General features: G+C 47.0%; 56 protein-coding genes and 4 tRNA genes (1 of these 60 running past the window's edge). 26 read left to right on the top strand and 34 right to left on the bottom strand.

Annotation, left to right across the window (positions count from 1 at the left end; translation table 11 throughout):
- Both FJ023_08515 and FJ023_08510 read right to left on the bottom strand, forming a co-directional pair.
- Positions 1-2,894, bottom strand: partial view of a hypothetical protein gene (locus FJ023_08515; protein ID MBM4447369.1) — the 5' portion only. The gene continues 520 nt to the left of window position 1, outside the view; the window shows 2,894 of its 3,414 coding nt (coding positions 1-2,894); its start codon is at positions 2,892-2,894; its stop codon lies off the left edge, out of view.
- Positions 2,895-3,486: 592 nt separating this feature from the next.
- A complete protein-coding gene (locus tag FJ023_08510) occupies positions 3,487-3,726 on the bottom strand; it encodes a hypothetical protein (protein ID MBM4447368.1) in 240 nt (79 codons plus the stop codon).
- A gap of 236 nt (positions 3,727-3,962) precedes the next feature.
- Between FJ023_08510 and FJ023_08505 the strand changes: the two genes are divergently transcribed.
- The 4 genes from FJ023_08505 to FJ023_08490 all read left to right on the top strand — a co-directional run bounded on the left by FJ023_08505 (position 3,963) and on the right by FJ023_08490 (position 8,928).
- A complete protein-coding gene (locus FJ023_08505) occupies positions 3,963-4,820 on the top strand; it encodes a hypothetical protein (GenBank protein MBM4447367.1) in 858 nt (285 codons plus the stop codon).
- A 135-nt stretch (positions 4,821-4,955) separates the two neighbouring features.
- Positions 4,956-6,767, top strand: coding sequence for a restriction endonuclease subunit M (locus FJ023_08500; GenBank protein ID MBM4447366.1), 1,812 nt, complete (start codon positions 4,956-4,958; stop codon positions 6,765-6,767).
- A gap of 32 nt (positions 6,768-6,799) precedes the next feature.
- Positions 6,800-8,254: a hypothetical protein gene (locus tag FJ023_08495; protein MBM4447365.1), complete on the top strand. Its 1,455-nt coding sequence runs from the start codon at positions 6,800-6,802 to the stop codon at positions 8,252-8,254.
- Entirely contained in the window at positions 8,254-8,928 is a 675-nt protein-coding gene (locus tag FJ023_08490) for a hypothetical protein (GenBank protein MBM4447364.1), read from the top strand. The genes FJ023_08495 and FJ023_08490 overlap by 1 nt, the downstream gene beginning before the upstream one ends.
- Before the next feature lie 98 nt (positions 8,929-9,026).
- On the opposite strand, the gene FJ023_08485 is transcribed toward FJ023_08490, so the two are convergent.
- The 4 genes from FJ023_08485 to FJ023_08470 form a co-directional block, all read right to left on the bottom strand.
- Positions 9,027-9,473, bottom strand: a complete 447-nt coding sequence (locus tag FJ023_08485) for a hypothetical protein (protein ID MBM4447363.1) — start codon at positions 9,471-9,473, stop codon at positions 9,027-9,029.
- A 51-nt stretch (positions 9,474-9,524) separates the two neighbouring features.
- Positions 9,525-9,785, bottom strand: a complete 261-nt coding sequence (locus FJ023_08480; GenBank protein MBM4447362.1) for a hypothetical protein — start codon at positions 9,783-9,785, stop codon at positions 9,525-9,527.
- Positions 9,769-9,984, bottom strand: coding sequence for a hypothetical protein (locus tag FJ023_08475; protein MBM4447361.1), 216 nt, complete (start codon positions 9,982-9,984; stop codon positions 9,769-9,771). The genes FJ023_08480 and FJ023_08475 overlap by 17 nt, the downstream gene beginning before the upstream one ends.
- A 213-nt stretch (positions 9,985-10,197) precedes the next feature.
- Complete coding sequence (locus FJ023_08470) at positions 10,198-10,509, bottom strand: hypothetical protein (protein ID MBM4447360.1); 312 nt, start codon at positions 10,507-10,509, stop codon at positions 10,198-10,200.
- Between the two features lie 799 nt (positions 10,510-11,308).
- On the opposite strand from FJ023_08470, the gene FJ023_08465 reads away from it, so the two are divergent.
- The 6 genes from FJ023_08465 to FJ023_08440 all read left to right on the top strand — a co-directional run bounded on the left by FJ023_08465 (position 11,309) and on the right by FJ023_08440 (position 18,528).
- Entirely contained in the window at positions 11,309-12,097 is a 789-nt protein-coding gene (locus FJ023_08465; GenBank protein MBM4447359.1) for a BACON domain-containing protein, read from the top strand.
- Between the two features lie 524 nt (positions 12,098-12,621).
- Complete coding sequence (locus FJ023_08460) at positions 12,622-14,058, top strand: hypothetical protein (protein MBM4447358.1); 1,437 nt, start codon at positions 12,622-12,624, stop codon at positions 14,056-14,058.
- Between the two features lie 34 nt (positions 14,059-14,092).
- Positions 14,093-14,617: a hypothetical protein gene (locus tag FJ023_08455; protein ID MBM4447357.1), complete on the top strand. Its 525-nt coding sequence runs from the start codon at positions 14,093-14,095 to the stop codon at positions 14,615-14,617.
- A gap of 159 nt (positions 14,618-14,776) precedes the next feature.
- Positions 14,777-15,022, top strand: coding sequence for a hypothetical protein (locus FJ023_08450; GenBank protein MBM4447356.1), 246 nt, complete (start codon positions 14,777-14,779; stop codon positions 15,020-15,022).
- Between the two features lie 514 nt (positions 15,023-15,536).
- Positions 15,537-18,116: a penicillin acylase family protein gene (locus FJ023_08445; protein MBM4447355.1), complete on the top strand. Its 2,580-nt coding sequence runs from the start codon at positions 15,537-15,539 to the stop codon at positions 18,114-18,116.
- Positions 18,117-18,204: 88 nt separating this feature from the next.
- Positions 18,205-18,528 (top strand): DUF4870 domain-containing protein, encoded by a 324-nt coding sequence (locus FJ023_08440; GenBank protein MBM4447354.1) that lies wholly within the window; start codon positions 18,205-18,207, stop codon positions 18,526-18,528.
- A 70-nt stretch (positions 18,529-18,598) separates the two neighbouring features.
- Here the strand turns inward: FJ023_08440 and FJ023_08435 are convergent, their stop codons facing one another.
- From FJ023_08435 to FJ023_08415, 5 genes are all read right to left on the bottom strand, one after another.
- Positions 18,599-20,173, bottom strand: coding sequence for an acyl-CoA carboxylase subunit beta (locus FJ023_08435; GenBank protein ID MBM4447353.1), 1,575 nt, complete (start codon positions 20,171-20,173; stop codon positions 18,599-18,601).
- The gene (locus FJ023_08430; GenBank protein MBM4447352.1) at positions 20,166-21,059 is read right to left on the bottom strand and encodes a 3-hydroxyacyl-CoA dehydrogenase family protein; all 894 of its coding nucleotides are present in this window, start codon (positions 21,057-21,059) and stop codon (positions 20,166-20,168) included. Before FJ023_08430 ends, FJ023_08435 begins: the two co-directional genes overlap by 8 nt.
- A 70-nt stretch (positions 21,060-21,129) precedes the next feature.
- Positions 21,130-21,203: transfer RNA gene (locus FJ023_08425), tRNA-Gln, on the bottom strand.
- A gap of 10 nt (positions 21,204-21,213) precedes the next feature.
- A tRNA-Leu gene (locus FJ023_08420) sits at positions 21,214-21,301 on the bottom strand.
- A 205-nt stretch (positions 21,302-21,506) separates the two neighbouring features.
- Positions 21,507-21,752 carry a YtxH domain-containing protein gene (locus tag FJ023_08415; protein MBM4447351.1) on the bottom strand — a complete coding sequence of 82 codons (246 nt, stop codon included), beginning with the start codon at positions 21,750-21,752 and terminating at the stop codon, positions 21,507-21,509.
- Between the two features lie 42 nt (positions 21,753-21,794).
- On the opposite strand from FJ023_08415, the gene FJ023_08410 reads away from it, so the two are divergent.
- The 3 genes from FJ023_08410 (at position 21,795) to FJ023_08400 (ending at position 23,758) form a co-directional block, all read left to right on the top strand.
- Positions 21,795-22,499, top strand: coding sequence for a GAF domain-containing protein (locus tag FJ023_08410; protein ID MBM4447350.1), 705 nt, complete (start codon positions 21,795-21,797; stop codon positions 22,497-22,499).
- A 91-nt stretch (positions 22,500-22,590) separates the two neighbouring features.
- Positions 22,591-22,950, top strand: a complete 360-nt coding sequence (locus FJ023_08405) for an antibiotic biosynthesis monooxygenase (GenBank protein ID MBM4447349.1) — start codon at positions 22,591-22,593, stop codon at positions 22,948-22,950.
- Positions 22,951-23,140: 190 nt separating this feature from the next.
- Positions 23,141-23,758 carry a glycerol-3-phosphate acyltransferase gene (locus FJ023_08400; GenBank protein ID MBM4447348.1) on the top strand — a complete coding sequence of 206 codons (618 nt, stop codon included), beginning with the start codon at positions 23,141-23,143 and terminating at the stop codon, positions 23,756-23,758.
- A 31-nt stretch (positions 23,759-23,789) separates the two neighbouring features.
- On the opposite strand, the gene FJ023_08395 is transcribed toward FJ023_08400, so the two are convergent.
- The 3 genes from FJ023_08395 to lepB form a co-directional block, all read right to left on the bottom strand.
- Positions 23,790-23,862: transfer RNA gene (locus FJ023_08395), tRNA-Phe, on the bottom strand.
- A 52-nt stretch (positions 23,863-23,914) separates the two neighbouring features.
- Positions 23,915-24,481, bottom strand: a complete 567-nt coding sequence (locus FJ023_08390) for an orotate phosphoribosyltransferase (protein MBM4447347.1) — start codon at positions 24,479-24,481, stop codon at positions 23,915-23,917.
- A complete protein-coding gene (lepB, locus tag FJ023_08385; GenBank protein ID MBM4447346.1) occupies positions 24,466-25,047 on the bottom strand; it encodes a signal peptidase I in 582 nt (193 codons plus the stop codon). The genes FJ023_08390 and lepB overlap by 16 nt, the downstream gene beginning before the upstream one ends.
- Positions 25,048-25,242: 195 nt before the next feature.
- Between lepB and FJ023_08380 the strand changes: the two genes are divergently transcribed.
- From FJ023_08380 to FJ023_08370, 3 genes are all read left to right on the top strand, one after another.
- The gene (locus tag FJ023_08380) at positions 25,243-26,040 is read left to right on the top strand and encodes a DUF541 domain-containing protein (GenBank protein ID MBM4447345.1); all 798 of its coding nucleotides are present in this window, start codon (positions 25,243-25,245) and stop codon (positions 26,038-26,040) included.
- A 155-nt stretch (positions 26,041-26,195) separates the two neighbouring features.
- On the top strand, positions 26,196-26,519 hold the full coding sequence (locus tag FJ023_08375) for a hypothetical protein (GenBank protein MBM4447344.1): 324 nt from the start codon (positions 26,196-26,198) through the stop codon (positions 26,517-26,519).
- A gap of 84 nt (positions 26,520-26,603) precedes the next feature.
- On the top strand, positions 26,604-26,840 hold the full coding sequence (locus tag FJ023_08370; GenBank protein MBM4447343.1) for a hypothetical protein: 237 nt from the start codon (positions 26,604-26,606) through the stop codon (positions 26,838-26,840).
- Between the two features lie 102 nt (positions 26,841-26,942).
- On the opposite strand, the gene FJ023_08365 is transcribed toward FJ023_08370, so the two are convergent.
- Entirely contained in the window at positions 26,943-28,280 is a 1,338-nt protein-coding gene (locus FJ023_08365) for a glutamine synthetase (protein MBM4447342.1), read from the bottom strand.
- A gap of 139 nt (positions 28,281-28,419) precedes the next feature.
- Here FJ023_08365 and FJ023_08360 point away from each other — a divergent pair.
- Positions 28,420-28,495 (top strand) — tRNA-Val (locus tag FJ023_08360).
- 267 nt (positions 28,496-28,762) lie between these two features.
- Here the strand turns inward: FJ023_08360 and FJ023_08355 are convergent.
- From FJ023_08355 to FJ023_08335, 5 genes are all read right to left on the bottom strand, one after another.
- The gene (locus tag FJ023_08355) at positions 28,763-29,200 is read right to left on the bottom strand and encodes a hypothetical protein (protein MBM4447341.1); all 438 of its coding nucleotides are present in this window, start codon (positions 29,198-29,200) and stop codon (positions 28,763-28,765) included.
- A 1-nt stretch (position 29,201) separates the two neighbouring features.
- Entirely contained in the window at positions 29,202-30,287 is a 1,086-nt protein-coding gene (locus FJ023_08350) for a hypothetical protein (GenBank protein MBM4447340.1), read from the bottom strand.
- Positions 30,284-31,057, bottom strand: coding sequence for an AAA family ATPase (locus FJ023_08345; protein MBM4447339.1), 774 nt, complete (start codon positions 31,055-31,057; stop codon positions 30,284-30,286). The genes FJ023_08350 and FJ023_08345 overlap by 4 nt, the downstream gene beginning before the upstream one ends.
- 539 nt (positions 31,058-31,596) lie before the next feature.
- Positions 31,597-32,892: a hypothetical protein gene (locus tag FJ023_08340; GenBank protein MBM4447338.1), complete on the bottom strand. Its 1,296-nt coding sequence runs from the start codon at positions 32,890-32,892 to the stop codon at positions 31,597-31,599.
- A 256-nt stretch (positions 32,893-33,148) separates the two neighbouring features.
- On the bottom strand, positions 33,149-34,600 hold the full coding sequence (locus FJ023_08335; protein ID MBM4447337.1) for a hypothetical protein: 1,452 nt from the start codon (positions 34,598-34,600) through the stop codon (positions 33,149-33,151).
- A 310-nt stretch (positions 34,601-34,910) separates the two neighbouring features.
- On the opposite strand from FJ023_08335, the gene FJ023_08330 reads away from it, so the two are divergent.
- The 9 genes from FJ023_08330 to FJ023_08290 all read left to right on the top strand — a co-directional run bounded on the left by FJ023_08330 (position 34,911) and on the right by FJ023_08290 (position 44,318).
- Positions 34,911-36,653 carry a threonine--tRNA ligase gene (locus FJ023_08330; GenBank protein MBM4447336.1) on the top strand — a complete coding sequence of 581 codons (1,743 nt, stop codon included), beginning with the start codon at positions 34,911-34,913 and terminating at the stop codon, positions 36,651-36,653.
- A gap of 67 nt (positions 36,654-36,720) precedes the next feature.
- On the top strand, positions 36,721-37,269 hold the full coding sequence (locus tag FJ023_08325; protein ID MBM4447335.1) for a translation initiation factor IF-3: 549 nt from the start codon (positions 36,721-36,723) through the stop codon (positions 37,267-37,269).
- Complete coding sequence (rpmI, locus tag FJ023_08320; GenBank protein MBM4447334.1) at positions 37,270-37,473, top strand: 50S ribosomal protein L35; 204 nt, start codon at positions 37,270-37,272, stop codon at positions 37,471-37,473.
- Between the two features lie 15 nt (positions 37,474-37,488).
- Complete coding sequence (gene rplT / locus FJ023_08315; GenBank protein ID MBM4447333.1) at positions 37,489-37,848, top strand: 50S ribosomal protein L20; 360 nt, start codon at positions 37,489-37,491, stop codon at positions 37,846-37,848.
- 24 nt (positions 37,849-37,872) lie between these two features.
- Positions 37,873-38,952, top strand: coding sequence for a phenylalanine--tRNA ligase subunit alpha (pheS, locus tag FJ023_08310; GenBank protein MBM4447332.1), 1,080 nt, complete (start codon positions 37,873-37,875; stop codon positions 38,950-38,952).
- A gap of 31 nt (positions 38,953-38,983) precedes the next feature.
- Positions 38,984-41,389: a phenylalanine--tRNA ligase subunit beta gene (locus tag FJ023_08305; GenBank protein ID MBM4447331.1), complete on the top strand. Its 2,406-nt coding sequence runs from the start codon at positions 38,984-38,986 to the stop codon at positions 41,387-41,389.
- A 102-nt stretch (positions 41,390-41,491) separates the two neighbouring features.
- A complete protein-coding gene (locus tag FJ023_08300; GenBank protein MBM4447330.1) occupies positions 41,492-43,240 on the top strand; it encodes a hypothetical protein in 1,749 nt (582 codons plus the stop codon).
- A gap of 76 nt (positions 43,241-43,316) precedes the next feature.
- On the top strand, positions 43,317-43,871 hold the full coding sequence (locus tag FJ023_08295; GenBank protein MBM4447329.1) for a hypothetical protein: 555 nt from the start codon (positions 43,317-43,319) through the stop codon (positions 43,869-43,871).
- A gap of 192 nt (positions 43,872-44,063) precedes the next feature.
- Positions 44,064-44,318 carry a hypothetical protein gene (locus FJ023_08290; GenBank protein ID MBM4447328.1) on the top strand — a complete coding sequence of 85 codons (255 nt, stop codon included), beginning with the start codon at positions 44,064-44,066 and terminating at the stop codon, positions 44,316-44,318.
- Here the strand turns inward: FJ023_08290 and FJ023_08285 are convergent.
- From FJ023_08285 to FJ023_08220, 14 genes are all read right to left on the bottom strand, one after another.
- The gene (locus tag FJ023_08285; GenBank protein MBM4447327.1) at positions 44,315-46,024 is read right to left on the bottom strand and encodes a proline--tRNA ligase; all 1,710 of its coding nucleotides are present in this window, start codon (positions 46,022-46,024) and stop codon (positions 44,315-44,317) included. The two genes, FJ023_08290 and FJ023_08285, sit on opposite strands and share 4 nt — an antisense overlap.
- A gap of 52 nt (positions 46,025-46,076) precedes the next feature.
- The gene (locus tag FJ023_08280) at positions 46,077-46,358 is read right to left on the bottom strand and encodes a DUF4389 domain-containing protein (GenBank protein ID MBM4447326.1); all 282 of its coding nucleotides are present in this window, start codon (positions 46,356-46,358) and stop codon (positions 46,077-46,079) included.
- A gap of 98 nt (positions 46,359-46,456) precedes the next feature.
- Positions 46,457-47,503, bottom strand: a complete 1,047-nt coding sequence (gene ispG, locus FJ023_08275) for a flavodoxin-dependent (E)-4-hydroxy-3-methylbut-2-enyl-diphosphate synthase (GenBank protein MBM4447325.1) — start codon at positions 47,501-47,503, stop codon at positions 46,457-46,459.
- Positions 47,500-48,570, bottom strand: a complete 1,071-nt coding sequence (locus FJ023_08270) for a site-2 protease family protein (GenBank protein ID MBM4447324.1) — start codon at positions 48,568-48,570, stop codon at positions 47,500-47,502. Before FJ023_08270 ends, ispG begins: the two co-directional genes overlap by 4 nt.
- The gene (locus FJ023_08265) at positions 48,555-49,703 is read right to left on the bottom strand and encodes a 1-deoxy-D-xylulose-5-phosphate reductoisomerase (GenBank protein MBM4447323.1); all 1,149 of its coding nucleotides are present in this window, start codon (positions 49,701-49,703) and stop codon (positions 48,555-48,557) included. Before FJ023_08265 ends, FJ023_08270 begins: the two co-directional genes overlap by 16 nt.
- Positions 49,700-50,494, bottom strand: a complete 795-nt coding sequence (locus tag FJ023_08260) for a phosphatidate cytidylyltransferase (GenBank protein ID MBM4447322.1) — start codon at positions 50,492-50,494, stop codon at positions 49,700-49,702. Before FJ023_08260 ends, FJ023_08265 begins: the two co-directional genes overlap by 4 nt.
- Before the next feature lie 143 nt (positions 50,495-50,637).
- On the bottom strand, positions 50,638-51,195 hold the full coding sequence (locus tag FJ023_08255; GenBank protein ID MBM4447321.1) for a ribosome recycling factor: 558 nt from the start codon (positions 51,193-51,195) through the stop codon (positions 50,638-50,640).
- On the bottom strand, positions 51,192-51,929 hold the full coding sequence (locus FJ023_08250; protein ID MBM4447320.1) for a UMP kinase: 738 nt from the start codon (positions 51,927-51,929) through the stop codon (positions 51,192-51,194). Before FJ023_08250 ends, FJ023_08255 begins: the two co-directional genes overlap by 4 nt.
- 2 nt (positions 51,930-51,931) lie before the next feature.
- Complete coding sequence (locus FJ023_08245; GenBank protein MBM4447319.1) at positions 51,932-52,435, bottom strand: elongation factor Ts; 504 nt, start codon at positions 52,433-52,435, stop codon at positions 51,932-51,934.
- Between the two features lie 43 nt (positions 52,436-52,478).
- Positions 52,479-53,264 carry a 30S ribosomal protein S2 gene (gene rpsB, locus FJ023_08240; protein MBM4447318.1) on the bottom strand — a complete coding sequence of 262 codons (786 nt, stop codon included), beginning with the start codon at positions 53,262-53,264 and terminating at the stop codon, positions 52,479-52,481.
- A gap of 262 nt (positions 53,265-53,526) precedes the next feature.
- On the bottom strand, positions 53,527-54,660 hold the full coding sequence (locus FJ023_08235) for an acyl-CoA dehydrogenase (protein ID MBM4447317.1): 1,134 nt from the start codon (positions 54,658-54,660) through the stop codon (positions 53,527-53,529).
- 22 nt (positions 54,661-54,682) lie between these two features.
- Complete coding sequence (locus tag FJ023_08230; protein MBM4447316.1) at positions 54,683-55,867, bottom strand: pimeloyl-CoA dehydrogenase large subunit; 1,185 nt, start codon at positions 55,865-55,867, stop codon at positions 54,683-54,685.
- Positions 55,868-56,146: 279 nt separating this feature from the next.
- Positions 56,147-56,974, bottom strand: a complete 828-nt coding sequence (locus tag FJ023_08225) for a transcription elongation factor GreA (protein ID MBM4447315.1) — start codon at positions 56,972-56,974, stop codon at positions 56,147-56,149.
- 87 nt (positions 56,975-57,061) lie between these two features.
- Positions 57,062-57,671: hypothetical protein (locus FJ023_08220; GenBank protein ID MBM4447314.1), on the bottom strand; the 610-nt coding region annotated here is incomplete at its 5' end.

Genomic DNA, 57,671 nt, shown 5'->3' with positions numbered 1-57,671 from the left:
AGCTCGCCCAAATGGAGATTTGCAGGAGAGCCCCACGTCAAAAAGTTGATCCTGTCACAGAAGTCACTGCCCTTCAGCAGATGTGGCTCGGCCTCATCCAGAAAGCCCTTGAAATAAAATGCGACACCTTGACTGGTGTGCCCTAGTGCCTTTGACAGTGTATCACCGCTCTCTTCGGCCAGCCGCAACGCTTCATTGCTGGTGTCATAAGCCAGGTCACATTTGCCTTGAATACTATAAAGCCACCGAGCCATGATACTTTTTGTCGCTGCCATTCCCGGGAGATTATTTGTCGCCAAATTGAACTCCAAAGTTCTTTCCCAATTCGTAAGGGCTTGGTCAAAATCGCAGTTGTTAGCACGAGCGCCTCCCATCCAAGAACTCGACAAGACTAAGGAAACCATATCATTTGACTCTTCGCCTAGCTTTAGCGACTCCTCCAGATACTCGAAGGCCTTGGGGAAATCCTCATCAATAGCATAGCTATATCCCCCCATTATGGTATATATCTGAGCAAGCCGCCTCTTATGATCACGCTTTAAGGCCAGCTCAACTACCGGTTCAATCGCCTCCTTTGCCTTAACAAAATGGTTCATCTGAGCGTAATACAGCCCGAGCGTTGCCCTAGTATCGATTATCTGTTTCTCCACATCCCTGCTGCGCGGCAGCCTCTCCAGACAGGACACTCTCTTCTCGCCATAGACAATGGCATCATTAAGAGAGGCGGCTTTCTCACCTTTCCTTGCCGCCAGCCGGCAATACTCAGCACCCTTCTCGTATTGCTCACCTGTGATATAGTGAGCGGCCAGCGCCTCGTAATGCTCATCCGGGCTGTCTTTATATATCTCCTCGATGGCATCGCCTATGTCCAGGTGAAGCTTCTTTTTCCTCGCCGCCAGTATCGAGTTGTAAACCACCTCACGGGTCAGGGCATGCCTGAAGATGTAGGTCGACCGGGGATATATCCCCCTCTCGTAGATAAGCTCCGCATCCTTCAACGCCGACAGGTGGGACAGCAATTCCTGCTGAGATAAGCCTGACACCCTGCTTATCAAGTCGAAGCCGAACTCTCGCTCGATAGCCGAGCCTCTCTGAAGCACCGCCTTGGCAGGCTCGGGCAGAGAGTCCACTCTGGCCATGATGACATCCTGAATGGTGCCCGGTATGGTTACATCGTGAATATCTTTGCGTAGACGGTAGATACTATCCTTTTTCTCGATTATCTTGAGGTCTTTGAGCGACTTTATGAACTCCTCGATGAAGAAAGGGACGCCCTCCGTCTTCTCCAAGACCAACTCCTGAAGCTGTGTCTCTATCTCTTCTGTGCCTAGGAGATTGGCGAGCATGGCCAGGCTCTCCCGGTTGGACAGCCGGTTTAAGGTCACCTGGCTGTGGTAAGACCGGCTGCCCCAGGTGTGCACGAACTCTGGCCGGTATGTGAATATGAGGAGGATCCTGGCTCCAGGTATGCTCTCCAGCATGTCCTTCATAGCCTCCTCGGAGCTTCTGTCCGCCCAGTGTAGATCCTCGATGGCCAGAACCAGCGGCCGTACCTCCGAACCTTTCAGGGGGATTCGCTTTACCGCATCCATCGTTCGCTCCCTCCTGCCCTCCGGGCTCATGGGTATCTTATCGATGCCGCTGTCCTTGACACCCAGCAGCTCCAGTAAATATGGAAGAGTGGAGGCTTCGTCTACTCCCAATTGCTTCAGTCCTTGCTGTACCCTGTCCCTGATTTTGTAGTCCTCGCCGCCTTCCCTGACATCGAAGTTCGACTTCAACAGGTCTATGACCGGGTGGTAGGCCACGTTCTGGCTGTACGACAGGCACCTGCCCTCCAGCAGTGTCACGTCCTCACTTCCTATTGCCTTCCTGAACTCGTAGAGCAGCCGGGATTTGCCCACGCCGGCCTCGCCCATTATCGAGAAAGCCTGGCCTCTTCCTGCCTTGGCCCGCTCGAGGCCGTCCAGCAACAGCTCAAGCTCTTTCTGACGACCAACAAAGGGAGTCAGGCCACGCTCGGCGCTGACATCAAACCTCGTCCTGCTGGTGCTGGGTGCGATAACACGGTACGCCTTGACTAATTGCTCCTTCCCCTTGACCTGCCTCTCACCCAGCGCCTCGAAGCGGAAGAAGCCCTCGGCCAGTTTGAAGGTGCCCTCGGTGACATAGACCGTGCCCGGCTGTGCAAGCCCCTCCATCCTGGAGGCCAGGTTCACCGTATCTCCAACTGCGGTGAACTCCACCCTGAGGTCGTTTCCCAGCGTGCCGACGACAACGGGGCCGGTGTTGATGCCTATGCGCATCCTTAACGAAGGCGCCGCAGTCTCCTTCTGTAGCGCGCCGCTGAATTTAGCCATCTCGCGCTGGATGGCCAGGGCGGAACGGATGGCCCGCTGTGGCGCATCCTCTAAGGCGATGGGCGTCCCGAACAGCGCCATGATGCCATCGCCAGTACCCTTGTTGACCGTGCCGCCATACTCGTGGACCTTGTGTATCATCATCTCGAAGAGTTCGTCGATGAGGGAGTATAATTTATCCTCCCCAAGCTTCTCCGAAAGCGGTGTGAACCCCTCAACGTCGCAGAACATGACCGTGACCTGCCGGCGCTCGCCCTCGATCTTGCCCCTCTGCGCCAGTATCTTCTCGGTAATGTCGCCGGGAAGGTAGCGCTGTATCTTGTCCAGCTTTTCGTCAAAGGATAGGGCTTTGAGTGGTGGTGCTGGGGGTACAGCCAGTTCATGGCCGCATTCATTACAGAATCTGCTGCTAGGCGGATTCATATTTCCGCATTGTGGACAGGCGAGTTCAAGTTTATTTCCGCACCCGTTGCAGAACTTAGCCCCTTCCGGATTTTCAAACTGGCACTTCGGGCATTTCATTTTACACACCATCCGTCAACTGCTGTGATGAGCGATCAGCAGCGCTCAACTTAAACAAAAAAGGCACCGGCGACCACCGCTAAGCAGCAAATTCCGGTGCCCCTTGATTCATCCCATCAGACCTCGAACCAATACTACGACTATATTTAGGCTACTAAGGTTATCCCTTACGGCTGATTTTGATTCTAGACTCTATTTATGCGATTGTCAACACTGCTCATAGCGCCGGGGCTATTGAAATTCTTCTGGCTTGTCAGATTACCGTGGATTGCACGAAACGCCCTATTGTTCAGCTTAATCGTCTACTTCTCTAGGTTATAGAGGTGAGGAGCAAAAGCGTCGTAAGGCGGACAACGGTACTTGTGCTGAGGATGTAATTTGAGTAAATCGATTGAGGTTATCTTCTATGTCTCCACCAAGCTTTTTAGCTTTGCCAGCATTTCCTTGACAGTGGCTTCTTAACCACGTCGGGCAAAAAGCTCAATAATCTTACCGATGACTCCGTAAGGCAATTTAACTTGCTCCATAAAGGCAAATCTGCTGCCGGGTGGAGTGGCGTCTATCGCCCACGTCTGTTCATAACCTTTCGCAAAGGTTCCCGACGTCATGTTGAAGGCAAGTTTCTTATTTGCATCCCATTCCGTACCGAAAAATTCAGTTTCATAAGCGGGCCACCGGCCTTTTCCTCAACGTAGAAAGCTGTACCCACTTCACTGCGCTTCTTACCGGTGTACTCGAATTTCCTAAACGTAATACACCACTTCAGGATTTTCTCGGGGTCAACCAAGAATGGCCAGACTTTCTCCGGTGGTGCTGCTATTTCGATAGACTTCTGCACTTTCATTTTGGCTTCCTCCTTTACATGTACACTCACACTTGCCGCGGATCATGACAATAACGAAGGTTTTCAGCCTGAGTCTAATCCTCTCCCAAATGATTGTCAACATCCTGTAAGCAGATAATTTCAGGTGAACTTTCCGCTACTTTGTTGTTTGCGCATCGCGCTTGAGAACGCTTCTTGCCCAACGGCAGCTTCAGTGGTAAGATTGAACTATCCGTCCCACGTTCGGGTTGTGAAAGATGGCGAACGAAATCACCGAGGTGACACGTCGTAACATTATCGATTATCTGACGGCTTCATACGCTAGATGGGCAGGCCGGCTACCGGAAGATGAGTTTCTAGCCCGCCTATATGATCTCACTGCTCTCCCCTCAAAAGACCCCCGCTTTAGAAATGCCGCTGGTGATATCAGGCAGCACCGACTTAATTGGTCAGATTGGCCGGACGACTGGGTTTTTTACGATGACCGTTTCAATCTACTACGAACTTCTGATGAAGCCTTCCTGCGCTTTATTTGCGAAACGATTCACCCCGTCGTTCGCCCGGAATCAGAGGAGGCTCGCGAGATGGCCACGATTTACAACAGCGAATTGCAGACAGACGGGTGGCGTATTGTCGAGGGCAAACAGATTTCAGGGCGACCTATTTTCATTGCTGAGAGGATCCATGGCCGTACCGATATTTTCGAGGAGCCAACGGGTTGGCCGAAAGTAGATCGCCAACTTCAGGAGATCCGGATGCGTTTGGATACTGCAGATTCGGAGGAGGAGTGTCAGGCTGTTGGTCTGCTTTGCAGAGAGGTTCTGATCTCAGTCGGGCAAGCTGTTTTCGATCCTAATAAGCACGAATCACTGGATGGGGTAGTTCCCAGCAGCACAGACGCCAAGCGTATACTTGAGTCTATCTTCGAAACAGAGTTACGTGGTGGTCCAAACAAAGAGGCTCGAAATCATGCGAAGGCCGCGCTAGGACTTGCATTGGCACTTCAACATAAGCGGACAGCTGACTACCAAACGGCTGCTCTCTGCGCCGAAGCCACCGTATCTGTCGTCAATCTATTGGCAGTGATTTCCGGAAGACGGCGCCGGACGAGTTAGCCGAAGGCGGCTCGAATCAAATGCTTGTGAATTGACTTAATAAGTGGTATAACTATTTCGGTCAGGTCCATTAATAAACGATTCCCCTCGTTTTTCTAACAGGTTGATCGTGAAAACGGCGGGTTGGAGGTTAGAATGATGTATCTTGAACAAGCACTTGCAAAGGGCTATGCCACTATTTCCGGTGAAGGCAGTAAACAACGTATTACCTATGTTGCCGTCAATCACTCCGAGAGGTATTCTGATCCAGAGGAACAGGTACGAGCTGAATACTGGGCGGAACTAATCTTTCGCTACGGGTATGAACCAGCTCGAATTGGCATCGAAGTTATCGTCCCCGATCGTACTCCTAAAGACACTGCCGATCTAGTCGTTTTCCTCGACGACGCGCGGATTCACCCTTTCGCCGTGATCGAATGTAAAAGAGATGGCGTAACAGACGCAGAATTTGCTCAAGCTGTTGAGCAAGCTTGCGGTAACGGCACCTGGGCCAAGTTCCGCGCTCAGTATGTCGGTGTCGTCGCCGGTCAAACGCGCCGCTTTCTCGACTTCAGCGAAAAATATGGCGTCCTTGAACGCGAGGCCAATATAATTGCAGACCTACCACGCCAATATGGTAAACCAGAGGAGTGGCGCTTTTTCAAAGGCACCAAAGATGATATTCAGCCTGTAAGCAAGGAGACTCTCATCGCCACTATAAGGAAATGCCATCAGACTCTATGGGGTGGTGGCCGGCTATCTCCACCGATGGCATTTGGCGAACTCTGTAAATTACTCTTCATTAAGATTCAGGATGAAAAAACTCCACGTAAGACGGGAGAGCCCTACGAATTCCAAATAAAGACACATGAGCCAAGCCGTAAGCTTGCCGAACGTATCAAGGCTATATATGAACAGGCGAAGGAGAAGGACCCGCAAGTCTTCACTGACACCATACGGATAGACGATGCTACGCTGCGCACGCTTGTTTCTCACATGGAAGCCATCAGCTTCAGTAAGACCGACCTTGATACCAAAGGCGTTGCCTTCGAGCAGTTTATGGATGGCTTCTTCAAGGGTGACTTCGGCCAATATTTTACCCCGCGCGAGATTATCAACTTTGCAGTTGAAATGACGCGCCCCAAAGCTAATGATATCGTGCTTGATCCAGCCTGCGGCTCTGGCGGCTTTCTACTTTATGCCCTCGATCATGTGCGTCGAGAAGCCGATGACTATCATAAACCTGATAGTGTAGAGCACTATACGCACTGGCATGACTTTGCCCAGAGAAATCTATTTGGCATTGAAATCAACGACGAGATTGCCCGCGTCGCCAAAATGAATATGATTCTCCACGATGATGGCCACAGCAACATCGGTGGAGAGGACGCCCTTGAACGCTTTGAACGTATCCGCCAAACTACCGGCAACAATGGTTTCAAGACTGACTCCTTCAGCTTGATTCTGACCAATCCTCCTTTTGGAGCACAAGTTGCCCTTACCGAACGCCCATACCTTACGGATTTCGAACTTGGCAAGCAAAAAGATGCTAATGGCAAGCTCAAGCCCCGTAAAAATCAGAAGACCGAAATCCTCTTCATTGAGCGAGTCCATCAGTTTCTTAGGCCTGGTACAGGGCGTGCTGCTATCGTTCTGCCCGACGGAATTCTCACCAACTCCTCGCTGCAATATGTCCGTGACTTTCTGCTTGAGCGTTTTCAACTGCTTGCTGTGGTTAGCCTGCCCCAGACTGCCTTCTCTCATTTTGGTGCAGGGGTCAAGGCTAGCCTTGTTTTTCTCCGCCGTCGCGCCGAAAACGAAATACCAAAGGACGACGAGGCCATCTTCATGGCAGCCCCCGAAAAGATAGGCTATGACGCCACCGGCCGGCCGTGCGAGAACCAATTACCTGAAGTGGTAAGGCGATATCGGGAGTTTGAAAAAAAATCACAACCTTTTTTCGTGTAATCCCTGACGCACAAGCAGCTCTGAAAGTCATCTTGTGTGATCGGGGAGAGGAAGGCTCTGGGATCAGACTCACTTACGCAATCTATCTTCGCGATGCATTGCAGGCCAACCGTTTTGACCCTCACTACCATCAGGAGCGATTCCTTGCTCTTGAAAGAGCACTTGCATCCTCTCCATACGGAATTAAATCCCTCAAAGACATTGTTGACCACCTCGATTATGGTCTCATGCCAACCGAGGACTATGCGTTAGACGCGCAAGCGGGTGAGCCGTTCATCCGCGTGACCAACATATTACCATCTGGTGATATTGATCTTACGGATGTGAAGTATATCCCTTTTGCGACCGCCAGCCAGTCGACAAAAAGAGTCAAAACAGACGACATAATCATGGTTCAATGTGGCAACACCACAGGCAAAGTCGCAATTGTTCCCAAAGAATTGAATGGGAGTCTATATGCTTCATTTTGTTTTGCAATACGAGCCAAGTCTGGCACGAACCAGAGATATCTCTTTGAAGTGTTAGGCAGTAGACTCGTTCAGGAGCAGATACAGAGGACTTGGAATGTTGTATCTGTTCGCCCAAGCACCTCGAAACCCGATGTTGAGGCGTTAGTTATTCCTCATCCTCTGGGCCCGGTTCAAAGAGAAATGGTTGCAGAGATGGAGAAGGCGCGTGAGTCGCGGCGGCTCAAACTCAAGCGGGCCGATGCTCTGTTATCTGGTCTCGATGCTTTTTTACTCGAACGACTTGGTTTAATGCCAAGAAGAGAAAAATACCCATACTGCTTCGCCGCACGCTTTCGCGACTTGACTAATCGGTGTGACCCAGATTTCCATTCACCGAAATTCAAGGAATTGCGTATGTCTATTGAGCAAAGTGGTTATCAGGTTTTGTCAATCTCTGATGTTTGTTCCGCTATCACGACGGGTTTTGCAGCCGGTCGTGAGATGCAAGCCTTTGATGAAACCAAAGGCATTCCACATATCCGTCCTATCAATATCTCTGCAAAGGGCGAACTCTCCTTCGAAGGAACAAAATACGTCCCTAGGAATAGTGTAAGCCAAAGTGATGTTATCCAACCTAACGAAGTTCTCTTCAATAATACAAATTCCACAGAATGGGTTGGCAAAAGTGCGGTATTTGAATCTGAACGTCTTTGCTGCTGCTCTAATCATATCACGCGGCTGGTCGTTAATCGCTCGCTTGTAGAACCGTGGTATCTTACATCTTTCTTTAATGCTATCCGATCAACTGGCTATCTGGGACTAATAGCGACTAATTTTGTAAATCAGGCGGGTATTAATACGGAGACTCTTTCGGCATTACGTGTACCTGTTCCTGGACTGAAAATCCAACTTGAGATTGTGGATGAGTTGAATCACCGTCGTAAGGAAGCTAGGCAACTGCGCAATGAAGCGGAGACTGAATGGGAAGCGGCCAAGACGCGATTTGAAGCCAGACTACTTGGTGAAGAGGTGACATAATGAACCAAGCACTGGCCTATCTAATGGATGAAATCTGCGCCGGGGTTGAAATTTACTACACTGGACGAACGGGTGGCCAATATCTAAAGACTGCATTTATTCTCTGCGATGACTATTCTGAACTAGTTTCAAAATTCTTCCTTATGACAGATGACGCTTCATGGACAGATGTGAATCCTGGTGGTCGTTATAAGAACTATCATGCCATATTACTGGAGGTGGAAAGGATTGTAAGCACAAAAACCCCGGCACAGTTATCACGCGTAAAGGAGTTACAAGAGGCAATGGCGAATCGGCGTGAGCGGCGCAATGATTTCTTTCATTCGACCAAGCTGCTTGATCTGAGTGTACAGCAACGCAACTGCGTAGAAGCCTTTTGTGATCTTCTGGAATATGGTGAAATCTTGTTAGGCAATGATTGGCGTGATGCCATTGATGCTAACAGCAATATCGCAACCCTTGAGATAATGCTCAAATTAGAGAGATGCGCATGTTCGGACCCATCCATCACTCCCAAGATGAACAAGATTTTTCAGGCATGGCCACGAAATACTCCAAACAACAAAAAGAAGGGGATACATGTGACAGAGTACCCTGAAGACCAGCATCTTCTCCTATGTGTTATATGGGGCGGCAAAGATCTTCGAGACAAGCTGAAAGCGCTAATAACTTAATAACAATAAATCTGGATGCGGATGGAAATAACAGCTATTGACAGCACATTTCTGGTTGGTGGTGGGCGTGGTGACGGATGCGCTCCCCCCGGTGGGCTTTAGCGTGCCCACTTTTCGCATGACTGGCATTTCCAGGCTTTCTTAAGTTCGCCTGTGGTTTTGTCCTTCCATGCAATCAGCTCCATAGCCTCATCCGTGCCACACCCCTGGCAGACTGGCTTGTTGGTGACGCCGTTGTTGCTTCTGCTTGGCTGAATTGCGGCTGGCTTGGCAGAACGAATTGCACGCGGTGAGCCTGCTTTGTGAGCCTTGGCCAGAGCTTCTTGGTCGTTCTGGTCAATCAGCTGAAGCATTTCCTGGTACAGAAACCATAGCTCTGCTGGCGTGTCAGCAAAGCAGTTTATCACCAAACCATAATCGGGTAAATGCTTTTGCATATGCAGACGGCTCAGTCTCCTGCCATTGCCGTTTGACAGCTCTGGCGGGTTAGGCTGCTGCTTTGCATCGCCAGGTCTGGTTGTTGTTGGCTGAACTGTTGTTGACATGATACTCCTTTCTTAGACGGCGAGCCTCTCACCTCGCCTTGTCCTCGCTGTTTAACCTTCCACGTTACGAAGCCTGCGGTAGCACTCAGACCCGACTAGATACAACTCACCTAAGATGAGGTCTTGAAGAACAGCGAACGTCTTCGGGAGCTTGCTGCCGCAAACCTGACAGGAAAAGGTTGGCTGGACTGTTAAATCAGAGTAGATAACTTTCTCGGAGCCTCTATCAGCCCAACCAACCCACTTGAGCCTTTTCCCTTCGGCAAATTCCTCAAGCCTCCGCTCGTAGGTACTCTTAGCATTCGTGGCCACATTCGTCTCCTTCCCGGCTCTCGCAGATGCCCCGCCAGTTGATGATGGCTTCACGCTCCTGCTCTCGCTTTAGAGCTTCAAGTTCAAGCACTTCTTCTTGAACCGCCATCGTGTAGCCAGCATTGATGCCTGACTGGTAAGCCTGAGCTGCAATCTGTTTGACTTCTTCTTCGGAAAACACAATCTTGTGAGATAGCATTTGACTTAATCCTTTCTCTAAACACCCGACTGACACCTGGGACACTTGGGGTCTTCTCCATAGCCGTAAGTGCCGATTTCTCCCAGGTCAAGCTCGTCATACGTTCCTACCCATCCGCACTGTTTACAGACATGCAGGACTGAATGAGAGCCGATTACAGGCTTGGGCTTTTGCTTGAGCTTATTCATAATTCACCTCCTCGATTCAGTATGTTCAGCTTACCAGGACGCGGTGCGACCGATGACAGCGGCACTTCAGCTCTGCCACATTAAGCACGACTGGTGGCTCGGGGTAGTCTGTGCAGAAGCAGCCGCCCGCGCTCTTGCAAAGCGAAGGGCATCGGCCGGCTGATTTGACGGCACCGCAGACTTCAACTTGAAACCAGTTTCTAGTTCTTATCATGGAGCTCCTTTCTGCGCTGGAGACGCTGCTGGAGGTACCGCGCCAACAACAGGCGACGCCGCTCCATCCCCAGCCGACAATGCTGGGCCCGGACACACAACCGCTCACACCGCAAAGCGCCAACACACATGACACACCTCCTGACAAAACTCACGACGGACCGAAGCCCGCCGTGGCAATGCCCTGGAGTTTAAGTGAGCGATAGCGAACAGGGGCATACGGAAGCGGAAGGCGGTGCTTTAGCACTTAGCCGAGCGCAAGGGCAAGCCCGACGCCATGACAATCTCACATAGCAGCGTGGGGTGGTGGAAGCAGAGCGTGGTGATGTGGAAGATGCTTGTCAGGCTGAGGGCGCAGTTTATTAAAGACCCTTGCGCCCTTTATGGCTTAACCAGGATGTCACACAATGGGAAAACACGGCGGGCGGAAGAAGGTAAAGGTTAAACGTCAAAGGTCAAAAGTGGGGGTGGGTCACTGGCTTCGCCTGGTGGTGTGGGTGCTGGATGGCCTGCATGCCCTGACCCTGAGCGGAAGTCGAAGGGGAAGGCGATGCAGCTGTTAAGAGCAGGGGCTGACCGAGCGAAGCGAGCCACGGTGGGAAGCCGCTGCTTAAGGGTAGCCAGACAGCACAGGTGGGGTGGTAAGGCACTGGGCACGTGCCTTTCCAGCGAAGCGAAAGCGATGTGCCGTGCTGATAGGCGAAGCGAGTGACGGGGTGGGGTTGTGATGGGAGTGGTGTTGACAGTGGGTGGGCAAGGACAGGCTTGAGTTAGAGCCGACGGTTGTGGGTGGGAGAATTAGTAGGTGTAGTATTAAGTGACAAAGAGTTCTCTCTGAAGGTTATTGACAAGAGCGAGCAGTCGCCTTATAATAAAATAGAGACAATAAATAATGAATGTTGTCTGGTTGTAAGGAGGTGGTTATGAACCTGAAATTCTTCAAGTTGTTGTTTTGTCTTAGTCTTGTTTTCCTAATGATACTAGCGGTTGGAGGTCATGTTTATGCCCAGGAAAGCTCTGGGTCTGGTATTTGTGTTGATACTACCCCCCACACTTTGCGAACAGAACTTACGTCCGGTGACAAAGGTCTCAAATATGGCCCACTAAGCGTTTCTGCCTCGTCAATTGATTTTGGTTCAACAAGTACACAACGTACATTTAGGATAACAAGTGGTTGGCCTCCGGTATTTTGGGAAGTTTCCTCTATGCAGAGTTGGATAATGGTGTCTCCGACTGGCGGAAAGGGCAGCGCAACGATCACAGTCTCCGTAAATCGTAGTGGCCTTAGGGCCGGGAATTATACTGGCTATGTTACTGTAACTCCCACTGCAGGCTCTATTGGTACGGATTTTACTCGACATATTATTACAGTCTATATGGGTGTTCCTTCTTCTGGTGCCGGACCATCGTCAACTAGTAGGCCGCTTGAGAAGAGTCGTGTTGTATTTAGTGTTCCTGGTGCTGCATCAGCTTTCATAAGTATTTATGATTCAGGAGGTAAATTTATTGACACGGTTGCTGGTGCAGCGCAATCAAGTAGCCAAATCCTAACGATTTCAACTTATCTACCTAACGGGAATTATAGGTATAGCGCCGGGGGGAAAGTTCAGAACGCCAATGGGGTTGCCAGGGCGAACTTTACAGTGAATGGGACAACTTCTGTAACTGTTAGATTGATATCAGCAGGTTACATCCCAAACTTGCCACGTTAGATTAATATCAGCAGGTTACATTCCGATTTTGCCATATTTTTCCCTTTTAGTATCTTAGGAGGAGCAGTCGACATTCCTAGCTGCTGATAGTCCAATAACAAAACATCGAATCGTTTAATATTTCTGCATTTTGCAAACATTTTTGCTAACGAAATGTTTATAACTGCCTGACACAACAAAGTACCACAAGATACAAATTGACTTCTGCATAGGAAATTGCTTGATACTGATTGCTATTTGGAAACACCAGGAGGTACAATAGGTTTGTATCTTTTAATCAGGGTGTCACAGGTTCGAATCCTGTACGGCCTACCAACTGCTTGCAAAAGTTTACAAATCGTAGCTCATCTTCGCATAAATTTTAATCCCGCTACTTGCTATACTTCTAGATACATGAAATCAGGTGATTTACGAGAAATATTGTTTTTATAATTCTTAAAACCATCTTGAATTCTCGATGTATCTTTAGTATCATATTCTCATCTGTGCATTCTCGCCTTAATTTACCAATAGGAGGAGTATTTATGGGTAGAGGTCTTTTGCTACTTATGATGTTACTAATGTCCATGCTTATTATCTTACCCGCATGTCAGGGGACTCCGCCATCATTCGAGATAATATCCTTAAATGTTACACCGCCAGAAGTTGCCGCAGGAGATACAGCAACCATCACAATTCAAGTGAAAAATACTAGTGGCATGTCAGGTATTTATCCAGCAACCCTGGTGCTAGATGGGGTCAGTATTCAAACGAAGGTAATTGAAATAGGTTCGCGTAAAACTGCGGCGATTTCGTTCACGGTAAGTAAAGACAAGCCTGGGATATATAACATTAAGGTTAATGATCAATCGGGTATATTCAAGGTACTTAAGCCCGCAAATCTCATCATGACCAATCTTTACCCTACTCCGCTTATAGCCACCCCAGGCCAAACGATGACAGTCTCTGTTGATGTGACCAATACTGGGGAAGCTACAGGCAGCCAGTCGGTAGCATTTACGGTTGACGGCAGCCAAGTTGAATCAAAAGAAATAAAAGTGGCACCAGGTGCTACAGAAAAGCTAAGTTTCACCACTGCCAAAAATACTGCTGGTATTTATAGTGTAAAACTCGGGTCATTACCTGGATTTATCGTGGTATCAGACAAAACCAGCCAACAGGAACAGCCAGACTCAATTTATCCAGAGTTGTACAAGGAATTAATTAAATTGCCTGATTTGCAAGAAGTAGACGACAAGGGCAAGGAGGCGATTGAAGACATAATAGGCTTGGCTCTGAACCAAGATAACAAGTCTGCCTTCGAGTCAATGCTCGGCGAAGGAGTAAAAGACAAAAGAAAATACTGCACTCCCCTGGAAGCCTTACTCTGGATTGCGTACGACCAAGAATTTGATGTAAATAATCCATTGAAGGGTTTTTCTCTTGATAAATTTATCCACGATGCTTGGCAAAATACAACCACATCTCAGAAATATACCTCAGGGAAATGGCAAGATTTTGATACTGTTGTCAGTAGATTAAACTCACCTACATTAATTGCCAGATACATCTTGGACAACATCATATATGAGAGCAAAATTCCGGAGATTTTGATGGGGAAACTACAAATAATCTCACCCAGAAAGGTTTTTAACGAAAAGAAGGCCGCATGTTATTCAGCATCCGGGTTTGAACTTTATTGCCTGCTCCAGAATGGTTATGAGTACGACGATTTCGAGAATCACCAAAACTATGCGGCTTGCATGCTACATGCTTACCCTACCCTTATGGGGGGACATTTCGTAGGTTTATATATTCAAAATGGTAGTTACTATGCAATCGATGTTATAGGGGGACGAAATAGCGGAATAGTGGGGCCGTTCAAAACAGTCGAGGCTGCCGCTGATAAAATTGTGCCCATTTGGATGGGATACAGTCTAGTCAACCTCGATTCTGTAGATACGAAGCAGTTTTTTAAGTAGGAAATAAAATGGTGGATGGAACGGAGGTACTGACATGGGAAAAATGTTTATAGCAAGTATGGCGACGTTAACTATGTTGTTGGCATGCTTACCAGCCTGTTCAGTAGGGGTTAATGTGACATCGCTGGACATAACGCCGCCTGTGGTTACAGTTGGTGATGATATAAATGTTACAGCCTGGGTGAAAAATACTGGCAGCAGCCAAGGTGTCTATAAAGCTATATTATCTGTTGATGGAACCGCGGTGGAAAATAAAGAAATTACGGTGGGGCGAGGTGCCACCGAGGCAGCGACTTTTTCCGTAATAAAAGATAAACCCGGTACGTATAACATCGCCGTTGAGAAATTAAACGCGAACATAACAGTAAATCCTAGACTTGTGCCAAAAGAGATGGAGCTAAAATATGATGATGGTAAAGGACAAGTGCTTTATGAGGCTTCTCCCTGGAGCAGTAGAATTGGATACTTCATTGATTTTTCAGCACCATCGGATCCATTTACCATTAAGAAATTGCTTATATATGGGGCTATTAAGCTTAAGCAACCTCCAACTGGCTGAATTGCTCCCGAGTCTGGCCTGGAAGGTCAGAGTTTTAAGGTTGCTATTCTTGATGAAAATAAGAATATAATTTATAGTGCAACTTACCCCCTTATCCAACTCCCTAAACAATGTGATACCTGTAAAGGATTTACAAAAAATGATCCTACTTGGATGGAGGTGGAGCTACCGAATGTCGAGGTTAGTGGCAAGTTCTTTGTGAATGTTTATGGGAGTCGTGTAAGCAATTGGGGAATCGGTATTGGAGCTGATGATAGCATACCTAATGAGCATTCCACGATAGTGGATGTGAAGGCTGATGGAACCTTTGTTGAGTCTGAATCTTGGCCTTTCCAGAACGCAGATAAAGAAAATACGAGTTGGATGATTAGAGTTGTTGGCACAACCATGATTCCTGAAGAATGATGTCTCTATTTGGGCCAGCGCACTATCAAAAATACGAAATATAAATTAACAACACAGAAGCCTGGAAGGTGCAACAGAACTATTCCGGGCGTATAATAGAATCAATCAACATAAGGAGGAAAATGCATGTGAGAATGGTAAAAAACCAACTAACAAAAACCTCAAAAATCCCACCAAAAGAGGGGTTCCTGCCTAGTGACCCAAATTTTGTATCTGAGCAAGGCGGTTATAGCTTCAAGGATTCAGCAATTTCTTGGAAGGCAGGAACTCTACCACTGAGTTACTCCCGCTGAAATCGTGTTCATTTTAGCTGTGGATAAAGCCTTTGTCAAAAGGTTACTGTCTTATGATAAGCCTGTGAATTTGGCTCTTGGTTTTAGGTGCAATGGACCTAAAGAAATTTTTTGACCGTTTTTAACATGGGGGTATTGTAATGGGGAGACTAATGGACTAAAATGAGCGATGAAAGTCAGGTTGTGCTTGTCAAGCACACCTGCTATTAAGAAGGAGGTTAATGATGAAAAAGAGCCGTTCTAAGAAGATTATTCAAATTGTAGTACCGATTATCGTGTTTGTCCTGATACTTCCTATTGGGCTTGGCTATGGCTGGTTCTACAATATGACCAGAGCACCGCTGCCGCAGCATAGCGGGGAACTGCAGGTGGCTGGGTTGCAGGATACGGTGGAGATTATGTGTGATGAGTGGGGTATCCCGCACATTTATGCCAAGACAATGCATGACTTATTTTTCGCTCAAGGGTATACGCAAGCTCAAGACCGCTGGTGGCAGATGGAGTTCTACCGGCATACTGGTAGCGGTAGCATCGAGGAGCTGGTGGGTAAGAAAGATGCTCTGCTGGGCACAGACATCTTTCTCCGTACCCTTGGCTGGCGGCGTGTAGCTGAGCAGGAGTTGGAGCGCAGTGATGGTGAGGCTCTAGCTCAATTGCAAGCTTTTACGGATGGTGTCAATGCTTACATTATGAACCGCGACCCCAGCAAGCTGGCTCTGGCGTATAGTGTGTTTGGATTGACAGGTATTGACGTCGAAGTCAAGCCATGGACGCCTGTTGACACGCTGGTATTTCCCAAGCTGATGGCGTGGGATTTGGGACCCAGCAGGAATGAGGAGAGGACCCGTGCCACGCTCTACGAACTTTACGGCCAGGAGATGACTGACCAGTGGTTGACGCCCCCATGGCCCTTCGGTAAGAGACCAACCATTATTCTACCAGAGGACTTGCCTATCAGAGGGTCAACCGGAAGCACTCAGGATGATAATACGGCTCAACTTGCTGATGCCGATAGCCTGCTTACTGATGAAGTATTGCCTTCGATGAGTCTGGTGTTTGGTAATAGTCGAGGTGTTGGCAGCAATAACTGGGTGGACAGTGGCAGCATGACCAAAAGCGGTATGCCGATATTAGCCAATGACCCGCATCTATCCATCATGATGCCATCTATCTGGTATGAAATCGGCCTGCATTATTGCCCCACCAGCGGTGAAACTCCTTTAGATATAGTAGGCTTTACATTCGCGGCTACGCCGGGAATCGTAATCGGGCACAACAACTTTATCGCCTGGGGGATGACCAATGTCAATCCTGATGTATTCGATTTGTATCGCATCCGCGTCAATCCGGACAATCCACTCCAATATGAGTGGAACGGTAAATGGCGTGACATGAAAGTACGCGAGGAAACCATCTATTTTGGGGATGGCGCAGAACCAATCACTATTAAAGTTCGTGAAACGCACCTCGGGCCTATCATTAACGATAACAAAGTAGATAAGGAAACGGGCAACATACTGGGCTTTAATAATGAAGACCCGGTGGCATTGCGCTGGACGGCTCTGGAACCGTGCACTGTGCTTCAATCAATTTCAACCTTAAATAGAGCGACGAACTGGGAAGAGTTCCGCAATGCTTTGAGCTATTTCGATGTTCCTTCGCAGAACTTCCCTTATGCCGATGTGAAAGGCAACATCGGCTACCAGATGCCGGGACGCATTCCCATTCGGGCTAAGAATCATAGCGGGCTGGTACCGGTTCCGGGCTGGACGGATGAGTTCGAGTGGAAAGGCTTTATCCCCTATGATAAGCTGCCACACGTCTTTAATCCGGAACGGGGCTATATCGCTACTGCCAATCAAGCTGTAGTCCCACCAGAATACTATGACATGCTAGCGAAAGAATTGGGCGAGGGGCTGAACTACACCATCACCCGTGAATGGAATTACGGCTATCGCGGCCAGCGTGTTGTCGAATTGATGGAAAAGCTAGCACCGCATACTATTTCCACTTTTCAGACTATTCAGGGTGACGCTAAGTCAATCAGCGCCGAGGAGCTGATGCCATATCTGGCCGGCTTGAAGTTTGATGATGCTGAGTTAGCCGAAGCTCGTGACTGGCTGCTCAAGTGGGATTACCAGTGTGGTATGGATAGCCCGCAGGCTGCGCTATATGCTGAATTCTGGGCAAGCTTGATGAACAACCTGTTCTGTGACCAGTTGAGCGAAGATATAAGAGTGTATGGTGAAGACAGGGAGATGTGGGCTACATTTTTGCTGATGGAGAAGCCCAACGATGCTTGGTGGGATGATGCCACTACGGAAGATGTTGTTGAAACCCGCGATGATATTTTGGTTCGCTGCTTCAGTGAAGCTTATGCGGATACTGTAGCCGCGCTGGGCAAAGACCGCAATAAATGGAGATGGGGCGACCTGCACACGGCGACCTTTGTCAGCAATCCGCTGGGACTGAGTGGCATCGGTCTAATTGAGAATATGGTCAATCGCGGCCCGTTCCCTGTTGGTGGCAGCACAGACACCGTGAACAACACCGTCTGGTTTGCTGATTCGGGGAACTTTGATGTGAAAGTGGCACCCTCGATGCGCATGATTGTTGACCTGGGTGACTTATCAAAAAGTGTTACTATCCACACCACTGGCCAGAGTGGTCATCCCTATAGCAAACATTATGATGATATGATTAACATGTGGCGCACTATAAAATATCATCCTATGCTCTGGACGCGGGAACAAGTGGAACAAGCTGCTGTTGACAGGCTCATCTTGAAGCCAGGCCAGTAACGAATATTATCCGTTAACTGTTGACACGGGCTAAGTCGCAGGCGTATCCTTAATAATCAGGTTTAAACAGAAAGGGGGGTGTATTGCAATGGCAAAAACTTCAACTGGACTGGATGAGAATATTGCCGGACTATTATGTTATGTTCTAGGTTGGATAAGCGGTCTCATTTTCTTTTTAATAGAGAAAGAGAACAAGTTTGTCCGTTTCCATGCCTTGCAGTCTATCATTGTCTTTGGCGTTCTCACCCTTGCTAGCATAGTCATCGGGTGGATACCTATTATCGGTTGGGTGATTAATGGGCTTATCTGGGTGCTCGCGGTTGTATTGTGGATACTTTTGATGATTAAGGCGTACCAGGGTGAGAAATTTAAACTGCCCTGGGCAGGTGACTTGGCCGAAAAGAATGCTTAAGCTTCATTGATCAGCAATAGTTTGAGTTCACGAAGCTTGCTCCAATAAGCTAGTCGGTGTGAAAATTTTATCACGGCATCACGCCGTGTCTCATCACCGGTGAGGGTGGGGCAGAGCGTCGTCCTAGAGCCAGGTCCAAGGCATGGGTGATTCTTGTCCTGGTCTCACGAGGATCTATAACGTCGTCCACATTGAACATACTGGCTGCGGGATAAGGTCCGCAGTATTTCTTATAGGCTTCCTCCAGTTGTTTCTGAAGAGCTTCAGGGTTTTCTGATTTTGCTATCTCGGCGCCATAGGCTGCCAGCACCCCACCACTTGAAGGCAGAGAACCGAAATCGGCTGTTGGCCAGGCGAGGGTAAGCGTTTGTCCGGCTCCATAGCCACACATGGCACAGCCTCCGAAGCCAAATGCCTTGCGTATGACCACCGTGAATTTGGGGACGTCTGCCCAGGCTAATGAATAAGCAACAGCCAAACCGTACCGCAAAGCTCCTTCCCGCTCTGAGTCAGGCCCTGTCATCACGCCGGGGACATCGACTAAAAAGATTAAGGGGATATGATAGGCTGCGCACAGGTCGATGAAGTGGCGTTCTTTTTGACCCGCTTTGGCTGTGATGGCACCAGCATAGACCATCGGTTGGTTAGCCACGATGCCCACTGGGTGGCCGTTCATCCGAGCCAGTCCTGTTATCATCATGGGGGCAAAAAGCGGTTTGATTTCGAAGAAGCTGCCTTTGTCCACAACACAATTGATGATACGTTTCATATCGTAAGGCTGACGGGGGTTACTTGGTAGAATCTCCAGTAGCTCGTCATCTTTTCTTTCTGGGTCGTCTTCTGGGGTAATTGATGGGGGGTATTCCCAAGCGTTGCTTGGGAGGTACGAGAGGTAACGTTTAGCCATGAGCAAGGCATCTTTGTCATCCTCAGCGGGATTGTCTGCGACGCCGGAAATCACGCAATGAACTTCGACTCCGCCCAGTTCCTCTTTGCTTATCTTTTCACCGGTGGCGGTGAGCACCACAGGAGGTCCACCTGCTGCCAGCATCCCCGTGCCTTTGACCATGATGATAAACTCCAGCAGGCTGCCCACCAGAGAGGAGTCTCCGGAGGATGGGCCCAGTACTACACCTACTTGAGGGGCGATGCCGGACATCCTGGCAATCATGAGGTGATGGAAAACAGCAGGTAGACCCTCTCCGATGAACTCTTCAGCTCGAGCTCCAGCACCATCGAGAAGCCAGACGAGAGGTACTCGTTCTTGAGTGGCGAGCCACACCATGCGCACCTTTTTCATAGCGTGGGTCATTCCCACCGACCCGCCTAGAACGGTGAAATCTTCGGCGATGACGCCAGCCCTTCGCCCATCTATGCGACCAAATCCTGTGATGACGCCATCTGCTGGTGTTATTCTGTCAGCCATCTCGGCGCGGTGGCTCTGATGGGTTGCTAGTAGGCCGTATTCGTGGAAGGTGCCGGGGTCCAAAAGTAGCTCGATACGCTCGCGAGCAGTGAGTTTCCCTTGCTGATGCTGGCGCTGAACCTTATCAGGTCCACCCATCTGAAGGGCCTGATGTCTTCGTTGCCTTAGATCTTCCAGCTCTTTTTCGAACGGCAGTTTATTGACATTTTCTTTAGGCACTGCTTTTGCCTTTGTTCTCCCATGGCAGGCGTTTGCCCTCTGGCGTATAGCGGTAAAACCCTTTCCCTGCTTTTCGGCCTAGGCGACCCTCTTTTACCATCCGCTCTATCAGGTCGGAGCGGGGCATCAAGTTTTCCTCCCCCAGGGCTTTCATGGTTTGTCCTATAAGGGCATAAGTATCTAGGCCAGCGTTGTCGGCGATTTCGAAGGGGCCGGCATTCCAGCCGTAACCCAGTCGCATACCTACATCCACATCTTCTGGAGTTGTTATACCTTCAGCCACCAGGTCTACAGCTTCCCGAAAGGCGGCGGAGAAGATACGGTTCATTACAAAGCTGGGTATGTCTTTTTGTACGCGGACTGGGGTCTTGCCTAGAGACTTGACAAAAGCCACACCTCGCTCGAATACTGCAGGAGAGGTCTTTTCCCCTTTGATTACCTCGACCAAGCCCATGAGAGGGACAGGCCCGAAAAAGTGGAGGCCGAGTACTCTTTCTGGGTGCTGTGTTGCACGGGCAAGTCGGGTAATGGGGATGGTGGAGGTGTTGGTGGCTAGCGGAGTTTCCGAAGAAGTCAATCGGTCGAGCTCTTGAAAAAGCTGCTTTTTGAGGTTTTCTATTTCCAGTGCTGCTTCAATTATCCATGTTGCCTTAGTGGCGCTGCTCAGGTCTTGCTCAGGCGATATGCGTTCGAAGATTTTTTGAGGATGGTCTTTGAGTAGCCCCTTGCTTCCAAGTTTGTCCAATGACCATTTGATCTCGCCCATTGCTTTGTCCAGGGCTGTAGCCTTATTGTCCATCAGGTGAACCCGGTAGCCTGCTTGAGCGCACACTTGTCCAATGCCTGCGCCCATAAAACCGGCACCTACGACCAAGACGTTTTCCATTTTTGCCCTCCGCTTGATTTGTTGTTGGCTCTCTATTGGTGGTTTTGTTCTGAAGTTTGTGCTGGTTTGCTGGCTGCCGAGCCAGGATTCGAACCTGGGCTAAGGGATCCAAAGTCCCCTGTGCTACCACTACACAACTCGGCATTTATAAGCCTGGTGCCGAAGGTCGGATTCGAACCGACACGAGAGTTGCCCCTCAACAGTTTTTGAGACTGCCGCGTCTACCATTCCGCCACTTCGGCCAGAAATCTACGTACTAGCTGCACGGGAATTCTACCATTGTTATCTGGGTCATGCAACAAAGGTTGTGGGTTTGGTGGTCAGATGTCTGGATTGAAGCAAAAGATCAGCGTTTGATAAAGGTTTGCAAATATCTTGAAGAGTTTGACTCGGGTAGCTAGATAACTGTGTTGGAATAACTTTTAGGTGGACTCAATCTTGAAGCCATTATTCGAAGTAGGCATCGCTTACTTTAGGTTGCCCTCTACGCTTCTTCCAGGTTTCCTTGTACACTTTTTCCCGGTCAGCAGTGAGTTCCCTTGCCTTTTCGGAGACGTCGGTTGCTTTGTCCTTTAACAGTTCCCTTGTTTCCTTTCCAGCTCGAGGTGTGAAAAGAAGCCCGAGAGCTACACCAACGGCTACGCCTAAGATAAGCCCGATTGCGAACCCAGGTCCTGAATCTCTATTGCTCATGTTTATCGCGCAGTCTCTAGAATAAAGAAGATTCTCTTACCCTTGTATTATACCAGATATAAAGACCTGCTGGTCTACCTTGACATGCAGTGGGTTTCGGCAGATAATAGAAATATAGACTCTGTAATGGGAGGTGGGATGATGGACGAGCGAGAGCAGAGGTACTACCACAGCCTCTACGACGTAGCAGCCGCAGTAAACTCGGTCAGGACCCCCGAAGATGTACTGCATAGCATTCTTCATAACTTGGCTGAAGCTTTAGGTGCTAAGGGATGTGCACTCATGTTGCTCACTCCAGACAAGAGCCTGTTGCTTCATACCGCAGCTTACGGATTGAGCGACCGGTATGTCCGAAAAGGCCCAGTATCTGCTGATAAGAGCATTGCTGAAGCGCTAGAAGGTCGGCCAGTAGCTGTGTTGAATGCCACAGAGGATGACAGGATTCAGTATCGGAAACAGGCTAGGGAGGAAGGGATTGCGTCCATTCTTAGCGTTCCAGTGCTACTAAGAGGGGAGGTAATAGGGGTTATGCGGGTGTATACTGCCGAACCACGTCATTTTACCGATGCTGACATGTATTTCGTGGGTGCGGTAGCTAACCTTGGTGCTATCGCCCTTGAGAATGCCAGGCTTTACGATTCTGCCAAGAAGGACTACGAGGGACTTAGACTGGACTTGGCTGAATGGCGTGCTGCCTTGGGGTATGAGTGGATGGCTGAAGAGTCGGTGCTTCCTTTGCAAGAATAGAGTTTGAGGTGGGTTTTTGGGAGGGTGGAACTCAATACCAGAAGATGCGCTGGCTAATATAGCTTGGAACAGAAGAAGGAGGTGACGGAGCATGATACGAGTTATCATTGAAAGACATTGTCGACTGGACAAAGTTGCCGAGATGGAAGCTTTATTCATTGACTTTAGAACTGCGGCCACGCGACAGCCGGGCTACATTTCTGGTGAGACGCTTCATTCTATAGATGACCCCACGCTGTGGCTGGTAATCAGCACCTGGGTTGATACCGACGCCTGGAAAACCTGGCAGATCAGTGCAGAGCGTCAGGAAGCCCAGAGGAAGTTGGAGCCTTTGCTTATTTCACCGGAGAAAGTGTCTGTATTTAGCTTTGCTAGGAAGGGTGGTGCGGCATCCGCTCATATAATCGGCAAGTTAGAAGGTGCCAGACAACACACATCTCACGGCACATAAGCTCAATTTACGCTAGATAATTATCCTTTATCCTTCTGTTTTGCTGTGGTACTCATCACCGCATTTTGTCTCCGCAAAAAATTGCTATGTCGCGTTAGTTTAAGATGCTCTGCGTTTAACCAGGTGAGATTTTATCCGTCTCGTGTGGTAGAATGTGGCAACCTAGTAAAACGAGGTATTTGAGTCTGGTATGGATATTGTGTTGAGCTTGGTGCTGGCGTATCTCTTGGGTTCTATTCCCTTTGCTTACATTATCGGTAGACTGAGCGGCCTTGACGTTCGCAAGGTCGGCGACCGTAATGTTGGAACATTTAATGTATTTCGCCATGCTGGGCTGGTTGCTGGTATAGCTACCCTAATAGCCGATGTAGGAAAGGGAGCGCTAGCTATATTAGTGGCTAAAGTCCTTTCCGGACATGAACTAGTTGTGTTTGGTGCTGGTGTAGCTGCTGTTATCGGGCATAATTGGCCTGTGTTTTTACGCTTCAGAGGTGGGCGAGGTCTGGCGGTAGTTATAGGTGTACTCCTGGCTCTACTCCCTAGAGAGATGGTAATCTCTGCCGCCATAGCTATTGCAGTGCTTTTTGCCACAAAGAATAGTGTTTGGTTTGGGGTAGCGTTGTTTATTCCCCTGGTATTGCTTTGTTGGTTTTTCGGTGAGCCTGTATCCTTGTTGATTTATTCTGTGGCCTTGCCTTGTTCGGCAGGTTTTACTCACTGGCTGACGACACGTCATCTGCCACCTGAAGCACAGAAGGAAGCGGTGTCGTTTTGGATAGCACGTAAAGCAGGTCGCGAGAACAAGTGAACTAGGCGGACTAAGTAGTTCAAAGTTTAAGTGCCGAGGCCCAGAGTCGAACTGGGGACACGCGGATTTTCAGTCCGCTGCTCTACCAACTGAGCTACCTCGGCGCGTCGACATTTTAGATTTTTCGTTTTTAGCTGTCAAGAAAAGTGCGTGAGCTTATGTCTGTCCGCCGGGTTTGACCAGAGGGATGCCAGAGGCACATAAGGGGCATTCGGCAGGGGGGTAAGTTACGGTGGCAGAGCGGAGGCAGCTGAAAAGAGGCACTCCGAAATCCTTCTGCTGCTCAGCTCGGTCAACGAGCACGCCGATACCGACGATAATACCCATAAGCTTTTTGACAGCCTCCATTACTTCAACGATAGAGCTACCGGTAGTCAGTATGTCGTCCACGATCAGGATGCGTTCATCGGGATGGATGGTAAAACCACGCCGAAAAGCCCTTGCCCCCCCTTCTTTCTCGGCGAACATTCCCTTTACGCCTAGTTGTCTGGCAACTTCGAAGGCGAGGATGATGCCGCCCGTGGTCGGGCCGGCAACCACCTGGACATTGTCTTTCTTGAAGTGCTTGGCAATGAGCCGGCATAGCTTTTCAGTATAATGCGGGTGCTGCAAAACGCGGAACTTCTCCCAGTAGACTGGTGAGTGTAATCCTGAGGTCAGCAGAAAATGCCCTTCTAGTATGGCTCCGGCATCTTTGAAAATCTGTATTATCTCGTCGGACATAGTGTTTTCATTGCCAGGACGGGTTTGCCGACTTCGGCTGCTTGCGTACCTACATTGAGCGTATAATGTTCTATTAGCCTCCATCTGTATGGTGGCCAGTAGGTTATCCATGCCTTGCCAACGATGTTTTCTTGAGGTACCGTCCAACCTCTGTGTGAATCGGAGCTGTTGTTGCGATTGTCGCCGAGAACAAAATAGTGACCAGCGGGAATCTCCTCAGGTAGCATGAGGTAGCGTGGCGACTCTCGGATGTAAGGTTCGACTAAGGCAGTATCGTTTACAAATACTGCGTTGTCCTTGATTTCCACGGTGTCGCCGGGCACGGCAACAATTCGTTTGATAAGGTCTGAGTTAGTGGCCTGTGGCGAGTGAAAGACGATTATATCGCCACGTTGTGGCGCATTAAAGAAGTATGTAGCTTTGCTGACCATGACATATTCGCCTTGTTCGATGGTTGGCAACATGGATGAGCCATATACTTTGAAACTCCCAACCGTAGCTTGAAAAAGAGCGAAAACAGCGAGTCCGACAAGTATAGGTGCAATGATATCGCGGAAAAATTTCATCGGTTTGTTGCAGCTAAGCTAGCATTATTATAATCTATGCCAGCTTTTTCTGCCATTCTAAACTAAGGAGTCTAGTTTACCGTTATATATGGTGGTAATCAGTGCCTACATGATATTATATAGTAGTGGGGTGATGCAGATGGTTTTGTAGGTTAGGGGGATTAGGCACTGCAAGCAATATTCAAGGAGGCTTAAATGAAGAAAGTTTGGTTGATTTTATCCAGTGTGATGTTGGCTGTGATTTTGATTGGGGTTGGCGGTTGTGTGGTTGGTGAGGGTTCCCAGGTCTCGCCACCCGCTATTTCTGTGACAGCACCGGAATTAGGTGGCCCCTTTGGGGTAATTTATAGCCAGCAACAAGTTGGCCTGTGGGTAACTGGTGAAGGCAAGACAATGGCAACACCTGATGTTGTTTTACTCAGTCTCGGCATAGAGGCTGAAGCGAAAACTGTGGCACAAGCACAACGAGACGCGGTTGAGGCTATGGATGGAGTCATGAAGGCGCTTAAGGCTAATGGTGTGGCTGAAAAGGATATCCAAACGCAGAGATTTAGCATCTACCCAGTGAGAAAGTGGATCGAAGATGAGCAGAGGGAGATAATAATTGGCTATAGGGTGACAAATATAGTGATTGCCAAAATACGGCAAATGGACAAAGCCGGGTCTATCATCGATGCTGTAGCTGAAGCTGGTGGTGACTTGACTCGGATTGATAATATAGGTTTTACTGTTGATGACCCGACATCTTACTACAAAGAGGCAAGGGCTAAGGCAGTAGCAGATGCCATAGCGAAGGCGAAACAGATGGCTGACGCGGCGAATATCAAGTTGGGCAAGCTGCTATATATTTCTGAAGGCACTCAGTATGTGCCACCGATAGTAGTTAGAGACTATGCAATGAAGGCTGAGGGCATGGCGCCTTCACCTACTCCCATTAGCCCTGGTGAGCTGGAAATTCGAGTCACTGTTCAGATGGTTTATGTTATTCGTTAGTGGTTCGGTGAATTATTCAAGTCTCCTCCTACGGGGGCGGACTTTTCCTTATCTCTGCTCTCGTTTGCAGCCCGTAGGGACTTGACACAGTAGTTGATGGGGCATATTATAGGCGATAGAAATGGTTTGTAATAATGCTCCCGGAGGTTTGTGAGATGCAAGATGAGACGTGGACATCGAGGCCTTATGCAAATGAGGAATTTCTCTCCTTTGATCGCCTAAAGCGGGCGGTCACAAACAGGGTTCTTGATAAAGTAGAGCATTTGATGGGGGGGGATTTCCCGTTGAGTCCAGATCGGATAGCTGAATTGACTACTGAGGAATGGGGACGAGCTAAAGAGTCGCTTCAGAGTTCCCCGGGGGCTCGTGAGTCTTTCCGGAAATATTTGGAGGGAACAGTCGGTGCTAAGGTGGACAGCTTAATAAAGGCTGAGAAGGATTACTTGTCAGCTATGGGAGTAGCTGAGAAGAGCTTGTGAAAGGAATGGCATGCAAGTTGATTTAATATCGAGGAGTGGATTTTCAAAGACCTCTCCTCTTTTCTTTTCATGATGGGAGATAGAATGGCTGAAAAGACTGAAAAGAAAACGACAACTATGGACCAGGAGCAATTTAAAAAGCGTTTGGAGATGTTAGACAAGCGGCTGGATAACATCGACTCCGTGGTTACAGCTCTTGTGGAGCGGGTAATGAGGCAGCCTGTCACTATTGAGATTACCTGCCCAAAGTGCGGTAATGTTGTCCAGATTATGCTTACTAGCAGCATGAAATCTGGTGGCAAGACTAAAGTTGCTCCCTGATTGAAGTTGCTGCTGGAGCACTTTTCCCCCAAAGCAACTCAAAGCCCTCAAAGAGCGCTTCAAATTAAGGATACTGTGCTATCTTATTTTTGAAAATCGCATCTACAGGATTGGCAGATAATTCTTAAGTTCGTAATCAGTTACGTATGTCCGGTATCTATCCCATTCTACCTTTTTATTCTGGATAAAGCTATTTAGGGCATGGTCACCCAGAGCTTCTTTGACAAGTTGACTCTTTTCAGTAAGCTGTACAGCTTCGTACAAGCTGCCAGGCAATGTTTTTATCTTTTTCTGTTCGCGTTCTTCCTGGCTCATTTCGAAGACGTTCTCCTCTACAGGTGGTGGCAGTTTGTATCCTTTTTGAATTCCTTCGAGTCCTGCAGCCAGCATGACACTGAAGGCGAGATATGGGTTGCATGCCGGATCCGGGGACCTGAGTTCTATTCTGGTGTCGGTTTCTCTTCCCGGTTTATACTGAGGAAGTCGGATTAAGTCTGCCCGATTTCTTCGAGCCCAGGTGATGTAACATGGGGCTTCATAGCCCGGAACGAGGCGCTTGTAGGAATTTATCCACTGATTACAGACTGAAGTGATTTCTGGGACATGTTTCAGCAATCCAGCCGTGAAACTCCTGCCTGTTTCTGACAAATTGTCTGGGGCATCCTTATCGAAGAAGGCATTCCGGTTGCCTTTGAATAGAGACATGTGAACATGCATGCCGCTGCCAGTGACGCCGAATACCGGTTTGGGCATGAAGGTGGCGTAAACCCCATGCTGTTGGGCTACCTGCTTTACCACTAAACGATAGGTCATCACACTGTCTGCCATGGTCAAAGCATCGGTGTAACGGAGGTCTATTTCATGCTGGCTGGGGGCAACTTCGTGGTGGCTATACTCGACATCGATGCCCATTTCTTCGAGGAAGAGAATCGTTTCTCTTCTTATGTCTGTGGCTACCTCTGGTGGTGTCAGGTCAAAATAGCCGCCCAGGTCTAAAAATTCTGTACCCTCCGAATTCTTGAAGTAGAAATACTCCAGCTCCGGCCCAACGTAGAAGGTGTATCCCAGGTCAGCGGCTCGCTTCAGGTTTTTCCTTAATATGTACCGGGGGTCGCCTTCAAAAGGTTGCCCACCAGGCCAGTGTATGTCGCAGAACATTCTCGCTACCCCTTGCTCTCTGGGTCGCCATGGTATTGTCTGGTAAGTGTTGGGGTCGGGTAGGGCAATCATGTCGCTTTCGTCAATGCGGGCAAAGCCCTGTATGGAAGAGCCGTCGAAACCCATGCCATCCTTCAATGCCTCTTCGAGTTGCTCCGCAGTTATGGAAAAACTTTTCAGGAAGCCCAGAATGTCGGTGAACCATAGCCGTATGAACTTGATGTTTTGCTCCTTTGTCCTTTTGAGGATATATTCCTTAGCCTCGTCTTCCTTTTTACCCATTATATTTCCCTCCAATCAATTAAAATCTCCGATTATTCTTATATTTCTGTTTTGTGAAAGTATAGATGAGACCAGCCCTTTATTCAAGATGGGGTAAGCTTGACTGCTTATAAAAGCGCTGATAAAATGCGATGGTGAGGGGCGGTTAGCTCAGTGGTTAGAGCGCTGCGTTGACATCGCAGAGGTCACCGGTTCAAGTCCAGTACCGCCCACCAAAAAATCTTCCAAAGCGAAAACCAATTCGTCGTACCTTTTGACTAGTTTAAGTCATTATCTGAAATTAGCTATTTCTTTACACCGTTTGATTGAAGGATTTCTATAAGGGTTGATGATGTGTTCAAGAGGTATGTGATGGCATCACCTGTGGATAGGTTGATAAGTTAGAATTCTATGTGGTGTAGAGACATAGGAAATAAGGGGCACTGCGCAGGTCCTTGAGAAGAGTCGGATAGGTAGGGATAATGGATATTGAAATTCACCGTTTATGCTGCTTCAAGAACTTTCCGGGGAAAATCGCTGTTACCTATTTTGTGTTTTAATTTTCCATCAGTCCCTGAAACAGCATATTTTTCGTGAAGTGAACGCGAAACTCTAATTGACTTAGTCTGGTCCATGTTACCTACGAGTATAAGTTGAGCGATTTCTTGAAAGTTCAAACAACAAATACCATCATCGTTACAAATAAGCACCACAAATAGGAATTTGATCTCATTCTTGATGCTAGCAATTTCGTTCAAATGCTCAGGTAAGAAAGTGAAATGCCAAGGAGAGATGCGTTTCGTACTGTGCTTTAGATATATACCTGAGTTCTTGTTAACAAGATAGCAATTGTTTCCATGATGTAGCTCTATGCCATGCGTCCGTGGGTCTTGGGCGAGCCGGACTAAAGCGCTACCATGGAAGAAGGTATAATCATACATTTTAGTTTAATCTTCTCTTAAGATTCCTCAGAAACTGAACCTTGCCGACATATCTATATACCATTCGGGCTTCGTTTCGAGTGTTCTTGTATAGCAAAAAATGATGCACCGCATTAGGATATTTATCAGTGTCTCCGCCACCCAAGATACCCCTAGGTCTATATAGAGTATCAACGTACTCTGGTTTTTCCGCTTTACGGATACCGTGAAGAGCTACGTTCCCTGGATATGCATTAATCTGTATGAAGCTCACCACATAGTGAGGAAGAACTTTATCTCCATAATTATCAGATATCCTCTGCAACCGGTCTATTTCACTCAAAGACATGTCTTCGATAAGTTTTATTAGGTCTTCAGTGAGAGTGAACTTGGCAAAACACATTTCACCTTTATCTGTTACCACTGACCTCTTGTCAATACTACCCGCTGCTACTGGTCGTATTCTATCGTCCGATATCCAGACAGGGGCTTTCTTGTCTGCCTTTATTGCTTCTAATGAAAGTTGGTGATATACAAAACATCTATGCCAGTCCAAATATAATTGTTCTGGTATCCACAGCTCAAAATACTTAAGATATTTACCACGATTTCCAAACATTCTAGCTCTTTGAATATAAGTGTCCTGCTGCATCTTATGCTTCACATCTCGCGTAAAGAACATACCAATTAGATTATTGAAAGTAATGCCTCGAGAGATAATATTGCCTCCAATGACCACCGTAAAAAGTACCGGCGGATTTGTTAGTTCAAGAGGAACCTTCTTTCGTAGCTTGCTTTCAGCATTGAGTACTGCTGTGACCTTCCTGCGAATATTGAATATAACAAATTTCACTATATCATCAGCTTTTCCTATACCATATTTGTCTGTGGCGATTCTGTGCATGGCTTCTACATACATCGGAAACTGCGTGTTGTTGTCATCTGATAAAGTATCAATGACTTTATTTACGAGTTCCTCATCAGTTCTGTGATCCACAGTCTTACCACTGGTATGAATTAAGAAGGAGAAGTTTGCGTTTTCCTGTCCATTTGCTTTCAATTGGTCTCTAATGGTGGTATCAAACAGGTTAATATAGGCAACGTTCACAAAAAATTCAGAAGAGCCTCCCTTAAATGAGTTGGGTCATCACCTGTTGCTCGAAGAAAATTGGTAGAATGCTGTTGAGGCTTAAAATCGAGTGGGAAAAATGTTTCTTTCCCCACATAATCTTTATGTGGAACAAAGCAGATCCAGTCTTCTGTCATATTATCAAATGTGTTGTTCATATCTAGCCGTGCAGGAGTCGCGGTCACGCCAATGTAAATGCCATCTGAATCGAGTAACTCATAAATTGCATTATTAATCGCCGTCCTTTCGTTTTTATTTACCTTTGCATTTGGCGAGGCAAAATCAGCCTCATCGTCAATTATTACCTTTCCGAACTTTTTCCTTAATTTATCTATTAATTGCTTAAGATCTCTGATATTTTTCTTACAGAATATTACCCAAGTTTTGTCTCCGATATTCTCAGTTAAAATTCCAGATATATCCACCGGTGCGGGATCAATACCCGAGATAATGAATCTATCGAGGTTCTGCTGCAATAACTGAATGTTATCATTAAGTAGTACGATAATTATTTTATGTCCATTGTCCAATAATTTCGCCGTCAGGGAAATCATCATCTCCGTTTTGCCACATTGAGGTTCCCCATATATCACAAATGAATATTTCCTGCTTCCAATGTTTGCGAGAGCTTCTTCAACCGTGTCTTCAGTATTTTTCGTTTCCAGGCTCAGTGCATGCATCCTCCCAAGCTGCCGTTCGTATCTTATATTACCTGTGTTCAGATTTTTAAATTTGTTGATGTCAAACATATTTTCAACTTCCCCAAGCGGTTAGTGTCTTCCTTGTAACCCATCCCCAATATTCATATCACTCAAGAACAATTATACATCTACATGTTCTGGAATTGAATGCCAACAAACAGGATAAGGTAGCGGAGGGCGCATAAGAGTAGTATTGGTTCGTGGATAACCTATAGTTGGCCAGCTTTAGGAAATTGTAACTACTCGCTTCGCGTGGATTTGCGATGTGTTCTGACCGGTCTTACTTTTCTTTCTCCTCCGGGTGGTTTCCTCTTATAGCCCTTAACGTGCACAATCTTCTTCCCAGATCGCGTTTTGGCCAAGGTACACCTCCTATAAAGTCATCTAGGATTATTATACATCTGCAAGTGTCATTATGAAATACCGACGATATGGTAAGGCCAGCCCGGTAGGCACTTTCAGCTTTGAAGGAAGCAAGGGATGACCAAGCTCTTGTTCTATCTGCACTAGATTATACTGTTGGGGAGCATAATGGAATGCCAACAAAGAGGGTGTGGTGGAGGCACATAAAAGATTTAGTCCGGCGGTTAAGTTGATGCGTTAGCCTGTTGTGATTTGGAGAGCAACCGGTCTATCTCGTCGAGGTCGCTACGCATAGCTTTTTGATGATTGTCGATAAGGGTTTGCACGTCCCCAATGGCGGATTGTGCCCCTGTAAGTTTTGTTCGCATCTGTGCAAATTCGTTCAATCTTGCCCTCACCTGCTTAAGCATGTTCTGTACCGCGACAAAGTCGATTGTCTGTTCCGGTATCTCTACTGAGCGAAGAGCATCGACGCGTGCGCATCTGTAACTGAACTCTAATGCGAAAGGATCAGACTCGTCCTCTGTCAATACACATATGTATTTACAGCCTGGATAATCACGCCAACTTCTCAGACCAGTTGGCACATATTCTGTCTTACTAAACACAGCTATTGCAGAAACAGCAAGGCGATTCTCCATGGCTTCATCGAGCTCGTTTAGAATAGCTGGAACAGTAGTCCCTCGGTTCTTCGCTTCGATTACTGACCTAATATCGGCATTGCCAGTATCCCTGGGATTTAGCGTGATTAGCACATCACCAGCGCGAGATTTGCCTTTTTCTCCGAGTTGGTCTGCCACGTATTCAGCTGTATCGCCAAATACTCTAGCTATACCTTCGACCCTTTCGTAAACGTACTCTTGGTATGTTCTACCCTTTGCAGTGCCCTTTTCTCGTTCTAAAGCTGCGCCTTTTGCCTCGCCAACTGTCTCAAGCACCTTATCACGAAGCAAACGGACCTCTTTAACAGCTTCGTCCGCCTTATCCTTTAAGTCCTTTCGTAGCTTGAAAAATGGATTTTCGGGATTCTCAGTGTCTGCCAGAACTTGGGTTATGGCCTGGGTGTAATTTTTCCCTTGAGCCTCTAGCATCTTATCAACCTGCTTTTGTACTGAGACGGCTGACTCAGGGCCGAACAATCTTACTAGCTCTGTTTGAAGCTCGCCTCTATGGTCGCGCAGCGATTTTTGAAGCTCCTCACGCGTGAATTCGCTTAGACGTTTTCCAAGTGCCTCCTTTGCTTCCATGAGTACCTTGTCAACATTGGTGCTTATTCCGCTAATCATGGACTCGAATTCACGTTTTACCATCTCTACATCGCCTACCGTTTGTGCTATTCGTAGGCTACGCATACCAAGTCGTAATGCTTCCACAATAGTCTTTTCCATATCATGTGCAATAGTCCGGACATACCCTACTATCTCAGGGTCGTCAATAACCAATTTTTCGATTACTAGCTTGTCATCTTGGATACGTACTTTGCGTTCTATATCCCCTTCGGTTTCTGTTGCCGTAGCCATAACACAACCTCCTCAGTTTTTAATGCTGACCTCCGATCATTTGTGTAGTTATTTAGCCTTCCCCTACTCATTTTACCACTCGGTATTTCGAAATGGAATGTCAATATCGTTTGACTATGAATTAGTCGATTTGATTAAGAATCAAAAGGTGAAAACGATGGGCTATGTGATAAGGTGGAAAGCCAGGGCAAAAGTTCTTCTTTCCGTCCAGTGAGCCCCACCACTGGTAGATGTTGCAGGGTTTGAGGTGGTGAGGCTATCCTTTGCGGAGTCGAGCGCTGTATCTATAAAGGTTAAACAGGGCTTTTATTGAGTCATTGAGCGATGGATATACTGGGAATTGCTTTTCCTCAAAGGCTTTTTTAACTATCAGGTGGTCTTTTCTGTCATCTTCGTCCTCTGAATAGGCGTCGAGTGAAACGCAAATTATTACAGGTTTGCCAATTTGATCCCGGGCGTATTGGCAGCCGCTGATCATCAGGTCAATAAGTGTTTTTAGGTGGCTTTCAAGTGCTTCACCCAAGAAGCGCCTCAGATAACTAATTTCATCGAAGTGCAATATTAGCGAATGTATATTTTCGTCGGAGACTGTGATCTTGATGGCATCAGCAAGAGTTCCGGGAGTTCCGGGCATGTTGTAAAATATAGGCCAGGCGTCCAATGGATTCCCGATGCTGGTTCCGGCTATCGGTACCATCCTTCTCAATTCTGCAATGGTTCTCTCTCCGAATTGAGGCACTGCCAGTCCTGCTTTTACACATAAGTCGGTTTGAATCACGCTAAAACCGCCAGAGTTCGTAATAATGCTGGTGCCTTTTCCTGAAGGAAGGGGTGAGTAAGCGAGCGCTAAAGTGGCATTTAATAGCTCATCGAAATTCTCTACCTGAACTACGCCGGTCTGTTTGAAAATTGAGCTCCAGATTTCCGGTGAGCCAGCCAGTGAACCTGTGTGGGATGATGCTGCCCGACTACCATGTTCTGTTACCCCTCCTTTTAGCGCTAAGACCGGCTTCTTTCTGGCAACTTCGGCAAGTGCCGATTTGAGACGATTACCGTCTTTTGTCCCCTCTATATATAAAGCTATAACTTTAGTGTCCGGGTCATCTGCTAGATACTCCAGAAAGTCCGGGCAATCTAGGTCTATGGCATTCCCGTAGCTGACTACCTTGCTGAACCTAAGGTTTCTTATTTTCCCAACGGTCAGGAATTCCCCGGCAAAGGTGCCACTTTGTGAAATGACGCCAATCGAGCCCTCTTCAGTCGAGGCATCAGGAGTGAAAGTTAAACCGGATTTAGGGCAGCAGACCCCCATACAGTTGGGGCCGATTATTCTAATCTTGCCGTGGGCAATATTTTTTACCTCGTTCTCTAATTCTCTTCTTTCTTCCAATCCAGTCTCACTGAAGCCTGCGGTGAAAATGTGAGCTGCCTTTACTCCTTTTTCTATGCACTCGGCCAATACTTTAGGGACTAGCAATGCCGGGACTGCGATGACAACGTAGTCAATGCTGTTTTTGATATCTAAGATGCTAGCGTAGCATCTCCTGCCTGCAAGCTCATTGTATTTCGGATTAACTAAGGACAAGTTATCCCTAATCTTTGTGCTCATCAGGGCTTGTGTGAAGCCATCGTCTGAAGATGCGCCTATTACAGCAACCGACTTTGGGTTAAAGATATATTCAAAATCGATGGCGTTTTGTGTTTTCATTAAGGCCTCCGATATATTTGTATCTTAAATTCAAAGAATGACCGGGCTGCAGAAGGGTCAACCTGGTAAAAAGACATATTATTATAGACCTGATTTGGGATTCATTCAATTTGACCGACCGAACATTAGCTTGACTCTCCATAGTAGCATTGATAAAATGCGATAGTTGAAGCTGACCAGCTTAGTGAGTGGAAACCACTTGGATATTATTTTGTCAGTACACATTAGCGATTGAGCCAGTTTGGTGCAGTGTCGACCTCTCGCTTGTGATGGCGTGAGGTTTTTGTTTGGCTTGATGTAGAAATTGGGAATGGCTATGGAAGAAAAAGAGGCGATGTTGGAAAAGATGCGGCATTCGACTGCACATGTGATGGCTGAAGCAGTCCAGTCCCTTTTCCCGGGGACTAAGTTTGGCATTGGCCCGGCAATTGAGGATGGTTTTTACTATGATTTTGAACTTCCCCGAGCTCTTGTTCCAGAGGACTTAACGGCGATTGAAGCTAAAATGAGAGAAACAATTGCCGCTGATTCCCATTTTGTTAGAGAGGAGATGAGCAAGGCAAAGGCACTGAAGTTGTTTTCCGAACAGCCTTATAAGTTGGAGCTTATTGAGGAACTACCTGACAAAACTGTCACCATTTATCGCCAGAGCTCTTTCATCGACTTGTGCCGTGGCCCCCATCTAAGTTCGACTGGCGAGATTAAGGCTTTTAGGCTTACCAATATTGCCGGGGCTTACTGGCGAGGTGATGAACGGCGTCCCATGTTGCAGAGGATTTACGGGGTTGCTTTTGATACTGAGGTTGAACTCGAAGATTATTTAGCTCGATTGGCTGAGGCCGCTAAGCGAGACCACAGGAAGCTGGGCAAGGAACTCGACCTCTTTAGCCTTCACGAAGAAGCTGGCCCTGGGTTGGTTCACTGGCATCCTAAAGGTGCTTTGGTGCGTCAGATTATTGAGGATTTCTGGAAATCGGAGCACAGGAAGCGGGGTTACGAGATTGTCTATACTCCGCATATTGCTAAGGTGAACCTGTGGCAAACCAGTGGGCACTGGGATTTCTATCGGGAGAATTTATATTCACCGATGGATATCGAAGGGCAGGAATACATTATCAAGCCGATGAACTGTTTGGGGCATATTATGATTTACAAAACTCAGTTGCGTAGCTACCGTAATTTACCGCTTCGCTATGCTGAGTTGGGTACCGTGTATCGCTATGAGCGTTCTGGGGTGCTGCATGGGCTAGCGCGGGTACGTGGTTTCACTCAGGATGACGCTCATATTTTTTGCCGCCCTGACCAGCTTGAGGCTGAGGTAACAGAGGTGGTGAAATTAGCTCGCTTTATGATGACCACCTTTGGGTTTAATGAGTATGAGCTTCTTCTGTCTACGCGGCCGGAGAAGTATGCTGGGACTATTCAAGTCTGGGAAGATGCTACGGAGACGCTAAGGAAGGTTCTGGAAAAGCTTAAGCTTGATTATACGATAGATCCTGGTGAAGGCGTCTTCTATGGGCCTAAAATTGATGTCAAGCTTAGAGATGCTTTAGGGCGTTTGTGGCAGGGCCCCACGATTCAAGTTGATTTTAACCTGCCCCAGTGCTTTGATGTTAATTATATCGGCGATGATGGCTCAGAGCATCAGGTGGTGATGGTACATCGCACTGTGTTGGGGAGTATGGAGCGCTTTATGGCCTGCCTCATTGAACATTATGCTGGTGTCTTTCCAGTGTGGTTATCTCCGGTCCAGGTGGCCATAATTCCTATAGCTGATCGTCATTTGAGCTATGCACACCAGGTAGCAGGTGAACTCAGAGAATGTGGCATTCGCGTTCAAGTTGATGACCGCTCGGAGAGGATGAACTTGAAAATAAGAGAGGCGCAACTGGGGAAAATCCCTTACATGTTTGTTGTTGGTGATAAAGAACTGGATGCCTCTCAAGTTTCTCTGCGGTTGAGAAATGGAGAAGACCTCGGCTTGCTGTCGATTTCTCAATTTATGGATAGAGTACAACCAATTATTGAAACCAAAGCTCCGGATAAGCTTTGATTTCCTCTCGTGAATATGATATATTTCTGCCAAATGGTCTACTTCGTGTAAGGAGGTGAGGGGAAAAATAGTCAAAGAATTACGCGTTAATCGGCAGATTAGGGCTAAGGAGGTTCGGCTTATAGGGGAGACAGGAGCACAGCTGGGAGTATTCCTACTTGAGAAGGCGTTACAGATCGCTAATGAGCAGAGTCTTGATCTAGTGGAGATGGCACCTAATTCAGTTCCTCCTGTATGTCGACTTCTTGACTATGGAAGATATAGATACGAGCAGACCAAGAAGGAGCGTAAAGCACGAAAGAGCCAAAAAGGCGTTGTACTCAAGGAAATCCGAATTAGGCCTAGGGTGAAGGAACATGATCTTGATACCAAAATTAAGATAACGAGGAAATTGTTGGAGGAGGGTGATAAAGTAAAGGTATTTATAGCTTTTCGGGGACGTGAGATTACGCATCCGGAACTGGGCTTGAAATTATTACGAAAAGTGGCAGATGATTTGAAAGACATAGCAATCTTGGATGGGGCACCGTCTTCAGAAGCACGTTTTATGAGCCTGGTGCTATCGCCCATTTCGACCAAACACACTAAGAAGCCATCTGTTGAGGAGAAAGTTTAGATGCCGAAACTTAAGACCCATAAGGGAGCTAAGAGCCGCCTCCACATCACCGGCAGCGGCAAAATTATGCGCGTTAAAGTTGGCAAGAGCCATCTAAGGCGTAAGAAGCCGGCCAGGACCAAGCGCCTTTATGATGACATGATTCTGGTGCAACCTTCTGATAAGGTTAGGCTGAAGAGATTACTGCCCTATGGCTTGAAATAGATTAGGAGGACGTGATTGCCACGAGTTAAAGGCGGAATAGTCACTCATCGACGACATAAAAAAGTACTGAAGCTAACAAAGGGACATAAGGCCACAAGACATGCTATATTTCGGCGTGCCCACGAGTCCATGATGCATGCTTTATTTTATGCCTATCGGCATCGCCGAGAGCGCAAGGGTGATATGAGGCGGTTGTGGATTGTTAGGATAAATGCTGCTTCCCGTGCTGGAGGACTTTCCTATAGCCAATTTATGGATGGTCTAAAAAAAGCCGATGTAGGAATCGACCGCAAAGCATTGGCAGAAATGGCAGTAAACGATCCAGCCAGCTTCTCTAAGCTACTGATGTTAGCTTCAGCCAAACTTAAGAGCTAAAATCCCCCTCACATAGTGAGAATGATGCCAAATCAGGTTGAAGAGCTTGCCTCTAAAGCTTTTGATGACCTAGAAAAAGTCACCGATATCAATGAACTTGAAGCGTGGCGAATTCGCTATTTAGGCAGAAAGAGCGCCTTCATACAGATTTTGCGGTCATTAGCTGCTTTACCACTGGAGGAGAGGCGTGTGGTTGGGGCTCGAGCCAATGAAATCAAGGAAGCTCTTGAAACTCGTTTGGCGGAGAAAAAGAGGAGTTTAGAACAGCGGACCATTTATCCATTAGGCATTACATCAGAAGTGGGGTTTGGAAAGACTAGTTTAGCGCAGCTTAAAAGTCTCGATGTTACTTTACCCGGTCAACAGGTTCCTATCGGTCGTCTACATCCAACAACTCAGATGCTTGAGGAAATTTGTGATATTTTTGGTGGCATGGGTTTTCAAGTTGTTGAGGGGCCGGAGGTGGAATGGGATTATTATAATTTCGAAGCTCTCAACATGCCCACTGACCACCCAGCCCGTGATATGTTTGCCACATTATGGGTTGACTTCGAGACTGAAGCTGGTGGTAACCCCATGCTTTTGAGAACTCATACTTCTCCAGTCCAGATAAGAGTCATGGAGAAATCACGTCCGCCGATAAGAATAATAGCGCCGGGACGAGTCTACAGGTATGAAGCCACAGACGCTACACACGAATGGATGTTTTACCAGGTTGAGGGGTTGGCGGTTGATAGGAACATAACCCTGTCTGACCTAAAGGGTACCCTTTTTGAATTTGCTCACCGCCTTTTTGGCGAGGAGAGGAAGTGTCGCTTTCGTTGCGATTATTTCCCGTTTGTAGAGCCTGGTGTTGAAGTGGCTATTGATTGTCTAGTGTGCCGTGGTGCTGGATGTCGACTGTGCGGCAATAGTGGCTGGATTGAAATTCTAGGTGCGGGGATGGTGCATCCTGAGGTTCTTCGGCGTGTTGACATCGACCCTGAAGTTTATTCTGGTTTTGCCTTCGGTATGGGTGTAGAACGTATTCCAATCCTGCGCTATGGTATAGATGATATCCGCCTCTTCTATAGTAATGACCTTAGGTTTCTAAGACAATTCTGAATCTGGTCGTTTTGATTTCTAGAACTCAATAATGAAAGTTTCACTTCGCTGGCTAAAGGAATATTTCGACTTTTCCGTACCACTCGGGGAGATGTGTGAACGGTTGACTATGGCTGGTTTAGAGGTTGGAGGAGTGGAGGTCATCGGTGGGAACTGGAAGAATATAGTAATTGGCAAGATAGTTGATGTTAATGCCCATCCTAATGCTGATCGTCTGAAATTGGTAACCGTTGATTTGGGGAAGCAACATTCCACCGTGGTCTGTGGGGCACCTAATGTCGCCGTTGGTGATAAGGTGGTTTTTGCTCATGTGGGGGCTCAACTCATAGATGGTCATAGTGGAGAGATGGTACAATTGAAACCGGCTAAGATTCGTGGTGTTGTTTCTAAAGGGATGATTTGCTCTGAGAAGGAATTGGGAATTTCTGGTAGCCATGAAGGGATTTTGATTCTATCTATGGAAGCGACAGTTGGCACTCCTTTGTCTGAGTATCTTGGTGATACGATTCTAGACCTAGACATAACACCAAACCGACCTGACTGCCTATCGGTGATTGGCGTTGCTAGGGAAATGGCAGCTCTTGCCGGGGGTAAACTGCATGTTCCTGACGTTCGTTATCAGGAATTAGAAAGAGCGATAGACTTATTTGTCTCAGTGGAGATTGTTGAGCCGGATTTGTGCCCCAGGTACTGTGCTAGTTTGCTTAGTGGGATTAAGCTGACTTCATCGCCTCAGTGGCTGCAAAGGCGTTTGTTGGCTTGCGGTATGCGTCCTATTAATAATATCGTTGATGTTACAAACTATGTGATGCTGGAATATGGACAACCACTTCATGCTTTTGACTACAATCAGATACGTGGGAAACAGATTGTCGTACGCCGAGCAGCAAACGGTGAGACTATAACTACGTTGGATGGGAGTGAGCGGACTCTAAACCCGAGTATGCTGGTTATTGCCGACAAGGAGCGAGCTACTGCTGTTGCTGGCATTATGGGAGGGGCAGATACGGAAGTTACTGCCAATACTACCACCGTTCTGATAGAATCAGCGAACTTCGATCAGGCGGTTATTCATCGGGGGAGCCTTGGTCTTCGGCTAAGCAGTGAGGCTTCGTTGCGCTTTGAGAAGGGACTTAGCAGGGACTTGCCACTAATAGCGTTAAAACGAGCCACTGAATTGATGGCAGAATTGGCTTGTGGCAAGGTGGCAAAGGGAATTATCGATGTTTATCCCGGAAAGCAGCAGAGGGAACCTGTATTGTTGCCTCTTGCTGATATTAAACGGCTTCTTGGTGTGGAGTTGGAAATTAGAGAAATAACAAAGGCTCTGGAGCTATTGGGGTTTGGTTGTCGGCAAGCTGGGTCAAACTCGCAGGTTCAGGTGGATGTTCCCTGGTGGCGCACAGACATCAGTTGTGCTGCTGATTTAGCCGAAGAGGTAGCTCGCATTATCGGCTATGACAACATTCCGATTACCATGCTGAGTTCGCCATTGCCAAGGCATGAGCCACTGCCGATGTTGTCTCTCAGGCGACAGCTACGGAATATCCTTGTTGGCTGTGGTTTTCAGGAGATACTCACCTATTCCTTGACCAACTTGGAGATGCTGAGCAGGCTTTCACCACAACTTCGCCTGATAGGTCCGACTCCAATGAAAGTGGCTAATCCAATGTCCAGAGAGCAGGAATATCTTCGCACCAGTTTGCGAGCTGGCCTCCTATCAACTCTAGCTCGGAATGAGAGATATCAAGAAGGTAGCATTAGACTTTTTGAGGTTGGGAAGGTGTTTTTACCCCTGGAGAAAGACTTGCCCCAAGAAAAAGAGATGTTTTGTGCTGTGCTCGGTGGTTCACAACGTAGGTTGTCCTGGCGTGGTAAAGAGGAGTCTGTTGATTTCTTTACTGCCAAAGGGGTACTGGAGACCGTTTTATCACGGTTAGGATTGGTGGTGAGCTTTGATGCGGGTGAAGATGAAAGTTTATTTTCCGGGAGAATCGCCGATGTAGTTATTGGAAATGAAAAGTTGGGTGCAGTTGGTGAACTGCACCCCGAAGTATCAAAAGCTTTTGAACTTTCTGATACGGCCTATCTTATTGAAATCGACTTGGATAGATTGTCATCTTTTACCGCTGCTCTCAAAAATTATCAACCGATACCCCGATATCCAAGTACGAGCAGGGATATTGCACTTCTGGTGGATGAGCAGATAACTTATCAACAGATTTGTACTATCATTCAAGGTTTTCCTCTAGTAAATTCGGTCGCTCTTTTCGACCTTTATGTAGGAGAGCAGGTGCCGGCAGGTAAGAAATCCCTCGCTTTCAGAATTATCTACCGGTCATCCACGCATACCTTGACTGATAGCGAGGTCGACGAAGTCCAAAAGCAAATTCTTGATAAATTACAACGCGATTTAAGGGCTATCTTGCGGGGCTGATTTGTCCGCGAACAGAATTGTTCAAAACCTTCCACTTAAGCAGAACTTTTGCCTAAATTTGCGTTATAATAGGATGTGATTATTTGCAGGAGGGGGACAAGCGTGAAAACTAAAGTTTTTGCCCTGGCTCTTTGTTTAGCTTCGCTTTTAGCCCTTTGTTTCGCAAGTCATGTCCAGGCTGCTGGCATGACTCCAGCGGCTGGTGTTGTCGGGACGATGGTGACCATATCTGAACTGACTGCTGGGTCTTATTCCATTAAGTGGGACGGAGCTGAGGTAAAGCAAGGCACACTGCCTGGAGGTGGTAGTGTTGCCTTTACTGTGCCTGATGCCTCCCGGGGTAACCATACTGTCACAGTGGAAAATCCGACTAATACCCAGGTCTTGTCCACCCAATTTTCTGTTCTTCCCTCGATAAATATTAACCCAAATTCAGGTACTTTTGGTGATTCTATCACTATTGATGGAAAGGGCTTTGCCGTTACTGAAAGCAACATTGCGGTCACTTTTGATGGCGCAGATGCGAAGACAGGAATTTCCGCTAATGATAAAGGCTCATGGAGCACAACTTTTTCTGTGCCCAGCTCTGCAAAGGGTAGTCACTCGGTTGATGCCTCAGGAGGCACCACTAAGGGGGGTGATGTTCCTGATGTCACCTTAACAGTTAGTCCCAAAATCAGTCTTAGCCCGGCGTCTGGTGGTGTTGGCACTTCAGTTATTGTCAGTGGTACTGGCTTTGGCAAGGATGAAGGCAGCATTCGAGTCACCTATGATGGCACCGATGCAAAGACTGGGGCCAGTGCTGACAGTAAGGGGTCGTGGAGTGTTACCCTTGTTGTTCCTAGCTCTATTAAAGGCGTTCATACAATAGATGCTTCAGGTGCTTCTACCAAGGCTGATGAAGTTCCTGATGCCACCTTTACAGTCTCCCCTGCTGTGAAAATTAAGCCGGAATCGGGGTATGTGGGTGACAGTATAACTATCGACGGCAGCGGTTTTGGTGGAAGCGAGAGTGGTATAGTGGTTACGTTTGATGGTAGTGTTATCAGAAGTGATATAACAGCTAATAAAGATGGTTGCTGGACCATCTCTTTGGCTATACCTGACAGTACTGCGGGTAGTCATTTCATAGATGCTTATGGTGCTTCAACTACTGCTGCTGACATTGCTGACGCTAAACTGGCCATTTTATCGAAAATCGTTATAGAGCCTACCGAAGGCTATGTAGGTTGTGATATCGTGGTCAACGGTACTGGTTTTGGCACAGACAAAGAATTGACTATTAAATATGATAATGTTGCTGTGGTTACTAAATTGGTCACAGATGCTAAAGGCAACTTCCAAACAAACTTTAATGCCCCTAAAAGTCTAGGTGGTAAGCATAATGTAACCGCTGCTGATGTTGGTGGTGCCTCAGCCTCTGGTATTTTCACCATGGAGACGGCGCCACCATCCTTACCACAGATTGTGTCGCCGAAGGATGGGAGTAGGGTAGGCTTTTTCGATCGTGCTGCTCCTACCTTCGAATGGATTGATGTCTCTGATCCGAGCGGTGTTTACTATAGTTTACAGATATCTTCTCAACCTGACTTTGTGACTACGATGTTAAGTAAGGATGACCTGGTTGAGTCTCAATATACCTTGACTGATGCTGAAGCTTTACTTCGAGGAAAATACTATTGGCGGATTAAAGCTGTAGATGGTGCCGGTAATGATAGCGGTTGGACCACACCAATACTTGTTAAGATTGGACTTATGCCGCTATGGGCGTTTATACTTGTCGTCGTTGTTGCTGGCGCTTTTATAACTCGATTAGTTTTCTTTTTGCGGAGTGTCAGAAGGGGTCACTAGAGAAAGCTTCACTAAACAAATCAATATTTATCCTTAAATCTGGTGAACAAGGATGAATGGGTAAGGTTGGTTAAATTTGTCAGCAAAAAGTAAGTCGAATCTTTATCTGTACTTGGCTTTAGTCTGCTTCGCTGGGATTTTGGCTATATTTGTCGTGGATGGCTACTTAGGTTTATATGATACGCTGTATGTCACAGTTCAAGAACGTGAACAGGTAATAGAGCCTGATTATTGGCAGCAGCGCTGGGTAAAAGAGAGTTATGAGGGTTACAGCTTAGGCGTGGGATGGGGGGAGTCTATCCCCTTTCGGTACGAGATTGATAATAGAAGCTTTTCAACCTATTTGGTTGATGTAGAGGTTTCAGTTTGGAAGGGTGGCCAAAAGATTGTTGAATTGTTGGATAGAACAGAAGTCTCGGTGGCACCATTCAAGAAGACAATAATTGATTGGACACTGCAGTCTGAAGATCTGGGAGAGTCAAGTCCTGTGTCTGGGGAGTATAGAGAATATACTGTACGAATCAAGCGTGGGGAAATAGAGCGCAAAATAATCCTGAGCTATTATCCTGTGCCAGGGTACCCTGAAAAGGGACCACCTCTGCCTATCCCCGTGCCTGAGACCAGCAGGTGATGAGGTATTAAGCGTATGAGAATCTATATTCTGTATGGTTTTGGAATCTTGCTTTGTGTTTCAGGAGTTGGCTATCTGGCGGTGGAGTATATTAAATACCTCTCTGAACCAGGCAAGCTAGCTTGTCTGGCCTTGACCACGGCTATGTTTGCTCTGTTTGGAAAATACTTTTATGAGAGAGGTTGGTGAGTCATGGGTGCTGTAGCTGTTATTGGCTCTTTAGCTTTTATCGGCTGGTTGATTTGGCGAGCAGCGAAAAAGAAGCCGATCAAAGCTCATTTGGTGAGTTACATCCTTGCCTGTATAGCCGGCGTTTTCACCTTTACCTTCTTTCTGACTATGGGCCTACCAGAGGTGGTAAAGATATTAGCCTCTATTATCCTGGGTGGTGTGTTGATATTCATAGCTGCTTGGTTTCAGCGGCGTATCAAGCCAGAAGAGCGTTAATTGCTCTTAGCTTCGCGGAGCAACCTCTTGATTTTTGGAGTTATCTCTTCCAAAGGTAATAGTTGGGTTTGTTTTTCCTTGCGCCATTTTACCTCTATGCTCTGGCTTTCCAAGGTGCGAGGGCTTATGGTTAAGCGGAGGGGTATGCCCAGAATATCGGCATCGTTGAATTTAACTCCTGGGGAGTCATTTCTGTCATCGAAAAGCACTTCTATGTTTTTGTTAGTTAAATCTTGATAGAGTTTCTCGGCGGTTTCAGCGATATCAGGATTTTCTAAACGAAGCGGGCAGAGGTAAACATGATAAGGGGCAATCGCCGCTGGCCAAATAATGCCTTTATCATCGTGATTTTGTTCCACTGCAGCTGCCAGTAGTCTCCCTAACCCGATGCCGTAGGTACCCATAATGATTGGGTGTGATTCTCCATTTTGAGCAAGGAAAGAGGCGCCCATCTTCTCGCTGTAGAAAATACCTAGTTTGAAGACATGACCTACCTCAATTCCATGGCTGGACTGGAGTTTGCCGTTGCATTTCGGGCAGTCATCTCCGGGGCGTGCTATGGCAATATCAGCTATGAGGTCAATCTTGAAATCACGAGGGTAGTTCACGTTTTTAAGATGAGTATCTGGTTTATTGGCACCGGCAATGAAATTGGAGCCTAAGTTTATTGAGTCATCAGCTATAATCTTTATTCCTTTTATACCAATTGGCGAAGCCGAGCCAGCTACTAAGCCGGCTGTCTTAACTTCAGTTTCAGTAGCCAAGCATAATTCAGAGCATTTTAACAAGTTTTTGAGTTTTGTCTCGTTGACTTCCAAGTCCCCCCTGATCACTACAAAGATAATCTCGACATCTGCCGAATAAAAGACTGCTTTCAAAGTATGGCTTGTTGGAACACCAACAAAATTGGCTACCTCTTCGATGGTTTTGATGTTTGGGGTTGATATTTCCTCAATAGATAGGTGAGCTTTTGTTTCCTGTTTGGGCTTGATGCTCTGAGCCTTTTCTATATTGGCGGCATAATCGCAATTCGAGCAATGAATGATTTCGTCTTCACCGGTTTCAGTGATGAGCATAAACTCATGGGACTCCTTGCCGCCTATGGCGCCACTGTCGGCTTCTACTACAACTGTTGGTAAGCCACAGCGGGAGTAAACGTTCTTGTAGGCTTGAATCATCTCTTGATAGCTTCGGTCTAAATCTGCATCATCGGTATGGAAGCTGTAGAGGTCTTTCATAATAAACTCGCGGACACGTAGTAAGCCGCCTCGAGGCCGCGGTTCATCGCGGAACTTATTCTGGATTTGATAGAGGAGAAGGGGTAAGTCGCGGTAGCTCTGCACGTATCGTCGCACAAGATCGGTGATAATTTCTTCATGGGTGGGTCCCAAGACTAGCTTGTGTTCTCGTCGGTCGGTGACCGTGAGCAACGTTTTGCCAAAAGAAGGATATCTTCCTGATTCCTCCCACAGTTCGAAAGGTTGAAGTGTAGGCAGCATTAACTCCTGCCCACCGGCTCTGTCCATTTCCTCTCTGATTATCTGCTCGATTTTCCTGAGCACGCGCCAACCTAGAGGTAGGAAGGAGTAGACGCCGGCTGCTACTTGTTGAATCATCCCTGTCCTAATCAACAACTGATGGCTTAAAGTGTCGGCTTCTGAAGGTATTTCCTTTAGCGTTTTGCCGAAGAGATTAGAAAATCGCATATTTCTATCCTTTAAGCTGACTTTGCTCTTAAATGGTAGCCTTTATTGCTGTTTATTCTATACTAAAGGGCGGATATTTGTCAGTCAGGAGCAGATAATAACCGCTTACCCTGGTGTACCAGCGCACATAGCCAGAGATGAAATTAAAAGCCCATTTAGGATACCTGCCGGTGAACAGAATAGCCCACCAGGCGATAAAAACAACAAGACTGGAAGCTATGCCTAGAGCCCAAAGGATGATCAAGTGAGGTATAATCATAAGGCCTCGAAAGAGAGTGGTCAACCTTGAAAGCTTCTCTTGATAATCCACATTAACAATTATCGGATATTCCACTTTATTCTCCCTCTTGGTTTTTGTTATTCCTATTTGTTATTTGTGATTTCAGGCTCTGTATAATTCGAGCCAGTTTGTTAAAAAAGACCTGTTTAATTTTAAAGGCTTTTTACTTCTGCCATCAGTGCTTCTAAGAAGTCTTTCTCAGCGATGGTGCTGACCACTTTGCCTTTTCTAAAAATGGCACCTTTGCCTTTGCCGCAGGCGATGCCGACATCGGCCTCCTTTGCTTCGCCTGGTCCATTGACAACGCAACCCATGACGGCAACCTTGATAGGTTTACTTATATCTCTTAGGTTTCTGTCTACGGATTCAGCAAGGCTGATGATATCGACTTCAGCCCGTCCACACGAGGGGCAACTTATCAAGGTGGGGCCATGTTGGCGTAAGTTAAGGCTTCTTAAGATTTCGTAAGCGGTGTCTACTTCTTCGCAGGGATGGGCGCTAAGGGAGACACGGATAGTGTCGCCGATGCCTTCATGAAGGAGTATGCCGATGCCTACAGCACTGCGGACGGCTCCGGCCCTGGGGATTCCTGCCTCAGTTATACCTAAATGCAAAGGGTAGGGTATTTTTGAGGCCATTGCCCTATAAGCTTCGATAGTCGTAGGTACGTCGAAGGCTTTAAGTGAGACTTTAATCAAATCAAAGTCAAGGCTTTCCAGTAGGTTGATTTGCTCCAGAGCTACATTAACCATATGCTCAGATATGGGCACAGATTGCTTTGAAGATGGTGGCAGGCTTCCAGCATTGATACCTATGCGGATGGGTATTTGTCTTTGCTTGGCTGCATGGACTACTTTAGCAATTTGTTCGGGATCACGGATATTGCCCGGGTTCAAGCGAAGACCATCAGCGCCGGCTTTCAATGCTTCAAGGGCAAGTCGATAGTCAAAATGGATATCTGCAATTATGGGGATGGAGGTACGCTGCTTAATGGTCGGAACAGCCTGTGCAGCTTCAAAATCGGGCACTGCTACTCGGACTATCTCACAGCCACTGTCGGCGAGTTCCTTGATCTGAGTTATGGTAGCTTTTATGTTTCTGGTATCGGTTTTGCTCATAGATTGGACTACGATAGGTGCATCGCCACCTATAGTTATTGTTCCGACTCTAATGGGTCTGGATTGCCTGCGGATCATCAAGGTAATGCGCTCTCTCCTTGAAAAATGCGTGTAATGTCATAATAGCTTATAACAATAATCAAAAGTATCAGCACTATGAAACCAATTAGATGCACAAATCCCTCTCTCTTCGGCGAAATCCTTTTTCCCCGTCGGATCCATTCTAAAGCTACAAAGATGAGTCTGCCCCCGTCTAGACCCGGGAAAGGTAGCAGATTAATTAGGGCCAAGTTTATGCTAATTAGAGCAGCGAATTCGAGTAACGGACTAATACCAGCCTTAGCCATCTCACCGGTCAGTTCAGCAATACCTATTGGACCAGTTAGCTGAGGTGCTGTTCCTCTAATGAACCAGCCTACTATTTCATTCCGGAATAAGATGAGGATTTCCCCGCAATGAATTATACTTGAAGGTACTGCTTTCCAGATGGGATAGGATTCGCGGACTATGGTGCTATCTACTCCGATGATACTAATTCCAGTGGCTCCTTGTCCTTGCGGTGGTTTCCATCTTGGTTGCACAGTTACTTTTTGCTGACTGAGTTCGCCTTTTTGAAGCAGGATATGTACCTCTGAGCCGAGGTTAAGCTGGATAATATAGCTGACATCGCCGCGGTTTCTAATTGTGTGATTGTTTATTGCCAGGATTGTGTCTCCCGACTCAATCCCAGCGATTTGAGCTGGTGAACCTGATGCCACTTCTTTCACTTGGACTTTTTCCAGAACCATATCGTGGGGGATCATGAAGCTGATTGAAAGTAGTAATATCGGAAGTAAAATATTCATCAATGAGCCAGCGCTAAGAACTAGTAATCGAACGGGGATACTCTTGCTGGCCAGACTACCTGGTAGCTTGGGATCTTCTTCTCCCAGCATCTTGGTGAAGCCACCAAGGGGTATGGCGTTTAGTGAATATGTTGTCTCGCCCCGCTTGAAACTTATAAGCCTAGGTGGAAAACCGATGCCAAATTCCTCTACTTTTACGTGGGTAAGCTTGGCTGTGATGAAATGCCCAAACTCATGGGCGAAGACAAGTAATATTAGTATGCCGATAAAGCTGACAATTGTAAGTGCTATTGTTTCAAGCATAAGCTTGCCTTGTTAGTAAGTTTCAGTGCGGTATCTCTTGCCCACTCATCAGCAGCCAAGATATCATCCAGGGTAGGGTTAGTTGTGCCTTGGTGTAAGCTGATGGTCTTGTTTATTATTTCGGCGATGCCAGAGAAACTAATATGCTGTTTAAGAAAGAGTTCGACAGCTATCTCATCGGCGGCACAAAGTACAGCAGGGTATGTCCCTCCCTTTTTACCAGCATCAAGTGCCAGTTGTAAGCACGGGAAAATAGAATAGTCTATTGTCTCAAAAGTCAGTGAATTCAGTCGGGTTAGGTCAATACGTGGTAAACTGGGGTTAGCAAACCGCTTGGGATAGGATAGAGCGTATTGAATAGAAAAATGCATGTCGGGGATACTGAGTTGAGCCTTTAGCGAGCCGTCGATAAATTCTACTAGGGAATGAATAACGCTCTGAGGATGAATGACGATTTCTATTTTGCTAAATGGTATAGAGAAAAGCCAATGAGCTTCGATTGCTTCTAGCCCCTTGTTCATTAGAGTTGCCGAATCAATGGTCACTTTCTTTCCCATTCTCCATGTAGGATGTCGCAGAGCTTCTTCAATAGTGACTTTAGTTAACTGCGCGGGTGAATAATGATAGAAAGGCCCCCCTGATGCTGTCAGGATAAGCCGGGCCACCTCAGCTTTCTCTCCACGAAGGCACTGCCATATAGCGCTATGTTCGCTGTCAATAGGGAAGATTTGAGCTTCGTATCGTTTAGTTTCTGCTACAACAATTGCACCTGCCATGACTAGCACCTCTTTATTGGCCAGAGCTATTTTTTTGCTAGACCTTATGGCGGCTAGTGTTGGAGCCAGCCCTATTTTACCCGAGGTGGCTATGACAACGATGTCGACTTCAGGGTGGGTAGCTATGTCCTCTAGTGATGATAACTTTGTTTTGTCTGGCAGGCTGATCTTAAGCGGCGAATATGCTAGTTTGGGCTGAAATCGGCTGATTTGTTCAGCAAGCAAACTCGTATTTTTGCCGCCAGCTAATCCTACTATCCTGAATTTGCCAGGGAAGGCCCCTATTATGTCTAGGACTTGTTGCCCTATTGAGCCTGTCGAGCCTAGAATTGCTAGTTTTTTAATAGTGTTGCTCATAATGTGGCTAGTATCACGCAATAGTATACAATAGCTCCGGTGAATATGAGACTATCGATGCGGTCTAGTATACCACCATGTCCAGGTATTAGCTTGCCTGCATCCTTTACACCTGTGTTACGCTTAAGTAATGACTCTGCTAAATCTCCGAGCTGAGCGAACAGGCTGATAACACAGCCTAAAAGGGCCGTCTGCCAGTAGCTGAAGGGCAATGGAAAGATTATGCTGAGAATTAGGGAGGCCACAATGCTGGTCAATAGTCCACCTATGGCTCCTTCCCAAGTTTTGCCTGGGCTTATGGATGGTGCTAGAGCGTGTTTACCCCAAGTTCTGCCGACAAAAAAGGCACTGGTATCACTAGCGAATGTAGTGAACATAGCCCAAAATACCAACACTTTGCCAGCCTCCAAGCTTCTGAGTTCGACCCAGTGGTTGAGCATCCAGCCTATATAAAGGATCCCTGTCATTGTCCATGCCCAATTAGTGAAAGCCTCTTCCCGCGGAGATTTAAGCAAAAGCCAGATTAGCGAGACAACTATGGCTGAGGTGATGAGGAAAGGTGCTGCAACAGGATATGGGCAATGAGGGCTTAGGACTATAAGTAGTACCCAAGCCATACCGAAATAGGTGAGCGGCTGTATTTTTGACTGGCTAGCCATTCGATAAAATTCCAGGCTACCAAGTGCGGCCATAACAGCTATCATGAGGGTAAACCAGGGTTCACCAAACCAGATTATGGCAATAACGAGTGGTAGTCCGACAATGGCAGTGAGAATTCTATACCTGAGCATGTTTATTCTTGGGCTCTAAGTGCCTTAGGTAGCAGTGGATGTAGTGAGGAATACTGAATGTTGGCGGAGCTTTTTGAGGCTGGCATGATGTTTTATGTGTGGATTTACTCCCTTGAAAACATGGGCATGCGGGTTTCGGAGTTTTAGACCTCCATTATCTCTGTTTCTTTGGCTTTTCCTATATCGTTGACCTTGTCTATGAAGTTATCGGTGAGTTTTTGCAGTTGTTCAGAAGCACGTGTGTATTGATCTTGGGATATTTCTTTATTTTTTTCTGACTGCCTCAGTCTTTCGATGCCTTCCCGTCTTAGGTTACGAAGCGCAATCCTTGCCTCCTCTAACCTTTTGTGAACTACTCTGGTTAACTCCTTACGTCGTTCTTCGGTGAGGGGTGGAACAGGTATGCGTATGACGTTGCTATCGCTTGTTGGATTTAGGCCGAGGTCAGACGTGAGAATAGCTTTCTCGATACTGCGGGTTGAACTGCGGTCCCATGGTTGGATGAGTATCATCTTTGCTTCAGGTATTGAGATAGAAGCCATCTGGTTGATCGGAGTGAGGACACCGTGATAGTCAGCTTTGATATGCTCAACCAAGGCCGGTGATGCACGTCCTGTGCGAATAGCTGCCAGGTCTCGGGTTAAAGCATCGGCAGCCTTTTGCATTTTACCATTGATTTCGGTGAGTATTTGCTCGATCATCTCTCTTCCTCGTTAGTGACAAAGGTACCGACGTGTTCTCCAAAGATGGCACGCTCTATACTCTGTTTTCCTTGTAGGTCGAAAATTATTATGGGAAGCTTATTGTCCCGACATAGAGAGAAAGCAGTGCTATCCATTACCTGGAGGCGTAAGTTTAGGGCATCTTTGTGGGTTAAATGGTAAAATTTCTTTGCCTTTGGATTTCTGAGAGGATCAGAATCGTAAACACCATCGACTCTGTTTTTGGCTACAAGAAGGACTTCGGCTCCGACTTCAATGGCTCGCAGTGCCGCAGCAGTATCGGTAGTCATGTAGGGATTTCCTGTACCTCCGGCGAAAATAACCACCCTCCCCTTTTCTAGGTGTCGGATGGCACGACGACGTATATACGGCTCGGCTACAGCATGCATGGTAATGGCTGATTGAGTTCTAGTAATTATTCCTTCGCTTTCTAACGAATCTTGAAGGACCAGGGCATTGATCATCGTAGCTAACATCCCAGCATAGTCAGCTGTGGCTCGATCCATTCCTTTGGCTTCACCACCAGTGCCTCGCCAGAAATTGCCTCCTCCGACGACTATAGCTACCTCAACTTCTTGCTCAATTATTTGTTTTATTTGCCGGGCTACACGTGTCAGTATTGAACGGTCAATGCCAAACCTTTTCTTTCCCATGAGCGCTTCTCCACTCAGCTTGAGCAAGACACGCTTGTATTTGGGCTTTTTTGTTGCCACTTCTAATAACCTAGTTCGAATCTGACGAATCTGCGTATTTTGATATTCTCACCAACCTTGGCTATCGTTTCAGTGATGATGTCTTGGACGGTCTTGTTGGGGTCTTTGATGAAGGGTTGGAGCAGGAGGCAAGCTGTTTGAAGGTCTGTGTCTGTTTCTTGTGGCATGTCTTCTGGAGAAATGAATCTTGGGGACATAGCGGTTATTTGCAGAGCTAGGTCATGGGCTAACTCTTTGAATTCGTCAGTGCGGGAAACAAAATCGGTCTCACAGTTGATTTCAATTAATGCTGCAATCTGGCCTCCTTGGTGGACATAAGCTTCGATTATTCCTTGGTCTGCGGCACGGTCAGCCTTTTTTCGAGCCAAGGCCAGTCCGCGCTGGTTGAGAATATCGGCTGCCTTTTCCAAGTTTCCTTCTGCTTCGAGGAGAGCCTTTTTACAGTCTATAACACCAGCACCGGTTTTTCCCCTAAGCTCCTTTATCGCTGTAGTTGAAACTTGCAATTCTACCTCCTCTTGCTATGTAGGATAAGGCATCACTGCCTCGCTATTCATCTTCGTCAGGTGCAAAAATATGGGGTTCCATTAATTGGGTGCGTTCCGTATCTACAGGAGCTAGTTCAATGGTTCCCATTTCGCCGGTCTCCTTAATCATCTTACCTTCGAGAACCGCATCAGCTATTTTGCTGCATATGAGTTTGAGTGCCTTTATAGCATCATCGTTAGCTGGAATAAGGTAATCAATATCTGTTGGGTCGCAGTTAGTGTCTACAATAGCTACTATTGGTATGCTAACCTTTCTTGCTTCAGCCAAAGCTATTTTCTCTTTAGTTGGGTCAACAATGAATAGGGCTCCAGGAAGCGTAGTCATTTCCTTAAAACCACCAAGAAGCTTATTAAGTCGTGCTATTTCCTTCTCGACTTTCAATCTCTCCTTTTTTGATAGGTAATCTAGCTCACCTTTATCCCTTCGATCTTCGAGGCGAACTAGGTAGTCTATCCTGGCTTGGATAGTAGCGAAATTAGTTAGCATCCCACCTAACCATCTTTGGTTGACATAATACATACTACATCGTTTGGCTTCTTCTTCTACTATTCCCTGAGCTTGCTTCTTGGTGCCGACAAAGAGAACGCTTTGGCCGTTACTGACTAGGTCTCTAATGTAAGCGCAGGCTCTATCCAGCATAGCTACAGTTTGCTCTAAGTCGATGATGTGGATGCCATTGCGCTGTGTGAAAATATAGTTTTTCATGTGTGGGTGCCAGTGACCGGTTAGATGTCCAAAATGAGCTCCGGCTTGTAGGAGCTGTTTAACTGAAATAGACTCCGGCAAATTTTGACCTCCTAATTTATATTAAACCCATGAGAAACAAAGTTTTTCAGGGGTTACTAATAGTATTCCCTAATCAAATTTGCACATCAGTATAGCATAAGGTGCTTGGTGAGGCAATTGAGCAAGAGGGAATAATTACTCACAGAGTTAAGTTGGTTTGATAGTTCAAATAGTTTTTCTTAGTTTCCACTTAGTTAAGAAAAAAGCTTAGCCCCTCCGACTAAGAGGGGCTAAGTGGAGTGCTCTTTGCATCTAGATGTGCTTAGATTAGTCCAATTTTCTGGGCTACCAGCTCCCTGTGGAAATCAGTGCCGCCGTAAGTGGTGTCTGCAGCCTTTGACCTTCGATAATAAAGTGGTATATCGTGGTCATGGCTGGTGGCAATGGCGCCGTGTAATCTTATTGCCCACTGACCCACATTCTTGTAAGCCTCGTTGACATATGCCTTTGCCAAGGATGCTTCTTTGGCACAGGGTTGACCTTCTGATTCCATCCATGCCACCTCATAGACTAAATAACGGCCGGTTTCCATTGAGGTCCACATGTCAGCCATTATATGCTGAAGTGCTTGGAAGGCTCCGATAGGCCTATCATACTGAACCCTTTCTTTGGAGTACGCTACAGTCATTTCGACGCAAGTCTGTATCGCACCGATGGACTCTGCGCACTTAGCGATAGCTCCTTTGCGTAACATCATTTCCACAATCGGCCATCCTTCATCTATCTTGCCCAGCATGTTTTTCTTGGGCACAGTAACGTTCTCAAAGCGCACCTCGCATAGCTTATCTGCGGCTATGGTGGGCATTACTTCACAGCTTATTCCAGGGGCTTTGGAGTCAACTAAAAAGAGGGTGATTCCTTTCTCAGGAGAAGTCCCATCTTTGGTTCGGGTGACGCAGATGGTGTAATTGGCTACATGGGCCATTTCAACGAAGAGCTTTGTGCCATTTATTATGAAGTCATCCCCTTTAGGTGTTGCTTTAGCGGCAATTCCATAGGCGTTGAATGTCCCTTCAGCTTCGAGGAGGGCCGTAGTAATAATTAGTTCTCCCCGAGCTATTTTGGGCAGGAGCTCTTTCTTTTGTTCCTCAGTCCCGGCCTCGAGGATAGGGAAGGTGCTGATTACGGTAGAGATTAGCGGTCCGGGAAGTATATTCCTACCTGCCTCCTCTAAGAGGACTGTCAGATCCTGGAAGGTGTAACCCATGCCCTCGTATTCTTCAGGGATAACCAATCCCATCCACCCCAGCTCGGCCATCTTCTTCCAGAGCTCGGGAGAGTATCCCTTCTCACTCTTTTCAAGCTCTCTTACCAGAGTTTTAGGGCATTCCGTGGTAAGGAAATCCCGTGCCATTTTCTTCAAAATCTCTTGCGCTTCAGTAAATCTAAGGTCCATGATTCCTCCTATCGAAACTTGTTTATTTCATTCTGGGCAAGCCCAGACCATACCAGGCGATGATATTCCTTTGTATCTCATTTGTCCCCATGGAGATGATGGTTATGAAACATTCTTGGAATGCTTTCTCCCAAGCCCCGTGCATAGGAGCCCATCGGGAGGTTTTGACCTGGCCGTATGGACCTGCGATGTCGGTTGCAACGAAAGCAAAACGCTTGCCTAACTCGCTGTAGAATATCTTTGCTGCTGATGCATCCATCAGGGCCATCTCGTTCCTGTTTTGCAAGTCAGCTATTCGGTATGCGATGGCGCGGGCTGCTTGCAGTTCACAGGCTAGTTGTGCCACTCGGTTGCGTATTAATGGGTCTCTGGCTAAAGGTTGACCGTTCCGCTTGGTCTCATTGCAGTATTTCACTAGCTCTTCCAGATCACGGAACATAGCCATGATTTCGGTCATCCCCGACCTCTCGAAACCGGCGAGGAGATTGACCACCGCCCAGCCTTCGTTTTCCTGGCCGACGATATTTTTAGCCGGCACATGGACATCATCAAAATAAACCTCACAGAATGGGCCACCGCCATCTATGTATGGGATAGGCCTTACCGTTATCCCGGGCGTTTTCATATCGAGCAAGATGAAAGTGATGTTGTGGTGTTTCCGAGCAGCTGGGTCGGTCTTGAATACTCCAAAGCCCCAATCAGCCCGGTGAGCACCCGTATTCCAGGTCTTCTGACCGTTTATAACGTATTCATCACCCTTTTTTATCGCGGTGGTGGCCAGAGTGGCCAAGTCTGAGCCTGCATTGGGCTCGCTCCATAGCTCGCACCACATAACCTTTCCTTGGACAATTGGCGGCAGAAATTCTTTCTTTATTGCGTCGCTTGCGGCCTGTAAAAGGGTAGGGGCGAGCATTTGCACTCCAAAGATGTCAACACCAGGAATTCCATGGTATCCTCTCGCCTCGGCGAAGAGGACTTTGTCCATCATGGTTCCACTGCCGCCGTATTCAGGAGGCCAGGCTAAGCCAAGCCACCCCTTTTTAGCGAATTCCTTGGCGCAGTAAAGGTGGAATTCCCAGCATTCATCAACCTCAAATACAGCCTCAAATCCTACAAAACTTGGTGGCCTTTTTTTCTCAAGTTCCTTACAGACCTCGAAAAACTCTTTTCTGTGCGCTTTCTGTTCCTCTGTTAGCTCAAAATCCATGTGTACCTCCTTTAGATTTGAATTCCTATGACAGCGTCGCTGGCTAGTTATAGGCACAAAATATCCAACACCAGCTGAGCGCCAGCTTAGGTTGCAACTTTATTACTGTTTACGTTTCCTACTCTCAAACTACTGTAGATGCCTCACAGCTTTCACGCATAAAGCTGTACCAATTTGCTTGGGAAAAACTCTCGTAGTTTAAATTCTATCTTTAGGCTCGTCTATTATAATATAGAATTCCTAATTTGGAAAGCCTTGAATATCTTGGACAACCTAAGTTCAACGATGTTGGATGTCTTCAATTCTGTAACGCAGAATACCAGCTGGTGCCTTGACCTCAACATTTTGTCCTTGCATCTGCCCTAACAATGCTTGACCCATAGGTGAGACAACAGAGATCTTGCCTTCTGTCGGGTTAGTTTCACTAGCATCGACTAAGGTGTAGCTTACCTGTTCGCCTGAAGCTAGATCACGGAGCACTACTTTATCACCAAAAGTTATTTCACGACCACCAATCTGCTGTTCATCCACTAATGTTGCCATTTTTAAAGTCGATTCCAGTTCTCTAATTCGTGCCTCCACATGGCCCTGGTGCTCTCTGGCTGCCTCTAGAGGTGCATTTTCGCGGAAATCCTTGTCAGAGGCTGCTTTCTGGATTTCTTCAGCTATGCGCGGTCGTTCGCTTTTGAGGGTGATAAGCTCTGCTTTTAAATCCGCGTAGCCTTGGCCGGTCAGCAATACTTTTCTATGGTAACGTCGTTTCAAAGGTAAGGCTGATTTTGGTGGAGTTTTCTTGCTCTTCAGGTGGACAGCCAAGTTTGTCCTTGTCAAGCCCTGCTTGTGGGCATAAGCAAGGAAGGTTTTGATTATCCCTAGTTTCTCAACTACTTCAGTGGTTGACGAAGTTATCTGCTCGGCATAATTGGCGACTTCGGGTATGGTGAGCTCATTTAGTGGACGTGTTTCTCCGTACCAACGTACGAATTTGTATACTTCCTGCTGGGCTGTTGGTCTTTTCTCTGAGGGCAATGTTAAAAGAAACTGAGTGGCAACTTGTCCTAAGATATAGCTATATGGAGCTGAATCAGGCGCGTTTTTTGAGGCCATCCCTTTGCTCCAAATCGTACTAATAATAGAACAGAGGGACAGGCCATGTCAAATGCCACTGAGATTGAGGTTGCCAATGCCTGTCTCTCATGATATAGCGTAGCCAATAAGCTTTAAGGCTAGTTTGGCTGTGAGGAAAGCGCAAGAAACAGCGCCCTCTTTGGGGTACAGTTCCACCAGATCAAAACCAATGACACGTTTATGCAGGGTTACCGCTCTTAGTAAATTCAGAATTTCATGCCACTGCATGCCACCTGCCTCGGGCGTGTCTACTGCCGGCATGACTGAGGGGTCAAAGACGTTCAAATCAATAGACATGTAGACGTTGTCGCTCAGTGAAGTCATTATCTGTTCGGGTGAAGCCAAATCTGAACTCGATGTGTAGATATAAAAGGGATGTATGCTATTCTTGGTCGAAAACTGCTGCTCTTCCCATCTTGGGCTCTGTATTCCAACTTGCGCTGTGGGGCAGATCTCAAGAATACGGCGCATTACACAGGCATGGCTGTATCTAGTTCCTAAATATTCATCGTGGAGATTAACATGTGCATCTAGTTGCATCATGCAAAGATGACCCCACCCCCATAAACTAGGAAGGTTATAATTAGAGTCTTCCGGCGTTAAGAACAATAAAAAGGAGGACTCGAAATGACCCGAAAGAAGTACACGGAAGAGCAGATCATCAACATCCTGAAGG

It is taken from the genome of Chloroflexota bacterium, assembly GCA_016875875.1.
Lineage (GTDB): Bacteria > Chloroflexota > Dehalococcoidia > GIF9 > UBA5629 > 9FT-COMBO-48-23.
This window is presented reverse-complemented; position numbering and strand designations above follow the sequence as displayed.

Bases quoted from the DNA above. Each gene is read 5' to 3' on its own strand.
- FJ023_08345 (MBM4447339.1), bottom strand. From the start codon at position 31,057: ATGTTTGACATCAACAAATTTAAAAATCTGAACACAGGTAATATAAGA.
- FJ023_08445 (MBM4447355.1), top strand. From the start codon at position 15,537: ATGATGAAAAAGAGCCGTTCTAAGAAGATTATTCAAATTGTAGTACCG.
- FJ023_08335 (MBM4447337.1), bottom strand. From the start codon at position 34,600: ATGAAAACACAAAACGCCATCGATTTTGAATATATCTTTAACCCAAAG.
- lepB (MBM4447346.1), bottom strand. From the start codon at position 25,047: ATGAAATTTTTCCGCGATATCATTGCACCTATACTTGTCGGACTCGCT.
- FJ023_08260 (MBM4447322.1), bottom strand. From the start codon at position 50,494: ATGCTCAGGTATAGAATTCTCACTGCCATTGTCGGACTACCACTCGTT.
- FJ023_08510 (MBM4447368.1), bottom strand. From the start codon at position 3,726: ATGAAAGTGCAGAAGTCTATCGAAATAGCAGCACCACCGGAGAAAGTC.
- FJ023_08415 (MBM4447351.1), bottom strand. From the start codon at position 21,752: ATGAGCAATAGAGATTCAGGACCTGGGTTCGCAATCGGGCTTATCTTA.
- FJ023_08375 (MBM4447344.1), top strand. From the start codon at position 26,196: ATGCAAGATGAGACGTGGACATCGAGGCCTTATGCAAATGAGGAATTT.
- FJ023_08390 (MBM4447347.1), bottom strand. From the start codon at position 24,481: ATGTCCGACGAGATAATACAGATTTTCAAAGATGCCGGAGCCATACTA.
- FJ023_08505 (MBM4447367.1), top strand. From the start codon at position 3,963: ATGGCGAACGAAATCACCGAGGTGACACGTCGTAACATTATCGATTAT.
- FJ023_08475 (MBM4447361.1), bottom strand. From the start codon at position 9,984: ATGCTATCTCACAAGATTGTGTTTTCCGAAGAAGAAGTCAAACAGATT.
- FJ023_08235 (MBM4447317.1), bottom strand. From the start codon at position 54,660: ATGGACCTTAGATTTACTGAAGCGCAAGAGATTTTGAAGAAAATGGCA.
- FJ023_08330 (MBM4447336.1), top strand. From the start codon at position 34,911: ATGGCTATGGAAGAAAAAGAGGCGATGTTGGAAAAGATGCGGCATTCG.
- FJ023_08290 (MBM4447328.1), top strand. From the start codon at position 44,064: ATGGGTGCTGTAGCTGTTATTGGCTCTTTAGCTTTTATCGGCTGGTTG.
- FJ023_08460 (MBM4447358.1), top strand. From the start codon at position 12,622: ATGGGTAGAGGTCTTTTGCTACTTATGATGTTACTAATGTCCATGCTT.
- FJ023_08440 (MBM4447354.1), top strand. From the start codon at position 18,205: ATGGCAAAAACTTCAACTGGACTGGATGAGAATATTGCCGGACTATTA.
- FJ023_08340 (MBM4447338.1), bottom strand. From the start codon at position 32,892: ATGGCTACGGCAACAGAAACCGAAGGGGATATAGAACGCAAAGTACGT.
- rpmI (MBM4447334.1), top strand. From the start codon at position 37,270: ATGCCGAAACTTAAGACCCATAAGGGAGCTAAGAGCCGCCTCCACATC.
- FJ023_08400 (MBM4447348.1), top strand. From the start codon at position 23,141: ATGGATATTGTGTTGAGCTTGGTGCTGGCGTATCTCTTGGGTTCTATT.
- FJ023_08485 (MBM4447363.1), bottom strand. From the start codon at position 9,473: ATGTCAACAACAGTTCAGCCAACAACAACCAGACCTGGCGATGCAAAG.
- FJ023_08405 (MBM4447349.1), top strand. From the start codon at position 22,591: ATGATACGAGTTATCATTGAAAGACATTGTCGACTGGACAAAGTTGCC.
- FJ023_08380 (MBM4447345.1), top strand. From the start codon at position 25,243: ATGAAGAAAGTTTGGTTGATTTTATCCAGTGTGATGTTGGCTGTGATT.
- FJ023_08355 (MBM4447341.1), bottom strand. From the start codon at position 29,200: ATGTATGATTATACCTTCTTCCATGGTAGCGCTTTAGTCCGGCTCGCC.
- FJ023_08430 (MBM4447352.1), bottom strand. From the start codon at position 21,059: ATGGAAAACGTCTTGGTCGTAGGTGCCGGTTTTATGGGCGCAGGCATT.
- FJ023_08305 (MBM4447331.1), top strand. From the start codon at position 38,984: ATGAAAGTTTCACTTCGCTGGCTAAAGGAATATTTCGACTTTTCCGTA.
- FJ023_08270 (MBM4447324.1), bottom strand. From the start codon at position 48,570: ATGCTTGAAACAATAGCACTTACAATTGTCAGCTTTATCGGCATACTA.
- FJ023_08285 (MBM4447327.1), bottom strand. From the start codon at position 46,024: ATGCGATTTTCTAATCTCTTCGGCAAAACGCTAAAGGAAATACCTTCA.
- FJ023_08370 (MBM4447343.1), top strand. From the start codon at position 26,604: ATGGCTGAAAAGACTGAAAAGAAAACGACAACTATGGACCAGGAGCAA.
- FJ023_08500 (MBM4447366.1), top strand. From the start codon at position 4,956: ATGATGTATCTTGAACAAGCACTTGCAAAGGGCTATGCCACTATTTCC.
- FJ023_08230 (MBM4447316.1), bottom strand. From the start codon at position 55,867: ATGGATTTTGAGCTAACAGAGGAACAGAAAGCGCACAGAAAAGAGTTT.
- FJ023_08365 (MBM4447342.1), bottom strand. From the start codon at position 28,280: ATGGGTAAAAAGGAAGACGAGGCTAAGGAATATATCCTCAAAAGGACA.
- FJ023_08225 (MBM4447315.1), bottom strand. From the start codon at position 56,974: ATGGCCTCAAAAAACGCGCCTGATTCAGCTCCATATAGCTATATCTTA.
- pheS (MBM4447332.1), top strand. From the start codon at position 37,873: ATGCCAAATCAGGTTGAAGAGCTTGCCTCTAAAGCTTTTGATGACCTA.
- FJ023_08265 (MBM4447323.1), bottom strand. From the start codon at position 49,703: ATGAGCAACACTATTAAAAAACTAGCAATTCTAGGCTCGACAGGCTCA.
- FJ023_08490 (MBM4447364.1), top strand. From the start codon at position 8,254: ATGAACCAAGCACTGGCCTATCTAATGGATGAAATCTGCGCCGGGGTT.
- FJ023_08465 (MBM4447359.1), top strand. From the start codon at position 11,309: ATGAACCTGAAATTCTTCAAGTTGTTGTTTTGTCTTAGTCTTGTTTTC.
- FJ023_08255 (MBM4447321.1), bottom strand. From the start codon at position 51,195: ATGATCGAGCAAATACTCACCGAAATCAATGGTAAAATGCAAAAGGCT.
- FJ023_08455 (MBM4447357.1), top strand. From the start codon at position 14,093: ATGGGAAAAATGTTTATAGCAAGTATGGCGACGTTAACTATGTTGTTG.